Annotated in this window: 47 protein-coding genes and 3 pseudogenes (1 of these 50 cut by a window edge); 21 read left to right on the plus strand and 29 right to left on the minus strand. The window is 70.1% G+C overall.

Translation table 11 applies throughout. The annotated features are described in order from the left end of the window. Positions 1 to 7: 7 nt before the first annotated feature. Positions 8 to 619, minus strand: a complete 612-nt coding sequence (locus ACIREO_RS11955) for a DUF421 domain-containing protein (RefSeq protein WP_404107690.1) — start codon at positions 617 to 619, stop codon at positions 8 to 10. A gap of 254 nt (positions 620 to 873) precedes the next feature. Here ACIREO_RS11955 and ACIREO_RS11960 point away from each other — a divergent pair, with 254 nt between their 5' ends. The 5 genes from ACIREO_RS11960 (at position 874) to ACIREO_RS11980 (ending at position 8,648) form a co-directional block, all read left to right on the plus strand. Next, positions 874 to 2,958, plus strand: coding sequence for a SpoIIE family protein phosphatase (locus ACIREO_RS11960; RefSeq protein ID WP_404107692.1), 2,085 nt, complete (start codon positions 874 to 876; stop codon positions 2,956 to 2,958). A 439-nt stretch (positions 2,959 to 3,397) separates the two neighbouring features. Continuing rightward, entirely contained in the window at positions 3,398 to 4,837 is a 1,440-nt protein-coding gene (locus ACIREO_RS11965) for a sugar porter family MFS transporter (RefSeq protein ID WP_404107694.1), read from the plus strand. A 2-nt stretch (positions 4,838 to 4,839) separates the two neighbouring features. Next, positions 4,840 to 6,264, plus strand: coding sequence for a glucose-6-phosphate dehydrogenase (gene zwf, locus ACIREO_RS11970; protein ID WP_404107696.1), 1,425 nt, complete (start codon positions 4,840 to 4,842; stop codon positions 6,262 to 6,264). Between the two features lie 88 nt (positions 6,265 to 6,352). Continuing rightward, complete coding sequence (locus tag ACIREO_RS11975; protein ID WP_404107697.1) at positions 6,353 to 7,459, plus strand: aromatic acid exporter family protein; 1,107 nt, start codon at positions 6,353 to 6,355, stop codon at positions 7,457 to 7,459. Between the two features lie 385 nt (positions 7,460 to 7,844). Then, complete coding sequence (locus ACIREO_RS11980) at positions 7,845 to 8,648, plus strand: AraC family transcriptional regulator (protein ID WP_404107699.1); 804 nt, start codon at positions 7,845 to 7,847, stop codon at positions 8,646 to 8,648. On the opposite strand, the gene ACIREO_RS11985 is transcribed toward ACIREO_RS11980, so the two are convergent. The 7 genes from ACIREO_RS11985 to ACIREO_RS12015 all read right to left on the minus strand — a co-directional run bounded on the left by ACIREO_RS11985 (position 8,642) and on the right by ACIREO_RS12015 (position 14,144). Then, positions 8,642 to 9,154, minus strand: coding sequence for a DUF664 domain-containing protein (locus ACIREO_RS11985; protein ID WP_404107700.1), 513 nt, complete (start codon positions 9,152 to 9,154; stop codon positions 8,642 to 8,644). The genes ACIREO_RS11980 and ACIREO_RS11985 overlap by 7 nt on opposite strands. Positions 9,155 to 9,206: 52 nt before the next feature. Next, the gene (locus tag ACIREO_RS11990; protein WP_404107702.1) at positions 9,207 to 10,208 is read right to left on the minus strand and encodes an alpha/beta fold hydrolase; all 1,002 of its coding nucleotides are present in this window, start codon (positions 10,206 to 10,208) and stop codon (positions 9,207 to 9,209) included. A gap of 105 nt (positions 10,209 to 10,313) precedes the next feature. Then, complete coding sequence (locus ACIREO_RS11995; protein WP_404107704.1) at positions 10,314 to 10,547, minus strand: hypothetical protein; 234 nt, start codon at positions 10,545 to 10,547, stop codon at positions 10,314 to 10,316. A gap of 8 nt (positions 10,548 to 10,555) precedes the next feature. Next, positions 10,556 to 11,227 carry a TNT domain-containing protein gene (locus ACIREO_RS12000; protein ID WP_404107706.1) on the minus strand — a complete coding sequence of 224 codons (672 nt, stop codon included), beginning with the start codon at positions 11,225 to 11,227 and terminating at the stop codon, positions 10,556 to 10,558. A 91-nt stretch (positions 11,228 to 11,318) separates the two neighbouring features. Beyond that, entirely contained in the window at positions 11,319 to 12,032 is a 714-nt protein-coding gene (locus ACIREO_RS12005; protein WP_404107707.1) for a DUF4230 domain-containing protein, read from the minus strand. An 89-nt stretch (positions 12,033 to 12,121) separates the two neighbouring features. Beyond that, positions 12,122 to 12,637: a DinB family protein gene (locus ACIREO_RS12010; RefSeq protein ID WP_404107709.1), complete on the minus strand. Its 516-nt coding sequence runs from the start codon at positions 12,635 to 12,637 to the stop codon at positions 12,122 to 12,124. A 112-nt stretch (positions 12,638 to 12,749) separates the two neighbouring features. Beyond that, complete coding sequence (locus tag ACIREO_RS12015) at positions 12,750 to 14,144, minus strand: glycoside hydrolase family 48 protein (RefSeq protein WP_404107710.1); 1,395 nt, start codon at positions 14,142 to 14,144, stop codon at positions 12,750 to 12,752. Between the two features lie 993 nt (positions 14,145 to 15,137). Here ACIREO_RS12015 and ACIREO_RS12020 point away from each other — a divergent pair. Beyond that, positions 15,138 to 16,532: a glycoside hydrolase family 6 protein gene (locus ACIREO_RS12020; RefSeq protein ID WP_404107712.1), complete on the plus strand. Its 1,395-nt coding sequence runs from the start codon at positions 15,138 to 15,140 to the stop codon at positions 16,530 to 16,532. On the opposite strand, the gene ACIREO_RS12025 is transcribed toward ACIREO_RS12020, so the two are convergent. Next, complete coding sequence (locus ACIREO_RS12025) at positions 16,529 to 17,332, minus strand: VanZ family protein (RefSeq protein ID WP_404107713.1); 804 nt, start codon at positions 17,330 to 17,332, stop codon at positions 16,529 to 16,531. The two genes, ACIREO_RS12020 and ACIREO_RS12025, sit on opposite strands and share 4 nt — an antisense overlap. Before the next feature lie 61 nt (positions 17,333 to 17,393). Between ACIREO_RS12025 and ACIREO_RS12030 the strand changes: the two genes are divergently transcribed. Further along, on the plus strand, positions 17,394 to 17,894 hold the full coding sequence (locus ACIREO_RS12030; RefSeq protein ID WP_404107715.1) for a tetratricopeptide repeat protein: 501 nt from the start codon (positions 17,394 to 17,396) through the stop codon (positions 17,892 to 17,894). A gap of 261 nt (positions 17,895 to 18,155) precedes the next feature. Here ACIREO_RS12030 and rpmG read toward each other — a convergent pair whose 3' ends face one another. Further along, positions 18,156 to 18,320, minus strand: coding sequence for a 50S ribosomal protein L33 (gene rpmG, locus ACIREO_RS12035; protein WP_404107716.1), 165 nt, complete (start codon positions 18,318 to 18,320; stop codon positions 18,156 to 18,158). A gap of 524 nt (positions 18,321 to 18,844) precedes the next feature. Between rpmG and ACIREO_RS12040 the strand changes: the two genes are divergently transcribed. Next, the gene (locus ACIREO_RS12040; protein WP_404107718.1) at positions 18,845 to 20,275 is read left to right on the plus strand and encodes a PP2C family protein-serine/threonine phosphatase; all 1,431 of its coding nucleotides are present in this window, start codon (positions 18,845 to 18,847) and stop codon (positions 20,273 to 20,275) included. 57 nt (positions 20,276 to 20,332) lie between these two features. On the opposite strand, the gene ACIREO_RS12045 is transcribed toward ACIREO_RS12040, so the two are convergent. Further along, positions 20,333 to 21,829: a hypothetical protein gene (locus ACIREO_RS12045; RefSeq protein ID WP_404107720.1), complete on the minus strand. Its 1,497-nt coding sequence runs from the start codon at positions 21,827 to 21,829 to the stop codon at positions 20,333 to 20,335. A gap of 230 nt (positions 21,830 to 22,059) precedes the next feature. Between ACIREO_RS12045 and ACIREO_RS12050 the strand changes: the two genes are divergently transcribed. Further along, a complete protein-coding gene (locus tag ACIREO_RS12050; RefSeq protein WP_404107722.1) occupies positions 22,060 to 23,196 on the plus strand; it encodes an aminoglycoside phosphotransferase family protein in 1,137 nt (378 codons plus the stop codon). Between the two features lie 102 nt (positions 23,197 to 23,298). Here the strand turns inward: ACIREO_RS12050 and ACIREO_RS12055 are convergent, their stop codons facing one another. Beyond that, on the minus strand, positions 23,299 to 24,630 hold the full coding sequence (locus tag ACIREO_RS12055) for an N-acetylmuramoyl-L-alanine amidase (RefSeq protein WP_404107724.1): 1,332 nt from the start codon (positions 24,628 to 24,630) through the stop codon (positions 23,299 to 23,301). A gap of 240 nt (positions 24,631 to 24,870) precedes the next feature. Here ACIREO_RS12055 and ACIREO_RS12060 point away from each other — a divergent pair, with 240 nt between their 5' ends. After that, complete coding sequence (locus ACIREO_RS12060) at positions 24,871 to 27,132, plus strand: family 2 encapsulin nanocompartment cargo protein terpene cyclase (RefSeq protein WP_404107726.1); 2,262 nt, start codon at positions 24,871 to 24,873, stop codon at positions 27,130 to 27,132. Here the strand turns inward: ACIREO_RS12060 and ACIREO_RS12065 are convergent. Both ACIREO_RS12065 and ACIREO_RS12070 read right to left on the minus strand, forming a co-directional pair. Then, complete coding sequence (locus ACIREO_RS12065) at positions 27,071 to 27,571, minus strand: hypothetical protein (protein ID WP_325748050.1); 501 nt, start codon at positions 27,569 to 27,571, stop codon at positions 27,071 to 27,073. The two genes, ACIREO_RS12060 and ACIREO_RS12065, sit on opposite strands and share 62 nt — an antisense overlap. A gap of 47 nt (positions 27,572 to 27,618) precedes the next feature. Beyond that, positions 27,619 to 28,020: an ACT domain-containing protein gene (locus ACIREO_RS12070; RefSeq protein ID WP_404107728.1), complete on the minus strand. Its 402-nt coding sequence runs from the start codon at positions 28,018 to 28,020 to the stop codon at positions 27,619 to 27,621. Positions 28,021 to 28,156: 136 nt separating this feature from the next. Here ACIREO_RS12070 and ACIREO_RS12075 point away from each other — a divergent pair, with 136 nt between their 5' ends. Both ACIREO_RS12075 and ACIREO_RS12080 read left to right on the plus strand, forming a co-directional pair. Beyond that, the gene (locus tag ACIREO_RS12075) at positions 28,157 to 29,227 is read left to right on the plus strand and encodes a nitrous oxide reductase family maturation protein NosD (protein ID WP_404107730.1); all 1,071 of its coding nucleotides are present in this window, start codon (positions 28,157 to 28,159) and stop codon (positions 29,225 to 29,227) included. Between the two features lie 34 nt (positions 29,228 to 29,261). Continuing rightward, on the plus strand, positions 29,262 to 30,347 hold the full coding sequence (locus ACIREO_RS12080) for a methyltransferase (RefSeq protein ID WP_404107732.1): 1,086 nt from the start codon (positions 29,262 to 29,264) through the stop codon (positions 30,345 to 30,347). Positions 30,348 to 30,419: 72 nt separating this feature from the next. Here ACIREO_RS12080 and ACIREO_RS12085 read toward each other — a convergent pair whose 3' ends face one another. From ACIREO_RS12085 to ACIREO_RS12115, 7 genes are all read right to left on the minus strand, one after another. Beyond that, entirely contained in the window at positions 30,420 to 30,752 is a 333-nt protein-coding gene (locus tag ACIREO_RS12085) for a TcmI family type II polyketide cyclase (protein ID WP_404107734.1), read from the minus strand. Between the two features lie 18 nt (positions 30,753 to 30,770). Beyond that, positions 30,771 to 31,250 carry an SRPBCC family protein gene (locus ACIREO_RS12090; RefSeq protein WP_404107735.1) on the minus strand — a complete coding sequence of 160 codons (480 nt, stop codon included), beginning with the start codon at positions 31,248 to 31,250 and terminating at the stop codon, positions 30,771 to 30,773. Between the two features lies 1 nt (position 31,251). Beyond that, complete coding sequence (locus ACIREO_RS12095) at positions 31,252 to 31,509, minus strand: acyl carrier protein (RefSeq protein ID WP_404107737.1); 258 nt, start codon at positions 31,507 to 31,509, stop codon at positions 31,252 to 31,254. 16 nt (positions 31,510 to 31,525) lie between these two features. Then, positions 31,526 to 32,773, minus strand: coding sequence for a ketosynthase chain-length factor (locus ACIREO_RS12100; RefSeq protein ID WP_404107739.1), 1,248 nt, complete (start codon positions 32,771 to 32,773; stop codon positions 31,526 to 31,528). Continuing rightward, positions 32,770 to 34,038: a beta-ketoacyl-[acyl-carrier-protein] synthase family protein gene (locus ACIREO_RS12105; RefSeq protein WP_404107741.1), complete on the minus strand. Its 1,269-nt coding sequence runs from the start codon at positions 34,036 to 34,038 to the stop codon at positions 32,770 to 32,772. Before ACIREO_RS12105 ends, ACIREO_RS12100 begins: the two co-directional genes overlap by 4 nt. Then, complete coding sequence (locus ACIREO_RS12110; protein ID WP_404107743.1) at positions 34,035 to 34,478, minus strand: cupin domain-containing protein; 444 nt, start codon at positions 34,476 to 34,478, stop codon at positions 34,035 to 34,037. Before ACIREO_RS12110 ends, ACIREO_RS12105 begins: the two co-directional genes overlap by 4 nt. A 70-nt stretch (positions 34,479 to 34,548) precedes the next feature. After that, positions 34,549 to 35,667, minus strand: coding sequence for a TcmI family type II polyketide cyclase (locus ACIREO_RS12115; RefSeq protein ID WP_404107744.1), 1,119 nt, complete (start codon positions 35,665 to 35,667; stop codon positions 34,549 to 34,551). A gap of 272 nt (positions 35,668 to 35,939) precedes the next feature. On the opposite strand from ACIREO_RS12115, the gene ACIREO_RS12120 reads away from it, so the two are divergent. Then, positions 35,940 to 37,574, plus strand: coding sequence for an FAD-dependent oxidoreductase (locus tag ACIREO_RS12120; RefSeq protein WP_404107746.1), 1,635 nt, complete (start codon positions 35,940 to 35,942; stop codon positions 37,572 to 37,574). Between the two features lie 39 nt (positions 37,575 to 37,613). On the opposite strand, the gene ACIREO_RS12125 is transcribed toward ACIREO_RS12120, so the two are convergent. Further along, positions 37,614 to 39,134, minus strand: coding sequence for an alpha/beta fold hydrolase (locus ACIREO_RS12125; protein WP_404107748.1), 1,521 nt, complete (start codon positions 39,132 to 39,134; stop codon positions 37,614 to 37,616). Positions 39,135 to 39,218: 84 nt separating this feature from the next. On the opposite strand from ACIREO_RS12125, the pseudogene ACIREO_RS12130 reads away from it, so the two are divergent. Then, positions 39,219 to 39,454: pseudogene (locus tag ACIREO_RS12130) on the plus strand (DUF1348 family protein); the annotation flags it as partial. Between the two features lie 126 nt (positions 39,455 to 39,580). Next, complete coding sequence (gene paaK / locus ACIREO_RS12135) at positions 39,581 to 40,870, plus strand: phenylacetate--CoA ligase PaaK (protein WP_404107750.1); 1,290 nt, start codon at positions 39,581 to 39,583, stop codon at positions 40,868 to 40,870. Between the two features lie 324 nt (positions 40,871 to 41,194). Here paaK and ACIREO_RS12140 read toward each other — a convergent pair whose 3' ends face one another. Together ACIREO_RS12140 and ACIREO_RS12145 are read right to left on the minus strand one after the other, a co-directional pair. Beyond that, entirely contained in the window at positions 41,195 to 41,848 is a 654-nt protein-coding gene (locus ACIREO_RS12140; RefSeq protein ID WP_404108719.1) for a DNA alkylation repair protein, read from the minus strand. Positions 41,849 to 41,957: 109 nt separating this feature from the next. Further along, positions 41,958 to 43,502, minus strand: coding sequence for an acyl-CoA synthetase (locus tag ACIREO_RS12145; protein ID WP_404107753.1), 1,545 nt, complete (start codon positions 43,500 to 43,502; stop codon positions 41,958 to 41,960). 263 nt (positions 43,503 to 43,765) lie between these two features. Here ACIREO_RS12145 and ACIREO_RS12150 point away from each other — a divergent pair, with 263 nt between their 5' ends. The 4 genes and pseudogenes from ACIREO_RS12150 to ACIREO_RS12165 form a co-directional block, all read left to right on the plus strand. Next, positions 43,766 to 45,625, plus strand: coding sequence for a serine hydrolase (locus tag ACIREO_RS12150; protein ID WP_404107756.1), 1,860 nt, complete (start codon positions 43,766 to 43,768; stop codon positions 45,623 to 45,625). Between the two features lie 529 nt (positions 45,626 to 46,154). Beyond that, positions 46,155 to 47,549 carry an endo-1,4-beta-xylanase gene (locus ACIREO_RS12155; protein ID WP_404107758.1) on the plus strand — a complete coding sequence of 465 codons (1,395 nt, stop codon included), beginning with the start codon at positions 46,155 to 46,157 and terminating at the stop codon, positions 47,547 to 47,549. Between the two features lie 399 nt (positions 47,550 to 47,948). Then, positions 47,949 to 48,013 (plus strand): annotated as a pseudogene (locus ACIREO_RS12160) (hypothetical protein); the annotation flags it as partial. Between the two features lie 6 nt (positions 48,014 to 48,019). Continuing rightward, positions 48,020 to 48,262, plus strand: a pseudogene (locus ACIREO_RS12165) (acetylxylan esterase); the annotation flags it as partial. Between the two features lie 9 nt (positions 48,263 to 48,271). On the opposite strand, the gene ACIREO_RS12170 reads toward ACIREO_RS12165, so the two are convergent. From ACIREO_RS12170 to ACIREO_RS12180, 3 genes are all read right to left on the minus strand, one after another. Beyond that, positions 48,272 to 49,846: a phytoene desaturase family protein gene (locus ACIREO_RS12170; RefSeq protein ID WP_404107761.1), complete on the minus strand. Its 1,575-nt coding sequence runs from the start codon at positions 49,844 to 49,846 to the stop codon at positions 48,272 to 48,274. 77 nt (positions 49,847 to 49,923) lie between these two features. Next, positions 49,924 to 52,170, minus strand: coding sequence for a tetratricopeptide repeat protein (locus tag ACIREO_RS12175; RefSeq protein WP_404107764.1), 2,247 nt, complete (start codon positions 52,168 to 52,170; stop codon positions 49,924 to 49,926). A 34-nt stretch (positions 52,171 to 52,204) separates the two neighbouring features. Next, entirely contained in the window at positions 52,205 to 53,095 is an 891-nt protein-coding gene (locus ACIREO_RS12180) for an oxygenase MpaB family protein (protein WP_404107766.1), read from the minus strand. A gap of 157 nt (positions 53,096 to 53,252) precedes the next feature. Here ACIREO_RS12180 and ACIREO_RS12185 point away from each other — a divergent pair, with 157 nt between their 5' ends. Next, entirely contained in the window at positions 53,253 to 53,711 is a 459-nt protein-coding gene (locus ACIREO_RS12185) for a hypothetical protein (protein ID WP_404107769.1), read from the plus strand. A 6-nt stretch (positions 53,712 to 53,717) separates the two neighbouring features. Here ACIREO_RS12185 and ACIREO_RS12190 read toward each other — a convergent pair whose 3' ends face one another. Continuing rightward, positions 53,718 to 54,875 carry a methyltransferase gene (locus ACIREO_RS12190; protein ID WP_404107771.1) on the minus strand — a complete coding sequence of 386 codons (1,158 nt, stop codon included), beginning with the start codon at positions 54,873 to 54,875 and terminating at the stop codon, positions 53,718 to 53,720. 71 nt (positions 54,876 to 54,946) lie between these two features. Continuing rightward, complete coding sequence (locus ACIREO_RS12195) at positions 54,947 to 55,153, minus strand: hypothetical protein (protein WP_404107774.1); 207 nt, start codon at positions 55,151 to 55,153, stop codon at positions 54,947 to 54,949. A gap of 208 nt (positions 55,154 to 55,361) precedes the next feature. On the opposite strand from ACIREO_RS12195, the gene ACIREO_RS12200 reads away from it, so the two are divergent. Continuing rightward, a protein-coding gene (locus tag ACIREO_RS12200; protein ID WP_404107776.1) for an endonuclease I family protein crosses the window boundary here: on the plus strand, positions 55,362 to 56,088 show its 5' portion. Its footprint extends 95 nt past the window's final position; 727 of the gene's 822 nt are visible here — the first part of the coding sequence; it begins with the start codon at positions 55,362 to 55,364; its stop codon lies off the right edge, out of view.

Consider the following 56,088-nt stretch of genomic DNA (forward strand, 5'->3'; position numbering starts at 1 on the left):
CGGATGATCAGTCCGGGGGGCGCTTCTCGTCGTATGCGCTCGCCCCTCCTGAAGGCCGGTCCGCCATAGCTCGCAGAAGGCTCTCGACCGACGCCAGGCGTTCTTCCAGCCGACGGATGTCGGCGCGGCTCGCGTTCCCGGCGGACGCCTTGAGCTCCACGATGAGCTGGCCGTCCGGTTCCAGGCGCGCGGAAGCGACATCGGCGATCCGCTCCCCGTTCTGCATCCGGACGGCGTGTTCGAGCTCCGTCGGACGCACCGCCAGGCGTCTGGACGCGCCCTCCAGTACCGAACCGTCCTTGATCACCGTCGTCGGTGTGCCTTCGAGGAGCCGGGCCACGCGTGGGTCGGCCACCGCCCACCGATTCATCAGCGCATTCACAACGACAAGCGTGACAGCGCCGATGAAGCCGCCCAGGAGGCTGTTGTCCGGTCCGATGACCGCGTTCTGCACCACGTTGGAGAGGAGGAAGATGACGACGAAGTCGAAGGTGTTGAGGTTGGCCAGGCCACGTTTCCCGCTGAAACGAAACAGAGCCACCATCGCCGCGTAGACGAGGACGGTGCGCAGCACCTTCTCCGCGATCGGTAGCTGGACAGTCAGCATGTCGTGCCACACAGCTACTCCTCCAGAAGGTCGGTGCCGTAAACATATGTACCCTCCGGGGCAGCGCTGCGTATCTGCGGGGCCGAGCCGCCCACAGCGGGTCCCCGGGCAGGACACGTCTGCGGTTCGGCGCACCCGAGGACGTTGTCGGCAGGACAGGCGTGCAGAAGCGGTTCCGCGCAGAATGGGGATATTGACCGCCTCTGATGCTCGGCCCGTCGTCCCGGCCCTTCGAGCGCACCGTTGAGCCGGTCAGTAGGAGGTCCATGAGCTACTCCTTCGAACCGAACGGTGGACTCGATCCGCGGGGCCGTTTTCAGGCCGCCGCCCGTGTCGCCCTGGCGGTCAACGGCATGGGCAGCTTCACCTGGGACCTGACCAGCGGCGAGATGCGCTACGACCGCGGCGGCCTTGCTGTGATGGGATTCCGGCCGGGTGAGTTCGACGGACGTCTCGGCACGCTCGGTGAGCGGATGCTGCCCGTGGAGCTGCCCGCGATCGAGGAGCAGGTGGAACGTGCACTGAGGGAACGTTCCGGCTTCAGCCTCTACTTCCGGATCCGCCGGCCCCGGGGTGGCGCGCTGCGATGGACCCACACCCAAGGTCACGTCGTCTGCGACCCGGAGGGGCGACCGGTCCGCGTCATCGGGATCATCCGGGACGCCACCGAGGAACTGCGTGCCGTCGACCAGACCGAACAACTGCGCATCGCCAGGAACGACCGACGCCGCCAGGCCGACATCGTCGGACACGTCAGCGACGCCCTCGTCCCGACCCTCACCGTCGAGGATGTCGCCGAGGCGCTGACCACCACCCGGCTTCTGGAGCAGATCGGGGCCTCCAGCATCATCCTGGGCCTGGTCGACAACGGCCGTATGGGACTGTTCGGCGCGAACGGCGTCCCCGACGATCTCATCCGCGACTTCCACCTGTCCCGTCTGAACGAGCCCCTGCCACTGACCGACGCGATCCGCGCCCGCGAGGCGGTCTTCCTGACGGACCGTACGGATTTCATCGAGCGGTACCCGGCCGTCGAGCCCTACCTGACGAAGTTCCCGCAGGCCGCAGCGGCGGTCTACCTACCGCTGATCGCCCACGACACCCCGATCGGCGCCGTCGGGCTCACCTACGAGGGCAGGGCCGGCTTCCCGCGGGACGAGCGGACCGTACTGACCGCGCTGGGCAAAGTCATCGCCCAGTCGCTGCAACGGGCTCTCCTCTACGACCAGGAGCACGAGCTCGCCGCCGGACTGCAGACGGCGATGCTCCCCGGGCACCTCCCCGAAGCCCCCGGCCTGTCCCTCGCGACCCGGTACCGGCCCACCCGCGCCCGGGGAGGCATCGGCGGCGACTGGTACGACGCCCTCACGCTTCCCGACGGCCGGATCGCCGCAGTCATCGGCGACGTGCAGGGCCACGACGTGACAGCCGCTGCCATCATGGGGCAGCTCCGCGTCGCCCTTCGGGCGTACGCCGCCGAGGGCCATCCACCGACCACCGTCATGGCACGCACCTCCGTCTTTCTGACGGAGCTTGCTACCGACCGCTTCGCCACCTGCCTCATCGCCCTGCTCGATCCACGCACAGGGATGGCGTCGATAGTGCGCGCCGGGCACCCGGACCCTTTGCTACGGCGCCCGGACGGGAGCAGCGAGTGGCTCGACATCCCCGGTGGGCTCCCGCTCGGTCTCGCGGCCCCGGGTGCCCAACCCGTGTACCCGGCGTCGGAGACGGTCCTGGAGCCCGGCTCGACGCTCGTGCTGTGTACGGACGGACTCATCGAGGCCCGCACCGAAGACATCGACGAGGGGCGCAGCCGGCTCCTCCGGGCCCTGCGCACCGGGCCAGGGCAACCCGACGACCTCGCCGACCACCTGCTGCACAGCATGGCCGCGTACACGGGGGAGGAGGACGATGTGGCGCTGCTGATCCTGCGGCGGTCCCTGGGGAGGCCCGTCCCAGCCCCGCAATGGGAGACCGGAATCGCACCCAACGACCCCGACGCGCTGCGGGCCGCACGGCTTGCGCTGCGTACAGCACTGAGCGGCTGGTCGTTGGAGGCCCTCAGCGACACCGCTGAGCTGCTCGCCTGCGAACTCGTCACCAACGCCCTTCTGTACACGGGCGGCGCCACCACGCTGACGGCCAGGCCCGTACAGAACGGCGGGCGGGCCCTGCGTCTGGCCGTCAGCGACACGTCCCCAGCCGCCCCGCGACGCCGTGCCGCCACGGAACTGCACACATCCGGCCGGGGCCTCATGCTCGTCGAAGAGCTCGCCGACGCCTGGGGAATCGAACCCCGCGGCAACGGCAAGACCGTGTGGTGCGAGATACCCGTCGCCGTGCCCTGAGCGGGCGCTCCGAACCACAGCGGCGGCTCTGCGGACACGGACACCGCGCGTCTTTCCGGAACCATCGGCCAAGACCCGGGACAGCCTTCGTTCACGACCGCACCGGCACGGGACTACGCGTTGATGGCGATCGTTCCGAGGACCAGGGCCAGCAGGAAGACCGGGGTGAACCGGCCCGCTGATCTCGACCTCGCCACAGACCGCGTGGGCGTTTCGGCCCGGCCGCGTTCAGGCCTGCCTCCGCCACCCGGTGCCGCGCCTCCGCGGCGTCCGCCGGCCCACAGCCGGCCGAACACCGGCCGTCTCGGCGCGGACCGCCAGATTCGCAATTCGTCACGCTCGGTGACCTGTCGTTCACCTGGTTGATCCTATTTATGTCGGTATCAGCAGAAGAGTGGTGACGTTGGCTTGACGGCTCATCGAGACACGAGGAAGTGACATGGTTCAGGGTTTCTCCAGAGAGCCAGGCACCCACGGGCCACTCACCGAGGTGTCCCCGGCGGGGCAGCGGAAAATCACCCTCTGGGCGGCCGCTGTTGCTCTGGGAGGCTTTCTCTTCGGCTTCGACACAGGGGTCGTGTCGGGCGCCCTGCTCTACGTCAAGCAGGACTTCCACCTGAACTCCTTCGAGCAGGGGAGCGTCGTCAGCGTGCTCCTCATCGGCGCGGTGATCGGTGCCACCTCGGCCGGCCGGGTGTCCGAGGGGCTCGGCCGGCGCAAGGCGCTGGGCACGATCGGCGTGGTCTTCATCATCGGCACGGCGATCGCGAGCACAGCGAACGGGTATCTGATGCTCATGGCGGGCCGGGTGATCCTGGGCCTCGCCGTCGGAGCGGCGTCGGCCACGGTCCCGGTGTATCTGTCCGAGATCTCACCGACCAGGATCCGCGGACGGCTGCTCACGATGAACCAGCTGATGATCACGCTCGGAATCCTGATCGCCTATCTGGTCAATCTGATCTTCTCGAGCAGCGGGATGTGGCGGGCCATGTTCGCCGTCGGCGCGATTCCGGCCGCCCTCATGGTGGCGGCCACCGTGTGGTTCCTCCCCGAGTCTCCGCAGTGGCTCATCTCCCATGGCCAGGCCGACAGAGCGCGCAAGGGAATCGCGTCGGTAACCGACGAGGCCACGGCGGACACCCTGGTCGCGCGGGCCCAGAACCGGATCGCCGAGGAACGCGAGAAGCAGGAACGGAATTCCGGAACGACCGACCGGGGAACCAGAAGGCTCTTCACTCCCGACGTGCGCCCGGCCCTCATCGTCGGGCTCACGCTCGCCGCCGTACAGCAGTTCGGCGGCATCAACACGATCATCTACTATGCGCCGACCATCATTCAGCAGACCGGTCTGAACGCGTCGAACTCCATCTTCTACTCCGTGTTCATCGGCGCGATCAACCTGGTAATGACGCTGGCGGCGATCCGGCTGGTCGACCGGGCCGGCCGCAGGATCATGGTCCTGGTATCGCTCGCCCTCATGGCCGTCTCGATCTTCATGCTCGGGCTCGCGTTCGTGGTCGGCATGAGTTCGGTGCTGACACTGCTGTTCATGGTCATCTACATCGCCGCGTACGCGGGGGGCCTCGGACCGGTGTTCTGGACACTGCTCGGCGAGATCTTCCCGCCGTCCGTCCGGGCGGAGGGCTCGAGCGTGGCCACGGCGGTCAACTGGCTGTCCAACTTCGTCGTCAGCCTGGCGTTCCTGCCCCTGGCGGCCGCCATCGGCCAGGGTGAGACCTTCTGGATCTTCGCCGGGATCTGCGTGATCGCCTTCTTCTTCGTCGGCCGCTACCTGCCCGAGACCAAGGGCCGCGACCCCGAGCAGATCGAGGCGGCTCTGCAGTCCCGCTTCGGGCACAAGCCCGAGAAAGGCCGTTGACGATGAGCGAAAGCTACCTCAGCCCACCCGACCTCGAACGCTCCACCGCCCTGGTGATCTTCGGCATCTCCGGTGACCTCGCCAAGAAGATGCTGCTGCCCGCGCTGTACCGGCTCACCGAGTCCGGCAGGCTGGGCGTGCCGGTGATCGGTGTGGCGGCCGTCGACTGGGACGACGACGCACTGCGCGGGCACGCGCGGGAAGCGGTCGCCGCCGCAGGCACGGACATCGACGAGGCGGCGCTCACCCGCTTCACGGCGGGTCTGTCCATCGTCACCGGAGACTTCGCCGACGAAGCCACCTTCGCCCGGCTGCGGGATGCCGTGGCGGGGTTCGAGTTCGTGACGTACTACATGGCGATCCCACCGTCGCTGTTCACCCGGGTCGCCGCCTCGCTGGCCGCGACCGGACTCAACCGCCATTCCCGCCTGGTGGTGGAGAAGCCTTTCGGACACGACCTCGAATCGGCACGGAAGCTGCAGGACGAGCTGTCCTCCCACTTCGACAACGCCCATCTTCTGCGCGTCGACCACTTCCTGGGCAACCGGGCGGTCGAGAGCCTGATGGTCTCCCGGTTCGCCAACACGCTGCTCGCACCGATCTGGCACCGCTCGTACGTGGACAACGTCCAGATCACCCTCGCCGAGGACTTCGACGTCGCCGACCGGGGCTCCTTCTACGATGCGGTGGGCTGCGTGCGCGATGTGGTCCAGAACCACATGCTGCAGGTCCTGGCCCTCCTGGTGATGGAACCGCCGAGCGCCACCAACGCTCAGGCACAGGGGCTGGAGAAGTGGCGGGCGCTGCACGCCACCCGCACGATGGACCCGGCCGACACCGTTCGCGGCCAGTACGACGGCTACCGGGACGTCGAGGGCGTCGAACCGGACTCCAGGACGGAGACGTACTTCGCGACCCGGATGTTCGTCGACAACTGGCGCTGGGCAGGCGTGCCCTTCTACCTCCGAAGCGGGAAGGCCCTGGCGGTCTCCGCCACCGAGGTGGTGGTCGAGCTGCGCCAACCGCCCCTGGAGCTCTTCGGCAGCGAGGACACACAGACGCCACCGAACACCATCCGTTTCCGCATCGACGGCGACACCGGGATCAGGGCGGACCTGATGCTGAGCAAGCCGGACAGGACCACCGGGCCGATGACCGTCCCCATCGGTGTCGACTTCGCAGAGGTGCTGGGGCGGCAGGAACTCCCCTACGAGAACATCCTTCGCGGAGCCGTCGAAGGCGACCCCGAGTGCTTCGCCTTCTTCCCCACCGTCCTGGAGTGCTGGCGCATCGTCGAGCCGGTGCTCGATCCGGCCGAGCCGCCTCTGGCGTACGCACCGGGAAGCTGGGGACCTGAGGAGGCCGTCGGCCTTCCCGGCCTGCGGAGCTGGCACGAGCTGGGCAACCGCCTGTTCGACGTCGTCTGAGGAGGACTGCCGCGCTGTCCCCGGCGGGCGCACGACGACCATGACGGCACGAGGGCTCCCGGCCTCCCGCCGAGGACAGAAGAGGACGATGCACGAAGCGTGGCTGCGCATCCGGGGCAACCTGTGGCCTGTGCTCCAGCAGGCCGCAGCCGCCGCGCTCTCCTGGTGGATCGCCAGAAGCGTCTTCGACCATCACGTCCCCCTCTTCGCCCCGATCGCCACGCTCGTCGCGCTCAACACACCCGTCGGAGGACGGGGCACCAACGCCGTACGAGTCCTGTCCGGGGTCATCGCGGGTGTCGTCGTCGGTCAACTGGCCTTCCGCTTCCTCGGCCACGGAGCTTTGTCCGTCGGCGTCGCCGTCCTGTGCGCGCTCCTCGTCGCGCTTCTCGTCGACGGAGAGCGCATCACGATGGCCCAGGCAGCCGTGGGCGCGGTGATCTCCGTCGCGGCCGGACGGCAGGCGGGCCTCGACCGGGTGGAGGACGCCCTGCTCGGAGCGGGCGTGGCGCTGGTGTTCAGCCAGCTTCTCTTCCCGCCGCGGCCGCTCGTCCTGCTCAGGAACGCCGAGGCCGCCACACTGAAGGGACTGAGCCGCGCGTTGGAACTGACGGCGCGAGCACTGGACGAATCGGACGAGGAACGCGATGCGCGACCGTGGAACGAACTGCGGCCCGTCTACACCCTGTTGGACGAGCTCGGCCGAACCCGGGACGACACCATCGCCATCGCCCGGCGCACCCCCCATTGGCTGGGCGGGCAGGAGCCCGTCCAGCAGGAGATCGCGTCCACGAGACGCCTGGACCTGCTGGGCAACAGCTGCCTCACCCTCATCCGCGGTGCCGCGGTCCTCGATACGGAGCACAGGCAGTCGATCGCGCACACGGTACGGGAACTGTCCGGCATCCTCGGAGCATTGGCGACTGCCCCCGCAAGCCCTGCCGTACGCCGGGATGTGAGCCGCCGGACCCTCGGCGTCGTCAGGGGCGCCCCAGCCACGGGCCCGCCTCTCCCGGTCGCCGTATGGGTGAGCGTACGACTGGTGTGTGAGGACATCCTGGTCTGCGTCGGCGCCGACACGGATGAGGCCGGACGCGCTGTACGCGAGGGAGCCGCCGAGGTATCCCTCGGTGTGCCCCCGAAAATGCGGTGGCCCATGTCCGGTCTGCGACGCCGGGGGACACGCAGGCCGTGACCGGTCAGTCGCGCCACCGGGGTTCTTGCACGTAATGGCTCCCCCTCGCCCGTGCAGCCCAGACCGCCTGACCGTACGCCGTTGATGGCAATCCGGCGGCGCACCTCCCCTGGTCGGCGCGCACCCACCGCTGTGGACGAAGGCGACGGCGGAGGAGTCGGACAAGCACAAGACGAGCGGGGCCGACGCCCTCGGTGAAATCATCGGCGTTCCCTGGCCGGGGCGGGCGGCACACAGGCGTGTGCCGCCCGGATACGTGGCCTGCGTGAGGCGGGCACGAAAGTCCCCTAGAAAGTCCCCGGCGCTGTCAAAGCCGCCGCACAACCGACGAAACCGCAGGTCACAGGGGGGGGCACGCAGCGCCGATCAGCTGTACCCTTCGTACATGGGTGCACGTCCGGACATCACCGCGTGGCGTCCACGCGTCGAGGGAATCGACGAGGTCTTCCACGCGCGCTTCGCCGATCACGCCTATCCCATGCATACGCACGACGCGTGGACGCTGCTCATCGTCGACGAGGGAATGGTCCGCTACGACCTGGACCGCCATGAGTACGGGGCGCCCAGCTCGGTGGTGACGCTGCTGCCTCCGCACGTGCCGCACAACGGTGACGCGGCGACCCCTGGAGGGTTCCGCAAACGTGTCCTGTATCTGAACACCGCGCAGATCGACGCGGATCTCGTCGGGCGCGCGGTCGACCGGCCCGTGCTGCGGGATCCGCGGCTGCGCCTCCGTGTCGACCAGCTGCACCGGACGCTCGAGCGCCCCGGGGACGAGCTGGAGGCCCAGAGCCGTTTCGCGCTCGTCTCCGAACGCCTCGCCGGGCATCTGCGCGACGAACCCCTCGCCCCGCAGGTGCCCGACAGCCGGATCGCGTACGCCCTCCGGGATCTGCTCGACGAGCGTTTCGTGGAAGGGCTGACGCTCCGCGCGGCCGCGGAGCGTCTGCACGCCCATCACACACACCTGGTACGCGCCTTCAGCCGGGAGTTCGGCATGGCTCCGCACCAGTACCTGACGGGGCGTCGTGTCGATCTGGCCCGCCGACTGCTGCTCGGTGGGATGCGCGCGCCGGAGGTCGCGGCCTCGGTCGGGTTCTACGACCAGGCCCACTTCTCGCGGCACTTCAAGCGTGTGGTCGGCACGAGTCCGGGACACTACGCGCGCACCGGTTCCACGGTCTACTGACGGCGTTCCAGCGCACCACGGACGAATGCGGCCTGCCCGGCGTGCTGAAGATCGTCGGCGATGACGCTGATCAGCCGCACGCCGAGGGTCACCGGCGGCGACCAGGCATCATCCACGACGCGGTCCAGGGACCGGCCGTCGAGCCCCCGGACGAAGCCGAGGGTCTGCTCGTTCACGGCGTCGAGGTAGCCGAGGAGGAGGTCGCCCGACGCCACCGTCACGGAGCCCACCTGGGCGCTGCTGTGGCCGTAGCCGGTTGAGCCCTTCTCGAGGGGCAGCTCGAATCGGGACTCCCAGTCCCTGGCGAACCAGATCTGCTCGGTGCCCGCCGCGTCGGCGACGTGGTCGTCCTGGACGCGTGTGAGGTGCCAGACGAGCCAGGTGATGGAGTTCGCGTCGTCGTCGAGCCTGGCGTTGAGGTCCTCGGGAGGGAGCCCCTCGACTGCGGCGTGCACCGCTTCATGGATGCGTTCGAACGCATCGGCGAGAATGCCTGCACTGTTCATACGACCACCATGGCCGGTCCGCGGGCGGGGCCCCGGCTTCGACACGCGGCGGTCACGAGTGCACGGTGTGCAGCCACTTCGTCAGCAGGGCGTTGACCTCCGCCGGGCGTTCCTGCTGGATCCAGTGTCCGCACCCTTCCAGGATGTGCGAGGAGACCAGGCCCGGGAGCGTCGTGGGGAAGGCGGCGATGGCGTCGGCCATCCAGGTGGTGGAGGAGTCGAGGGCACCCCCGGCGAAAAGGGCCGGGCCGGTGAGGCGGGCTCCGTCCCAGACTGCCAGGTCCTCCCAGTCGCGGTCGACGTTGCGGTAGCGGTTGAGCGCGCCGCTCAGGCCGGTCCTCTCGAACTCCGCGCTGTAGACGCCCAGCTCGCGCTCCGTGAGCCAGGACGGCAGGGCGCCGCCGGTGAAGCGGTCGCGCATGGCCGCTCCGGCGGGCACGAAGAAGGGGCTGTCCGCGCCGGGCGGCGGCATCGTGTCGCCGGAGAGCGAGGTGTAGAAGCCGGCCAGCCAGCCGCGTACATCGGGTTCGATCTCCGCCTCTGCGCGGCCGGGCTGCTGGAAGTAGCTGACATAGAACTCCTCGCTCCCTCCGATACGGGCGAAGCCGTCGGTGGGCCGCATCGCGTTCCAGGGGGCGTAGGGAACGCTGAGCATGCCGACGGCCGTGAACATGTCGGGCCGCAACAGCGCGCTGTGGGCCGCGATGGGCGAGCCCCAGTCATGGCCGATGACCGTCGCGGTCCTCTCCCCCAGGGCGTGCACGACACCGACGTTGTCGGCCACGAGCGCCGTCATCCGGTAGGCGTCCACCGGATCGGGGGCCGAGGAACGCCCGTATCCGCGTACGTCGACGGCGACCGCCCGGAACCCTGCCGCGGCGACGGCGGAGAGCTGGTGCCGCCAGGAGTACGAGGTCTCGGGGAAGCCGTGGATCATGAGGACGAGGGGGCCGGTCCCCTGTTCCAGGAGATGGATCCGGCCGCCGGGGACGTCCACCAGCCGGTGGACCGCCCCGGGGACGGTGGTGGAGGGTTCGGGGGCGGGCTGCGGCATGTGTCTCCTCGGGTTTCTCGGAGCCGGTCGGCAGTGACCATCATTCGATGCCGCCGTATCACCGGCCAAGAGAACTTGCCGTTACGGCAAACTGCCACAGCCCTGTCAGACGAGGAGGCGCAGGAGATGTGCGCAGGCAACCGCCTCGTCCGGGTGCCGGGCGATCACCTCGTACGTTCCGCGTTCGTACGCGCCGGTCTCCCACACCCCGTCGGGCGCCTTCCTCAGGAACAGGAAGTCAGGGGGTGTGGGGGCCGGTTCGTGAACGCCTTCGATGCGGTAGTAGCCGTCGGACACGCCGGCGGAGTGAAGCGCGGCGCGCAGTTCCCGGCGTTCCACAGCGGGTGCTACGCGCCCACGGCGGTGAGGTAGGCGTGGTCCAGCAGCCACTTCACGTTGAGCCGCTGGCCCGCGCCCGGGTCGAGGAAGACGGCGTCGAGCTTGATCTGCTGCCCTCCCCCGGGCTGCTCGAACCACGGTGCGATGCCGCCCTGCCAGACCCAGAACGGCTTGGCGACCTTGTAGACGCGGTAGTCACAAGGCACCGATGCTTCACGGGTGTTGAGGTTCTGCGGGGGCAGCGCGCGCTCCTTGTAGGCGTCACCGGCCGGCGCGAGGTAGCCGCCGTACTCCGATCCGAAGCGGTCCAGGCGCTGGCCCGTACGCAGCTTAGCGGGCTCCTTGTCGATCTCACCGTTGACTTCGGCGAAGCCGTCGTTGGGCGGGTACTTCCAGCTGCCCGTGTCCGCCGGGCCCTCCCAGTACTTGTTCAGGAAAGCGGAGGGAGACAGGCTGCCCGTGCGCTTGTATCCCTTGAGCAGCGGGCCGACGGGGGCCTGCTTCGTGGAGGGCAGCCACTTGGGGCCAAGCCGCGCGTCCCCGAGGAACTCACCGGTGCAGGGGTCGTGGCGGACGGCCGACGTCGTGCGGTCCTCGTGCGGTGCGGCGCTCGCGGCGGGTGCGGCCACCAGGCCGGCGGCGAGGCCGATCGCGGCAAGTGCTGTGCGGATACGGTTCATTCGGAGGTCCCCTCGGATGCCGATGAGTGCTCGGTAAGCTCACGTAGGGTAAACGAATGACTCCGTTTAGCGGTCGCGCCATGCCGCTGGGTCAGCCGGGCGGATCGGTGTAGCGGACGGTTACCTTCTCGAATCCGAGTGAACCGAGCAGGCCCTGGAGCATCGACGTGGTGTTCTTCTCGGCCCGCCCGGTGAGGCCGCTCTCCTCGGCAGCCTTCCCGATGTGCTGTGCCGCCAGCTTGTTGACCGACTGTTCACTGCCGGGATTGTCGGAGAAGAAGTCGCCGAGCCGGTCGAGAAGACCTCGCTGTTTGGACACCGCGTAGGAGCGGTCCGGGTCCAGGGCCGGCTTGCCCAGCGCCGCGTGGGGCAGGACGAGTTCGGCCGCGGTACGGTCCTCGTTGACAGTCACTCCCTCCGCCCCGACCCCGCCGAGATCGACGGAGGCTCCGACGGTGCCCGCGCCGACGTACAGCGTCCGGGTGCCCCGGATGGCGTCGGGGAGGAGTTTCGCGTCCTTCTCCAGGTCGACGACGACCTGGAAGTTGCCGGAGGCGGCCTCGTACGCGCTCATGTCCTGGATGGACTTCAGCACTGCGGGGCCGGAGCGGTCGGTGGTCTCCTCACCGAAGAGGCTGCCGAGCCCCGGCAGCAGGCTGAGCCGGGATCCCAGGAGCAGCAGGACCAGCGCCGCGGCACACACACCCGCGAACGGCAGGCATCCTCGCATACGTGCGCGGCGGCGCGGTGTGCCGCCGTGGCCGGGGTCCCCGGTGCTGTCTGTCCTTACGTCGGTGGACGTCATGCCTTCCGTGTGACCCCGTACCAGGATTTCAGTCCGCCCGGGCGGACGATTACGCCATATCGCGTACGAGCGGGCGGACTTGGGCCGCCTCAGGCCCCGGTGGTGCCGTCCAGCCGTTCCCGCAACAGGTCGGCGTGACCGATGTGGCGCGCGTATTCGGCGATCATGTGGACGTACACTGTGCGCAGCGAGTAGACCGTGCCGCGCCGGGTGAAGGTGGTGTCGAGCGGCACGTCCGCCGCGGCCTCGTCGGCGAGCCGGATCTCCTCCACCAGACGGGCGTAGTCGTCGGGGGCGCTGCCCGGTGAGAGGTCCTCGAAGTCCGCGTCCTTTCCCTTCTCCACGTCGTACATCGGGGGAAGCGACAGGCCCGCGAGCCCCTCGCGGAACCAGATGCGTTCCACCTTGGCCATGTGCCGGACCAGGCCGAGCAGGGTGAGGTGGGACGGCTCGACCGTCTGTTCCGCGAGCTGGCGGCCCGTCAGGCCGGAGCACTTCTGGAGCAGTGTGCTGCGGTAGAACGCCAGGAAGTAGCTCAGTGTCTCGCGCTCGCCGCCGGTGAGCGGTCCGGTGGTGCGGGTGGCTTCGGGAGCTGTCCATGTCATGCCATGATCATGCCTCGTGCCTTCCCGTTCGCGCGAGGCCCCGGCCGGACGAACGGGATCCCGGCCGCCGACGGGACGGCCGGCAGGCGGAGCCCCTGCGCACTTCGGTCACTCACTCCAGAAGATCGGCATACGCCCCCAGAGCCAGTGCGACGTCGGTCTGTGCCCAGAACCGGTGGTAGGTGAAGACCGGAGCGGCCCCGCCGTCCAGATAGGCCTGCACCTTCGACCAGTTCGGGTCGTCCTTGTAGAAGGACCGGATGGAGAGGAACGTCGAGCCGTTGTCGACGGTGTCACCGCTGGGCATCGCGCCCGTCCACCCGTCCGGGACGTACACCGGGTCGTCGAACCGGTTGTAGTCCGCGCGGGTCTCGGGAACCGCGACCCCCGCGTCGTCCTGGTAGTGGGTCCACATGCCGTCGAGCAGTCCTTCGGCCGTGGCCTTCGCCTCGGCGTCACCGGACTTGGCGGCGTAGTTGCTCGGGAGCGTAGGTGACGCGTCGTAGAAGGAGTTCGTGGGCTGGTCGGCGTGGGTGGGGATCATGTAGGTCTCCATGATTTCCCACGCACCGTTGAACTTCGCCCAGTCCCCGGTGAGTTTCCCGTACAGGTCGAGGAAGCGGGCGTCGTACTCCTTCGCCTCCGCGAGCTGGGTGACGGTGGCCTCGGACTTGCTGTGACCGGGGGCCGTTACGGCGAAGGTCGCGGCTCCCGTGCCGGAGCCGTCGGCCGAGACGGTCACCTTCTGCGGGGTGGACCAGTTCGAGGAGGTGAAGGTGAGGCTCGTGCCACCGGTGACACCCAGCCCGGAGTTCCCGGCGCTCCGCGCCACCTTCACGGTGACCGGTGAGTCGGGTGCGGTGGGGAGCGAGACCTCCAGGGCGCTTGACTCACCTTGCTCTGCTCCCAGTTGGGCGGGCGTGGCGAGGACGGCCGGGCCTGCGGTGACGGTGATTCCGGCCGGGGGTGATTCCGCCGAGGCACCGAGACTGTCGTAAGCCCTGGCGTATACGGAGTGGCCGCCGGCAGTCAGGCCTTCGGCGTCGAACGTGTAGGGGGAGGTGGTGTCCGTGCCGAGCAGCGTCGTGTCGTCGTAGAACTCGACCTTGCTGACCTCGGCGCCGTCTGCGGCCGCCGCGGCGGCGGCCAGGGGAACGGCGTCACCGACGGAGAGGACGGCGCCCGCCTCCGCAGCGGTGAGGACGGCGATCGGCGGTTGATAGGCACCCATGCATGCCTTGCCGTTGACGGCGAAGGCGGCCGGGGCGGTGTTGGTGTCGCTGTAGCTGAACTGCGCGCCCGTCGTGACGGCGCCTCCGGCGGCGATGGAGCCGTTCCCGCCCGCGTTCTTGACGGTGACCTCGCTGCCGGACTGGGACCAGGTCCCGTTCCAGCCGTCGGTGAGCTTCTGGCTGCCGGAGTGGTCGTAGCTCAGGGTCCATCCGTCGGCTCCGCTTCTGCCGGGTCTTCCGGGTAACCAGGTTCTTCGTGCGCGTCCCGATGGCATGCGCAGTACCTCCTCGCGGCTCGGCGACATGGGGGGTGTGCGGGGCTGAGCACAAGCCTTGAACCAGTGGGAGCGCTCCCAGCATGGGGACGAGGAAAAAGAGAGTCAAGAGACTTGAAGAGTCGAATTATTTCAATACCAAGAGATGAGAACTGGTGTGTTGACCGCCACCACTTGACGCTCTAACGTCAAGCCACACCAGTGGGAGCGGTTCCACCAGTCGACGTGCCGTAGGGGGCACGCCCGATCTGCAAGGAGTCGCTCATGCGTCACCCCCCGCACGTGTCGCACCTGTTCAGGCTGCTCCCCGGAGCAGTGCCGGCGTGACCGCGGTTCTCTCGCGGCCATGGTCACGGCTTCCGGATCCCCCTCGTACGCACGGTGGACAACACCACCGGGCACGGAGAGGGACCAGCCCCCACGCCGGCGTCGCCAGGCTCGGCAACGAGCCCCGCACCACGGATCCGACCGGCTCCACCGGTCCGGCGGATCTTCCGTCCCCCCGCCGGACCGCCCGGAACGGGCGTCCGGAACCACAGGCGCGCCTCTGTGCGGGCGGGCGTCGGCCGAGACGCCCGAACCCGTTCCTGTGTCCCCGAACGAGGAGTACCGGCTTGGCCTGAACCCTGGATCCGCGGCACGCGGACGGCACGGACCATGGGCGCCCGCGGGCACGCAGCACCGCCCATCGCCGCATGACACACCCACAACTCAACCATCTGTGCGAACGAGGACGCTCGAACCCCGCTCGCACCGGTCGGGCCGAAGTCCCTTTCGCCGCAGGCGAGATCGGCGTGAACACCTGCCCCCGCCGGCTTCGCCGACCGGGTTTGGGCAGGGTTCGGCGACCAGGACTCCCGGACGGGTCCGGAACACCTGGGACCACGACCCGGCCCGTCCTTGATCAGCGACTACGACGGTACCCCCACCCCGTACGGAATCGGGCTGCGTGATCATCTGCGCGCCCTCGACAGCTGAGGAAACGGAATTCGTATGAGCCGCACGAGCCGCACCACCCTGCGCCGATCCCGATTTGCGCTCATAGCGGCGGGAGCACTCGTCGCCGCAGCCGCGGGCACCGCCACCGCGGTTGCCCCCTTCGGTAACTCCACAGCGGCGGCGGGCCAGACCGCCGCGGCCGAGGTCGACAACCCGTACGAGGGCGCCAAGGTCTACGTGAACCCGGAGTGGTCGGCCAACGCCGCCGCCGAACCGGGTGGCAGCCGGGTCTCCGACCAGCCGACCGGCGTGTGGCTCGACCGCATCGCCGCCATCGAGGGCGCCAACGGCGGAATGAGCCTGCGTGACCACCTGGACGAGGCCCTGGCCCAGAAGGGCTCCGGCGAGCTCGTCTTCCAGGCGGTCATCTACAACCTGCCTGGACGCGACTGCTCGGCGCTCGCCTCCAACGGCGAACTCGGCCCCACCGAGATCGACCGCTACAAGACCGAGTACATCGACCCGATCGCAGCCATCTTCGCCGACGAGAAGTACGCGGCCCTGCGTATCGTCACCACCGTCGAGATCGACTCCCTGCCGAACCTCATCACCAACGCCGGCGGCCGTCCCACCGCCACGCCGGAGTGCGACGTGATGAAGGCCAACGGCAACTACCAGAAGGGAGTCGGCTACGCGCTCGACAAGCTCGGCAACGCTCCGAACGTCTACAACTACATCGACGCGGGGCACCACGGCTGGATCGGCTGGGACGACAACTTCGGCCCCACCGCCGACATCTTCAAGGAAGCGGCGACGACCGAGGGCGCCACCGTCGACGACGTGCACGGCTTCATCACCAACACCGCCAACTACGGCGCGACGACGGAGGACCACTTCTCCATCGACGACTCCGTCAACGGCACATCCGTGCGTCAGTCGAAGTGGGTCGACTGGAACCGCTACACGGACGAGCAGTCCTACGCCCAGGCCTTCCGTGACGAGCTGGTCTCGGTCGGCTTCAACTCCGACGTCGGCATGCTGATCGACACCTCGCGCAACGGCTGGGGCGGCGCGGACCGGCCGACGGGTCCGGGAGCCACGACCAGTGTCGACACCTATGTGGACGGCGGCCGCTACGACCGGCGCATCCACCTGGGGAACTGGTGCAACCAGGCCGGGGCCGGTCTCGGCGAACGGCCGCAGGCGGCACCCGCCGCCGGGATCGACGCGTACGTCTGGATGAAGCCCCCGGGGGAGTCGGACGGCTCCAGCGAGGAGATCCCGAACGACGAGGGCAAGGGCTTCGACCGGATGTGCGACCCGACGTACGAAGGTAACGTCCGCAACGGCAACAACCCGTCCGGGGCACTGCCCGACGCGCCGGTCTCCGGCAAGTGGTTCTCCGCTCAGTTCCAGGAGCTCATGACGAACGCCTACCCGGCGCTCTAGGCTCCGCGCCGGCGGGCTCCGGGCGCTCCCCCGCCCGGGCCCTCCCGCCGGCCGCGCAACCTGTCGAACAGAGCGCGTCCGCGTGCCACCGGCGCGGACGCGCTCCGGCGTGCGGCGGAGCCGGACCCGGGCCTGCCACCGGCCTTCGCCTTGGTGCCGGGCTTCGTCTCGGCGCCGGCCTTCGCCTTGGTGCCGGCCTTCGCCTTGGTGCCGGCCTTTGATGCTGTGGCCGGATTCGTCCTGCGCCTGGCCGCCGGCTCGGTCCTGCCGGGCGTACGCGGTCCGGGCGTCGGCTTGTCCGCCGCGGCCGGCTCGTCGGAGAGAGCGTGGTAGCGGTGGCTGATGCGCCGTCCCACCAGCGCGTATCCCAGCAGCGCGCCGGCGGTATTGAGGATCACGTCGTCGACGTCGAAGGCTCGTCCCGCCACGAGCGCTCCCTGGGCGAGCTCGACGACCGCCATGACCAGCACCGTCAGCACGGTCATCCGGAGCATCCGGAGCCGACGCGGCACCAGGATCGGCAGCAGCACGCCGAACGGGGCGCCCAGCAGAAGATTTCCGCCCGCCTGTTTGCACGCGGCGAGGAAGGTGTACTCCTCCGCGTACTGCCGCAGCGACCGCCCCGGCTTCAGGTTGGACGTCACGATGCCCTCCGACGCCGGTGACGGTGTGAGCGTCACCTTCGCCAGGAGCACGGAGAACGCGACAAGCGCCGCGAACGCCGCAGCCAGCACCGCCGCGCGCAGCAGTAGTTGTCCCATACGTCTGCGTCGTGCACCGGGGTCCGCCTCTGCAGTCATGGCGGAACGGATGCCCCCAACCCCGGCGGCCACACCCCGGGCCGGGTGCGACCATGTGGGCATGAGCGCACAGAAGAAGGACGAACTGCTGGCGGCAGCCGTGCGGCTGCGGGAAGAAGGCCATCCCGAACAGGCCAGGGAACGCCTCCTCTCCCTCACCTCTTCGTTCCCCGACGCGGCGGACGTCGCGTATCAGACCGCGTGGGTCCACGATGTGCTCGGGCTGGAGGCCGAGGCCGTCCCGTACTACGAGCGGAGTCTGCAGAGCGAGGACCTCACCGAGGAGGAACGCCGCGGAGCACTCCTCGGTCTCGGCAGCACCTATCGCGTCCTGGGCAGGTTCGGGCAGGCCGTCGAGACGCTCCGGGGCGGCGTGTCGGAATTCCCGGACGACGGAGCGCTGAGGACCTTCCTGTCCATGGCCCTGTTCAACACCGGCGAGCATCACGAGGCCATGCAGCTCCTGCTGCGCCTGGTGGCGACGACGAGCGACAGTCCGCACGTACGGCAGTACCGGCCTGCCATCGAGCACTACGCGGCCGATCTGACCCGGATCATCTGAGCACCGGGCCGGGCGGCACAGCAGGGGGAGCCCAAAGGAGAAGCCCCGGCCGGATCGGGGGAATCCAGCCGGGGCGGCTTGTGTGCGGAGCCGAAGGCGGACCGCCACCCGGCGGCTTCCGGCCGCTCACTCCGACCTATAGATGAACGATAAACCACTGTCCGGCGTTCCCGTGAATCCGGCCCCCGCTGTGTGATCCACACCACGACCGGGCAGGCCGGACCGCCATCACCGACGGCGGGCAGGTCGTGCAGCCGGCCGTCAGCGGGTCTCACGGAACGTGACGTGACGACCCGCGGCCGGGTCGAACTTCCGCAGTTCCAGGCGGTCGGGGTCGTTGCGCCTGCTCTTCCGCGTCACATACGTATGGCCGGTTCCAGCCGTGGATCGGAGCAGGACGACGGGCCTGGTCTCGCTGCGTGCCATGGGACCTCCATACAGGGATTCGACCTCACCCCCAGGCTGGGAACGGGTGTCGTTTTCGATTCCGGTCCGCACAACGCACACGGGTGCGCCACCATTCCCGCGACCGGACACCCCGGGACCGCGGGCCGGGGACCGCCACTCACCCCACGTCTCGAACGGACGGACGACGCACGCCTGGCCGCACCCTCGAACGCTCCATCGGCTCGCGGCGGAGCCGGCGACACCCCATCACCCATCCACCGCACCACGCGCCTGCGCATATGCCCTGATCCCAGCCGGTACGAGCCGTGCGGGGTCGCATGCGCGGGCGCACGCCTAGGCGTTCACGCCCGGCGACTTGCGTCAACTCCCCTCCAGGGGCAAGGGTGTTCGGCGGACCCCCGCCCAGCTCAGCCGATGGCATATGCCGGAAGCAAGAACGTGTCGGGTGTTGCCAAACCCCTTACGGGGCCCCGCAGCCTGTGCCACAGTCGAGTTCGGTCCACCCCACGAACCGGCCGTACCGCCTGTATCGGAGTATCCAGATGCCGTCCCATCTGTTTGCGGACCGCCCCGCCCCACAGCCGCCCGAGCGGGACGCCGTCGACGCCTTGATCAACCGGACCCTGCTGTTGCGCGGCGACATGGACGCCGTGCGGCGCGACACCTCCGTGATCGACGACGACGATCCCCAGCAGCGCTGGCAGCGGGCACTATGTGAGCTCGCCGTCCATCAGCTCGACGACCTCGGCGAGCATCTGGGACAGCTCAGGGACGGCATCTCCCACGCCACGGGCGCGGAGCCCGTGGGAGAGCACTCCACGACGCCGGCCGGGGCGCCGACGGGCTCGCTCCTCAGCCGGGTGGGCAGCGCAGAATGGAATCTGCTCACGGACGAGGTCAGCTGGTCCGACGAGCTTTACCAGATCTTCGGCAGGGCCCCGGGGGCAGGAGCGCTGTCCCTGGACGAGCTGCCGTCCGTTCTCCTCGCGGAGGACCAGCCTCTCCTGACATCGATGGTGACCGACTGCCTGGTGGACGGCAGGCCGATAGACGGCGAATTCCGGATCCTGCTGCCCGACGGCGGGATGCGCACACTGCACATGATGGGCGAACCCGTACTCGACGCGGACGGCTGCACCGCTTCCATGTGGGCGGTCCTGCGCGACGTCAGCAGGCTGCGGCGCAGCCAGCACGTGGTGAGCAGGACACGGGACACATTGCGGCGGCAGGAGGAGATGGCCCGGGCCGAGCACCGGATCGCGGTGGAGCTCCAGGAAGCCGTCCTTCCGCCGTGGCACGGCTCGCTGCCGATACCGGGCCACGGCGCAAGCGGACTGGACATCGCCGCGCATTACCTGCCGTCGGGGTCGAGCGACCTCATCGGCGGCGACTGGTACGACGCGTTGCCGCTCCCGGACGGACGAACCCTGCTCACCGTGGGTGACCTCACCGGCCACGGTATCCCGGCCACCTCGGCCATGGCGATGCTGCTCGGCGCGCTGCGCGGCATGGCTGTGGCAGGCGTCGGCCCCGGGCCGGTCATGGGCCATCTCAACCAGCTGATCGAATGCTCGGCACAGCCTGCCCTGGGCAGTGCGGTGTGCTGCCGCTTCGATCCGGAGACCGGCACGCTCGACTGGGCACAGGCAGGGCACCCCGCACCGCTGCTGTTCCGCGACGGGGTGGGGCGCCCTCTGCCCTCACCGGACGGAGTGCTGCTGGGGGCGGCATCGGGAGTCACCTACGAGCAGGACCAGGTGGATCTCCTGCCGGGCGACGTGCTCGTACTGCACACCGGCGGGCTCGCAGGCGGGAGCGACCTGAGTGCCGGCCCGGACATGCTGCTGGGGCTGGCGCCTCGGTTCGCGCAGGCCCGTACGGCACAGGACTGCGTACGGGCCGTGGTCAAGGAGCTCGGTTCCGCAGAACGGCTCGACGATGCCTGCGTGCTGGTGGCCCGCGTCGAGGCATGAGCCAACCCTGACCGTCCTGCGGAGAGTTCCCCGCGTTCGTCTGCCACAGGCCCTGGATCAGATCTGAGAGCCTTTGGCCTTCTTGGTGGACGCGCGTGGAGGCAGGGCGACTTCGATTTCCTCGCGCAGGTCCTCGATCTTGCCGTATCCCGCGAACTGTCCGGTGAGCCGGTACATCTCGCGCAGCCGGTCCCAGGTCCGGTGCGAGGACGTCTCTCCCATCGACACCAGGGCGAGCCTGGCGTAACGATCGGCCTGCTCGGGGTCGTTGGCGATGAAGCATGCCGAGGCGAGTGAGATGTAGTCGAAGATCTTGGATCGCTGGCGACCGTTGATCCGCAGATCGAGCGCCTGCTTGGCATGACGCTGGGCAGTGGAGGCCGCGCCCGGGTCGTGCTCGGCCAGCGTACGGAAGGCCAGGGCCTGCATCCCGTGCATGTCCGCCTCGTCGAACATCTGCATCCAGCTCGGCGGCGGAACATCGCCCTTGTCCGAGACGAAGAGCTCCTCGGCCTCGCCGAGTGTGCGCCGCATGGCCTGCCCGCGCCCCATCGACGCCTGCGCCCAGGCCTCGATGGTGTGCAGCATCGCCCGGGTACGGGGCAGGGTCTCCTCCCCGGAACCGGACTTGGCGAGCTTCATGAGGTCCAGGGCGTCGTCCGGCCGGCCCAGGTGCACCATCTGGCGGGCGGCGCGGGAGAGCGCCTCCCCCGCACGGGGGCGGTCGCCGCCCTCGCGCGCCGCGTGGGCCGCGATCACGAAGTACTTCTGGGCGGTGGGCTCGAGGCCGACGTCGTGGGACATCCAGCCGGCGAGGACCGCGAGGTTGGCGGCCACGCCCCAGAGGCGGCGCTGCAGATGCTCCGGGTGGTGGTAGGCGAGCATGCCGCCCACCTCGTTGAGCTGGCCCACGACAGCCTTGCGCTGGAGACCGCCGCCTCTGGAGGCGTCCCAGGCACGGAACACCTCGACCGAGCGCTCGAGGGCCTCGATCTCCTCGGATCCGATGGGGGCGGCCTCGTACAGATCGAAGCCGGCGTTGTCGGCGTACAGAGGATCGTTGAGGCGGGTGGCCCGGGCCGCGGGAGCGGGCTCGGAGTGCAGCCAGTCGTACATGGCGCCGGTGATTGCTGAGCCAGCGGCGAGCGCGGCGCCCGCGCCCACCAAGCCGCGTCGGTTGAGCATGAGGTCCATTCCCGTGAATTCGGTGAGGACCGCTGCCGTCCGTTCGGGCGCCCACGGCAAGCCGTCGGGATTGTCTTCCGTCCCGGCTTTTCGCCGCTTCCCCACACGCCCGCGCCGGCCGAACCCGAGGTCCTCGATGGTCACGACACGGCCGAGCCGCTCGGTGAACAGAGCTGCCAGCACCTCGGGCACGGGATCGCGGGGGGACTCCCCCATGTCGATCCAGCGCCGCACCCGCGAGGTGTCGGTGGCGAGTTGGAGGTGGCCCATGGCCGCCGCCTGCCTGTTCACCATTCTCGCGAGTTCGCCCTTGGACCAGCCGGCCAGGCCGAACAGGTCGGAAAGACGGGTGTTGGGTTCTCCGGTCACGTCAAGCCCCCAGGTTCTCGGCTGACTTGACCCTAGCCCCCCAGAGGATGCCGGGCGAATATTCGCCAGGGTTCGCCAGGGGTCGCTAGATGTTGTGCCACCCGCGGGCCGGTGTCAGGTAGGAATGCGCCACCCCGCCCGGCAGCCCTAGGTACTCCCCAGGGTGCCGAACGGCCGCCGGCCGGGGCGGCGCACGTAACTTGTCGGCGCACGAAGGGATCTGTCTCGCCATGTACACAGCATCGTCCTCCGTGTCCGCCCCGCCCCGGCCGCTTCGTCCCTTGGGGGCGGGCGGCGGGCCGTATCTCGACCCCCGCGCCGCGTCACCGGCGTCCGCCACGGGTCGGACCCGGCGGGCGGCGGGGCCGGGCTCCCAACCGCTCAGCGGAAGACTGGACCTGTCCGGCGCCCAGGGCGCGCAGTTGCGGATGGCCATCGCCTCCGTCCACCGCATCTGCCCGGAGTTCAATCCCGTGCAGGTGCTGCGCCGCAGCGGGCGCTCGGTCCTCATCGTGGGCACCACCGGCCGCGCGACCGCGGTGGCCAAGTGTTTACTCGATCACTCCCCCGCGTGGACGGAGCGGTTCCGCCACGAAATAGCGGCATACCGCGCCTTCGTCAGGCACCGCCCGCCGGTCCGGGCCCCGCGGCTCATCGCCGCGGACCCGGAGAACTGCACCCTGGTGATCGAGCGGATGCCCGGACGGGTCGCGGCGCTGACAAGGCATCCGGCGGAGGCGCCGCCCCGTGCGGATCTGCGGGCCGTGCTCGGAGCGGTCAGCCGGATCAACGCCTGGAGGCCGCCGTCCGGGCTGTTCGAGGCGCCCCTGGACTACGCCTCGCGCATCGCCCGCTATCACGAGTTGGGGCTCTTCACCGATCGTGATCTGGGTGACCTCCAGAAGCTTCTGCACGGTCTGGCCCACGCGGGCGGCCGACAGGGCATGGGGCAGTTCTGTCATGGCGACGCACTGCTCTCGAACATCCTGCTGCCGCCCACCGGGCCCGTGCTGGTCGACTGGGAGCACGCCGGCTGGTATCTGCCGGGGTACGACCTGGCGACGCTCTGGGCCGTGCTCGGCGACGCACCAGCGGCGCGGCGCCAGATCAGCCAGCTCGCGCAGGCGGCCGGTGCCGCAGCCCGTGACGCCTTCCTGGTCAACCTCATGATCGTGCTGACCCGGGAGATCCGTACGTACGAGACGGCTGTCCAGCGGGCCATGCGCGAAGGCGCGCCGGCCGGCGGCGGCCAGCCGCGGCAGGGTGTTCTGACCTCCAGCGAGGAGCAGAGGCTGCTGCTGCGCAGGCTGCACGACGACTGCGCCATGGCCCGGCGGGCCGTGCGCGCGGCGGTGGGCACACGCTGACCACGCCGGGTCGACCGGCCTGACGGACGGGGGAAGCGCGCTGCGGGACCGGTGCCGACACATGGGTCCCGCAGCGCGCTGTTTCTCTGTCTCAGAACCGGTTCATGACCGGGCTCGCACGACATCGACGTCGGACGCTTTCACGAAGCCGATCCGGTGGCCGATCTGGACCGTCACGTACGTCTGGGTTCCGCGGAAGTTCGTGTGGTCGTACGGCTTCGAGGAGTCGATCGTCGGTGCGTAGAAGTAGCCGTTGGGTGCCTCGCCACCGCCGGGGAAGGCCTGCCCCGATTTGATGGTGTAGACGAGGGGGCTGCCCACGGTCGGCTTGACGAAGTCCGTGGGGTACTCCGCCTTCTCCGGGTAGGCGACGCCGTACACCGGCACCTCCCCCTTGCCCGCCTTCGGCCGCACGACGCGGCCGGATGTGGGGCTGACGACCCGGGTCCCCGACGGAGTGCGGAACCACGCCTTCTCGCCGTACCACCAGATCGCCGTCCAGCCGGGAGCCTTGCCCGCGACGACGGCCTGCTGAGTGGCGCTGATCTTGCTGCCCCAGTCCGCGGCGCAGTTCGTACCCGGCGAGCCGTCCGGGTGCAGTCCCGGGTCGGAGAAGAGCGGAGAGTCCTCGGACGGCCCGGTGTGCAGCGGGACCGCGCTGCTGCCCTGCCGGGGCAGATCGACGCTCTTCTCGCAGTCGCGGAACTCCTGCTGGTTCCCGTTGAAATCCGCGCTGACGGTGACCAGTTCGCTGCTCCTGGGGGCGCTCGGCGCTGTTGTCCTGCCGAGCAGCGCCATGAAGCGGTTCCAGTCCCAGTAGGGGCCCGGGTCCCAGTGCATGTTCTGGGTGCCCGCCGCGCTGGTCGGAGGCACTCCGTCGTGGCCGAGGATGTGCTGACGGTCGAGCGGGATGTCGTACTTCGCGGCCAGGTGACGTACCAGTCGTGCGGTCGAGCGGTACATCTCGGGGGTGTACCACGTGGCACCCTCGGCAGCGATGCCCTCCTGCTCGATGCCGATGGAGTGGGAGTTGACGTACCAGTTGCCCGCCTGCCAGGCGACGTCCTTGTTCTTCACCATCTGTGTGACATGGCCGTCGGCCGAACGCACCACGTAGTGGGCGGAGGTCTGGTTGGCGGGGTTCTGGAAGATCTTCAGGGTGGTGTCGTAGTCGACTTCGGTGTCGTGCAGGACGATGTACTTGATGGCGTTGCTCTTCGGCCGGTTCGCCGTGTCGTAGTTGCCGTAGGTCTCCTTGTCCGCCGGGTCGCCGGTCTGCTGGTAGGCCGCGGGGACCCAGTCGCAGGCCAGTCCGCGCGGGCAGTCCGGCCGTACGGTGTCCGCTCCGGCCGCGGCCGGGGAGAGGAGCGCCACGCTCAGCGCCCCCGCGGTGGTCAGTGCGAGGGCGAGTCTGATCCTCTGCTTCGACGTCATGACAACCCTTCTTGGGCCGGGGGGGCTGAGCGGTTCCCGGGGGCGCTCCCCCGTGTTCTTCGGTCGGCGCACACTCTGTTGCGGGAGGTGTCGGCGAGTCAAGAGTGCAGCGTGCCACCGGGCCTGGGTTTGTGTGACTATTTCGCGCTGTGCGTGCCCCGTATGGCCGAGGGGTAGTGCTGGCGCCGACAGGACCGGTCCGAGTGGACCGCGCGGAGTTCTCGGAAAGGCCGGACGCACATGGCACAGCCCTTCTCACTGCCGGACTTCTACGTGCCGTACCCGGCGCGTCTCAATCCTCATCTGGAGGCTGCCCGGAGCCACACCCGGAAGTGGGCGCGGGGAATGGGGATGCTGGAGGGTTCCGGGATCTGGGAGGAGAAGGACCTCGAATCCCACGACTACGCGCTGCTCTGTGCGTACACCCACCCGGACTGCTCGGCCGAGGCCTTGTCCCTGGTGACCGACTGGTATGTGTGGGTCTTCTTCTTCGACGACCATTTCCTGGAGCTGTTCAAACGCACTCCGGACCGTGAGGGCGGGAAGCGGTATCTGGACCGTCTGCCGGCTTTCATGCCGATGGAGCGTGGCGCTGCGACACCGGAGCCGGCCAATCCGGTGGAGGCGGGACTGGCCGACCTCTGGGCGAGGACCGTGCCCTCCATGTCGGATGCCTGGCGGGCAAGGTTCGCCGAGGCGACGGAGAATCTGCTCAACGAGTCGCTGTGGGAGCTCTCGAACATCAACGAGGGGCGGATCGCCAACCCCGTCGAGTACATCGAGATGCGCCGCAAGGTGGGCGGAGCGCCGTGGTCGGCAGGCCTGGTGGAGTACGCGGCCGCCGCGGAGGTTCCTGACGCGGTGGCGGGTTCGCGCCCGCTGCGGGTACTGAGGGACGCCTTCTCCGACGCTGTGCATCTGCGCAACGACCTGTTCTCGTACCAGCGCGAGGTCGAGGACGAGGGGGAGAACAGCAACGGCGTGCTGGTCCTGGAGAGGTTCCTCGGCTGTTCGACCCAGGAGGCGGCCGAGGCGGTCAATGATCTGCTCACGTCGCGCCTGCAGCAGTTCGAGAACACCGCCCTCACCGAACTCGGCCCGCTCTGCGCCGAGAAGGGCCTCGCCCCCGACGAGACGGTCGCCGTCCTGGCGTACGTCAAGGGTCTTCAGGACTGGCAGTCCGGCGGCCACGAGTGGCACATGCGCTCCAGTCGCTACATGAACGGCGGCGGCGCGGGTGAGAGCGTTCCCGGCTTCGGCATGGCGGCGGCCTCGCTCCGTCTCACCCCCCGCTCCGAATCGTTCCGGCTGCGCAGCAATACGCACGTCCCGTACCAGCACGTCGGTCCGTCGCTGCTGCCGGACTTCGACATGCCGTTCAGCACGACGCTGAGCCCGCATCTGGACGGGGCGCGCGTACGGATCGTGGACTGGTCACGCCGGATGGGGCTGCTGGAGGCTCAGCCGGGCGTGCCCGGTTCGCACATCTGGGACGAGCAGCGGCTCCTCGCGACCGATCTGCCCCTCTGTGCGGCGGGGCTGCATCCGGACGCGACCCCGGACGAGCTCGATCTGTCCTCGGGGTGGCTGACCTGGGGGACATACGGCGACGACTGGTTCCCGGTGGTGCACGGCAGGACGCGTGATCTCGCGGGGGCGAGGCTGGCCAACGAGCGGCTGTCGCTGTTCATGCCGCTGGACGGATCGTCCGTGCCCGAGCCGGTCAACGCGCTGGAGCGTGGGCTGGCGGACCTCTGGCGGCGGACGGCGGGGCCGATGGACGAGGGCGCGCGCCGTACCTTCCGGGAGGCGGTGGAGTCGATGACGGCGAGCTGGCTGTGGGAGCTGGCGAACCAGGCGCAGAACCGGATTCCCGATCCGGTGGACTACATGGAGATGCGCCGGGCGACGTTCGGTTCGGATCTCACGATGAGCCTGTGCCGGCTGGGTCACGGCAGGAAGGTGCCTGACGCCGTCTACCGCAGCGGCCCGATGCGTTCCCTGGAGAACGCGGCGGCGGACTACGCATGCCTGCTGAACGACCTGTTCTCGTACCAGAAGGAGATCGAGTACGAGGGCGAGGTGCACAACGGGGTCCTGGTCGTCCAGAACTTCTTCGGGGTGGACTATCCGACGGGGGTCGCGATCGTGCACGACCTGATGAATTCGCGGATGCGCCAGTTCCAGCATGTCGCCGATCAGGAACTGCCGGTGCTCTACGACGACTTCGACCTGGACGCTGAGGCGAGGGAGGTCCTGGCCGGCTATGTGCTGGAACTCCAGCACTGGATGGCGGGGATCCTGATCTGGCACCGGGACTGCCGGCGCTACCGTGAGGAGGATCTTCGCCGGGGCACCGGGACCCCGTGGCACATCAGCGGTCCCACGGGGTTCGGGACGTCGGCGGCGCGGGTGACACGGCTGCTCACGCAGGGACGTTTCACCCCTGCTGGAACAGCTCCGCGGGAAGTGGCTTCAGCAGGGCGTACAGATCGTCGGTGATCGGCCGGTCCCAGCTGGCGATGGTGACGAGCACGCCGTCGCTCCGGTCGAACTGGACACAGGAGATCCGGCTCTCGGAGAGCTTGACGCGGCGCACGATCAGCAGGCTGTCACCCTGCATGACGGGCACGTCCTCGGTGCCGGTCACTTCGACCGGCTCGTCGTTCTCGAGCGCGAGGAGCAGCTGGGCGACCTCGAAGGGGACCTGGCCCTCCTCGGTCTCACGGGCCGGTGAACCCTCCGGGAGATTGCCGATGATCATCGCGGGGCCACGTCCGCCGAACAGGTCGTAGCGCAGGAACACGCCCTGACAGCTCCCGTCGGGCGCGGGGAGCAGACCGGCGCCGAGGTTGCCGGGCCAGTCCCCCGGGTCCATGGCCAGGACGTCGAAGTCCGGGCCCGCGGGTGTGGCGGCGCTACGGCGGCGGAGGAAGGACATGGGGGCCATGTTACGTGTCCCGGCTCACGTTGCGGAGCCGGGCACTCCTACCCGGACTCGGCGGCGAGCGCTTCGAGCGCCCGGACCGCATCGGCCGCGCGGGCGTACGGGACGAACAGGTGGTCGTGATGGTATCCGGCGACCACGTTGCAGCTGATCCCCGCGTCCGTGAGGGCCAGGCAGACCGCGGCGGTCAGCCCGACGGCGTCCAGCGCGGAGTGCACACGGAGCGTGATCCAACCGGCGACGAAGTCGTACGCCAGCCCTGACGCCGCAGCTTGCGCTTCGGGGAGGACGAGGGTCAGTCCTTCCTGCTCGGAGACGGTGACCACCGGGGTGACGCCGGTGGGCACCTCGCCGTCGGGCACAGTCGTATAGACGTAGCGGCCGGGGTTCAGCTCCGGCCGCATGCCGTGCAGCAGTGTTCGAAGATCGCGCTCGCCCGTCATGGGGGCCACGCTACGGCCGCGCGGCAGACGGGCGCGGACGCAGTAAGCCATTCAGGCACGCCTTGTATCCATACGCGCACCTTGCGTGGCACCCGAGGTTGATCGCCCATAGCTTCGGCTCATGAGGAAAAGACACATGAAATGCCTGGCGGGTATCACCGTCTCCACAGCCACGGCGCTGGGTCTCGCGGCCGTTCCCTCCGCCGCGGCAGGACCCGGTGATCATGTGGTGCGCCCGGGCGACTCGATCCAGGCCGCCGTGGACGCCGCGCGCTCCGGCGACACCATCGTCGTCCTGCCCGGCACGTACCGCGAGAGCGTCCTTGTCACCAAGCCGGGGCTGACGCTGCTCGGCACCGGTGGCCGGACGGTCATCACACCGCCGGCGGCCGACGGCGCCAAGGCCGCCAACGCCTGTGCCGCCGGCGGGAACGGCATCTGCGTCATCGGGACCAAGGGCCGTACCGTCGACGATGTCAGCATCCGCTCGCTGACCGTCTCGGGCTTCGACGAGAGCGGCGTCTGGGCGTCTTGGACCGACGGGCTCAGCGTCCGCAAGGTGACCGCGCGTGACAACGGCACCTGGGGTATCGCGCAGGAGCGGTCGACCCGCGGTGACTTCCGGCAGAACACCGCCACCGGGAACGGGGACGCGGGCATCTTCGTCGCCAACTCGGTCAGCGAGGAGGGCGGGGCGACCGACACCGGGGGGACGGCCGTCCTGGACAACTCGGTGAGCGGGAACCGCATCGGTGTCACCGCCCGCCGGGTGCGGAACCTCGTCGTCGAAGGCAACACGCTGACGGGCAACTGCAGCGGGGTCTTCGTCGTGGGTGACGAGTCGAAGCCCGCGGCAGGGGCGATGACGATCAGCGGCAACCGGATCGTCAAGAACAACAAGTTCTGTCCGGCGACCCCGCGTCTGTCCGCGATCCAGGGATCCGGCATCGTCCTCACCGGCAGCGAGGCCACGGTCGTACGTTCCAACGTCATCCGGGACAACGTCGGCTCGACCCCGCTCTCCGGCGGCATCCTGCTGTTCAAGAGCTTCGTGGGCGCGCTCAACACCGACAACACCATCAGCCGCAACCTCGTTCAGGGCAACAAGCCGGCCGACCTCGCCAACCGTGACACCTCGGGTACCGGCAACACGTTCGTGAGCAACACCTGCGGGACATCCGTCCCGGCCGGGATGTGTGCCGGATGACGGCTCACCACCGCACAAGGAGAAACGAGTCGGTATGACCACCGTGAGTCCCACCCCCCACACCACCCCTGTCGCGGCCCCCCTCACCGCTCCCCCGGTCTCCGCCGCCCAGACCCCGCCGCCGTCCATGCGGCTCCGGGAGCTCGCGTTCGGTGCTGCCTGCGCCGCTGCCGTGCGCGCGGCGGCCAGGCTGCGTGTGGCCGACGCGCTGGGCGAGACGCCCGTGTCGGCCGCGGAGCTCGCCCTGATCGTGGACGCCGAGCCCGTGCCTCTGGGACGGCTGCTGCGCGCGCTGTGCTGCTACGGGATCTTCGAGGAGACGGCGGACGGGAAGTTCGTCCACACCGAGATGTCACGGCTGCTGCGCGAGGACGACCCGAACAGCCTGCGCTACATCTCCCTGTGGTGCACGGAGCCGTGGACCTGGGAGGTCTGGCCGCGGCTCGACGACGCGGTGCGCTCCGGCGCGAGTGTCTTCCCCGATACGTTCGGCAAGGGCTTCTTCGAGTATCTCCACCAGGACGCGGGCGAGTCCGCCCAGGTGTTCAACCGGGCGATGACCACCTCCAGCGTGCAGTCCGCGCAGGACGTCGCCGATCTGCTGGATCTCACAGGCGTGTCCTCCGTCGCCGACATCGGCGGCGGCCAGGGGCACGTTCTCGCGAGTCTGCTGGAGAAGCACCCGTCGGTCCGCGGAACGCTTCTGGACCTGCCGGGCGTCGTGGCGCGTGCGGACGCCAGGCTGCGGGAAGGCGGCGTGCTCGCGGAGCGCGTACGGATCGTGCCCGGCGACTGCCGCGAGGACATCCCCGTCGAGGCGGATCTGTACATCATCAAGAACATCCTCGAATGGGACGACGAGAGCACCCGCAGGACCCTGCGCAACGTGGTCGCCGCGGCCCGCCCGGGCGCCCGTGTGGTGATCATCGAGAATCTCGTGGACGACTCCCCGTCGATGAGGTTCACCACCGCCATGGACCTGCTGCTCCTGCTCAACGTGGGGGGTGCCAAGCACACCCGGGAGAGCCTGGTGGGGCGGATGTCCGACGCCGGCCTGCTGGTGGGCGAGGTCCACCCCGTGAACGCGTACCTGCACGCGTTCGAGTGCGCCGTGCCGTAGCCCGGCTCGGACGCACAGCGATCGCCCCGGGTCCGGCACTGAGGTGCCGGACCCGGGGCGATCATCCGTGTGTCAGGCGGAGCCGTCGCTCTGCCACCGGTAGAACTGCTGCGCCATCGCGTCCTTCGGACCGCGCCAGGTCTCCGGGTCGTACGGGCTCACGAAGGCGGTCAGCCGGTCGCTGACGGCCCTGAACTCCGGGTGCTCGGTCACCTTGGCGATCTCCGGGCCCGGGGGCCGCTCCGATTCGATCAGGTGGAGATAGACATCACCGAACTGGAACAGGGTGCGCCTGTTGACGCCCACGAGGTGCGGCAGGTCGGTGTTGTCGGAGGCCGCGAACAGCTTCGCGATGTCCGGCGCGGACTCGGGCGCCATCCTGGCGACGATCAGTGCGTGGTGCATCTTGCTGCCTTTCGGGCATCAGTTGGCGGGAACCGAGGCGGAGCGGCGCTCCCGGTCGCGCTGCTCGATCTTGTCGCGGATGAGCTCCAGCTGGACACGCGAGTTGCGGTTGATGTTGTCGGTCATCCAGGCGTCGTCGACCGGTGCGTCGGGGCGCATCGCGAAGTCCTGGCGCCAGTGCATGCGCGTGCCGCCCGGGACCTCCGAGTACTCCCACCGGATGTCCATGTGCTGGAAGGGACCGGGCTCGACCCGCCGGGCGCGTACGTTGCGTCCCTGTCGGTCCGTGGTGCGCTCGGAGACCCAGCTCCAGACCTTGCCGTTGTCGTCGGGCTTCATGGTGAGGCGGAAGGTCGTCTTCTGGCCTTCCCGCTCGATCACCTCGACGGCCGCGTACTCGCTGAACAGCTGCGGCCAGTTCTCGAGATCGTTCGTCATGTCCCAGACGAGGTCCAGGGGGGCGGCGATGGTGATCTCGTTCTCGGTGTGTCCGGACACGTCAGACTCCTGTCACTGGGGTGTTGTTCACGAGGTCGAGGAACTCGCCCGGCGTCTTGCACCGGTCGGCGTCGGCCGGCAGCGGGCGGCCGTACCGGTTCTCGAGCGCGGCCACGATGCCGAGCAGGCCGAGCGAGTCGAGGCCGTACTCGTCGAAGGCGGAGCCGGGGCGGCCTGCCATCTCCGACGGGTCGACCGTGAGGCCGGCGCCGTTCTTCATGAGCGTGGCCAGCTCTTCGTACGTCAGTCGATCGTTCATGAGGGAGTACTCCTTCTCACGCAGGGGTGTCGGTGGGGCGCCGGAGCACCAGGGCCGCGTTCGAGCCCATGAGTCCTCGGCTCAGCACGAGCGCCGTCCGCAGTTCCGCGGGGCGCGCGCGTCCGGTGACCACGTCCAGGTCGTGGCACACCTCGAAGACGTTGGGCGTCGGCGGGATGAGGCCGTGTTCCATGGCGAGCACCGCGGCGGAGGTGTCGAGCACGGGTGCTCCGCAGTAGGCGCGGCCGATACCGGTCTTGGGAGCGGTCACCGGGACCCGGCGTCCGTGCGCGCCCAGGGCATCGGCGATCGCCAGCGCCTCGGCCCGGTCCGCCGAGGGCACGCCCAGCGCGTCGGCGAACACGACGTCGATCTCCTCCGGTGCGCAGTCCGCCTCGCGGAGCGCCCCTTCGATCGCCCGGGCCAGTCCGGCACGGGAGTCCTCCCACCGGGCCGCGCCGGTGAAGGTCGCGGCGTGGCCGGCCAGTTCGGCCCGGACCTTCGCACCGCGCTCGCGGGCGGCGGTCTCCTCCTCGACCACCAGCATGGCGCCGCCCTCGGCGGGCACGAAGCCGCAGGCGTCCGCGGTGAACGGCCGGTAGGCGCGGGTGGGTTCGTCACAGAGGCTGAGGTCCTCGTAGCCGAGCTGGCAGACCACCGAATACGGCGCGAGAGGCGCCTCGGCCGCGCCGACGACGACGGCGTCCGTGCCCCGCCGGATGGATCGCGCCGCGTGCATGAGCGCGTCGAGGCCGCCGGCCTCGTCGCTGGCGACGACGGCGCACGGTCCCTTGAAGCCGCCCCGGATCGAGATCTGGCCGGTGCTGGCCGCGTAGAACCAGGCGATGGACTGGTACGGGCCGACGAACCGGGAGCCCTCGCCCCACAGCCGTTGCAGCTCGCGCTGGCCGAACTCACCGCCGCCGGAGCCGGCAGCGGTGACGACTCCCACCTTGAAGGGCGTGCCCTCGTAGTCCGCGCGTCCGAGCCGTGCGTCGTCCAGGGCGAGATCGGCGGCGGCCATCGCGTAGTGCGTGAAGCGGTCGGTCTGGACGAGGAAGCGCTCCTCGATGAAGGCGACCGGGTCAAAGTCCCTGACCTCGCCCGCGACGCGCAGCGGGAGGTGCTCGCAGCCCTCCCGGGACACCAGGTCGAGGACGCTGACCCCTTCCTGGGTCTGCTTCCAGAAAGCACCGGCGCCGGTCCCGTTGGGGGCGACGACACCGATCCCCGTGATGACGGAGCGGCGGTGTGGGATGTTCATGGGGTCCTCCCGCCTGATCCGGTCATGACGACAGCCGACTGGAATCCGCCGAAGCCGCTGCCGACCGAGAGCACGCTGCGCAGCTTGAGGGGCCGTGCGGTGCGGGGTACGTAGTCGAGATCGCACTCGGGGTCCGCGGTCTCGTAGTTGGCCGTCGGTGGCACCGTCTGGTGCTTGAGGGCCAGGACGCACGCGGCGATCTCGATCGCGCCGATGGCGCCGAGTGAGTGGCCGACCATCGATTTGATCGAGCTCATCGGCACCTTGTACGCGTGCGCGCCCAGGGCCCGTTTCACCGCGGCCGTCTCGTGCCGGTCGTTCTGCTTGGTGCCCGAGCCGTGCGCGTTGACGTAGTCGACCTGCGATCCGTCGAGCCGGGCGTGCGCGAGGGCGGTGTTGATGGCCTCGGCCATCTCCAGGCCTTCCGTGGTCAGCCCGGTCATGTGGTAGGCGTTGCCGAATGTGGCGTAGCCCGATATCTCGCAGTAGACGGTCGCGCCGCGGGCGCGGGCGTGTTCCAGGTCCTCCAGTACGAGGACGGCGCCGCCCTCGCCCATGACGAACCCGTCCCTGCGGGCGTCGAACGGCCTGGAGGCGTGCTCCGGGTCGTCGTTGTTCGCCGAGGTCGCCTTGATCGCGTCGAAGCAGGCCACCGTGATGGGGGTGATCGGCGTGTCGGACGCTCCGGCGACACAGATGTCCACACGGCCTTCCTCGACGGAGTGGAAGGCGTACCCGATGGCGTCGAGGCCGGAGGTGCAGCCGGTCGAGACCGTCTGGACGGGCCCGTGCGCACCGACCTCCTCCGCGACCGCGGAGGCGAGGGTGCTGGGCGCGAACGCACGTTCCAGGTGGGCGCCCGCCGGCTTGTGGTCGACGTCCCAGCGCGCGCCGCTGCCGCTGACGGCGACGTAGTCGTGCTCCAGGCGCGTGGTGCCGCCGACCGCGGTCCCGAGGGAGACCCCGATGCGCCAGGGGTCCTCCTTCTCGAGGTCGAGTCCGGCATCGCCCAGCGCTTCCCTGGCCGCCACCAGGGCGAACTGGATGTACCGGTCCGAACGCGCGATCAGATCCGCGTCGAGGCCGTGGACGACTGGATCGAAGTCGCATTCGGCGGCGATGCGCGAGCGGAACTGCGCCGGGTCGAACAGCGTGATGCCACGGGTCGCGGTACGGCCGTTGGCGAGCAGGTCCCAGAACGCCGGGGCTCCGATGCCACCGGGTGCGACGACGCCGACCCCGGTGACGGCCACGCGCCGTGTCATGAGGCAGCCCCCGTTCGTTCTGGCGGCGCGTAGCCGTCGCTGGGGTCCGCGGCCTCCGTGACCTCGGTGTCCACGTGTCCGAGTTCGGGCCGGGGGGCGAGCGGGCCGAGGTGGAAGACCATGCGCGCTTCCACGTCACCCACGTTGCGGAAACGGTGACGGACGTGCGGCGGGATCAGCAGGCCCTGGTCGGGCCGCATCGGGTGCGATTCGCCGTCCAGGTCGACTTCGAGGAGCCCGTCCACGACGTACACGAACTCCTCGGAGTACGGGTGGTAGTGCTCGCCGATGCGGTCTCCCGGGGCGACGATGGCCAGTCCCATGAAGCCGCTGGTGGCGCCCACCGCCGTGGGGGTGAGCATGGCTCGCAGGTCGCCTCCGCGCCTGCGGTTGGGCTGAGTCTCGCTGAGGTCCACGATGCGAGGCCGGTGGGTGGTCATGGCTGTTCTCCTCCAGGCACGGTGTGCGGTGTGCCGGCAGCGCGGGCTGGCCCCCGCTGCCGGTGACGTATCAGGACTCGGTGGCCCGACGGTCGGTGATCAGTTCCATCTCGGCCTGTGCGAGGAATCGCGCGGCCTCCTGGTCGGTGGTCGGCATGCCGTTGGCACCGCCGTCGAGCAGGCGGCCGAGCATGGCCGCCTTGCGGGGACCGCCGATGCCGAGTGCCTGGGCGGGCTGCGCGCCGAGCGGGCCGCTCACTTCGAGGAGCCTCACCACGACGTCGTCGCGCTGGAAGATGGTGCTGCTCTCGACGGGGCTCGACGCGTCGTTCGCCGCTTCCTCGTCCTGGCCGGCGAGCAGCCGGGCCAGTGCCATGCCGCAGCCTTCCTTGGCCTGGTAGAAGAGCGAGTGCCGCTGCACGCCCTCGGGAGCGTGACGGCCTGCTGTCACGTGGTGGACGGTCGGGAGTGCGGCCCTGGTGAAGAACATCCGGGCGGAGTCGGGATCGCTGAGGTCGCGGTCCTGCTCCAGGTACGGGTTGATGGCCTCCTCGACGGCCCTGATCTCGGGCTGGCGGGAAACGTGACGCAGAGCTGCCATGAGGTCACCCTCGACCTCGACCGCTCGCACGACACGGTTTCCGTGCATGAAGAGCGAGGTACGGCGCAGCCGGGTGTTCTCGTCGACGCGGGACTGCGGGGAATCGTAGTCGGCGAGGATCTTCGCGACCATCTCCTCCGTGCCCGGCTTGACCGTGAAGGTGAGGGCATGACGCACGACGCCGTCGCCCAGTCGTGGGGCGGACTGGAGGCGGCCCTTGACGGGCTCGGGCGTGCCCTCGAACGCGACCCCGGTCTCCCGCAGGACGCTGAAGCGGAGGGAGCGTGTGTCGCGTACACAGCTGTGCAGGGGCTGTACCGTCGCCACGTGCTCCTCGCTGTTCACCCAGGCGAGGAAGGGCGGCGCGCTCTCCCACTCACTGGTGATGAGCCACTGCGAGGGGTTCTCGATGGACTGGCACAGCTGGTCGCTGATGTGTCCGGGGATCGAGGCCACCTGGTTGCGCATGTGCTCGTACGCCTCGAGGAACTGGTTCTGGGCGCCGTCGTGCAGGTCCAGCAGCAGTATGACCCGGAGCCTCGAACCGTCGAAGGCGGACTGAGATATCCGTTCCGAGAGGGTTGTCATCTTTCGCTCTCCTTCGAGACGGTGCGACGGCCACGTCCCGTGGCCTCTCGTCATCCGTCGGTTTCGGTGGAAGCGCGCAGGTCCCTGCCCGCCGGCATGTGAAGTCCACCCCCGCGTCGCGGGCATCGCTCCCGCGACTGATCGTGGAACGCGGGTACGAGCGGCGCGAGATTTATGAACCGTTCAGGTGAGGCGTCGGCCGAAGCCCGGCCGAAGGTCTCCTCCGAGGGCATGGACACTGCATCCGTCCCGCGTCCGAGCTGGAGCAACTGATGAACGAGAACGTCGACCTCCGCGTACCGGTCCTCATCGTGGGCGGTTCCCTGGTGGGCCTGTCCGCCTCCCTCTTCCTGAGCCGGCTCGGTGTCCGCCATCTGCTGGTGGAGAAGCACAGCAGCACCTCGACACATCCGCGGGGGCGCGGGAACAACGTCCGCACGATGGAGGTGTTCCGGACCGCGGGGGCGGAGGGGCTGATCCGGGACGCCGCGTCCGTGCTGGCGGACAATCACGGAATCCTTCAGGCCGCGTCGCTCACCGGCGACGACCAGGAGTGGCTGTTCAAGGAGATCGACCCGGGCGGCGGGATCGCCAGGTTCAGCCCGAGCGGCTGGTGCCTGTGCAGCCAGAACGACCTGGAACCCGTGCTCGTCGCCCATGCCCGTGCGCAGGGCAGCGAGCTGAGGTTCTCCACCGAGCTGCTGACCTTCGAGGAGGACGCGGACGGGGTCACCGCCGTGGTCAAGGACCGGGAGACCGGGGAGCACACCACGGTGCGCGCCGACTATCTCGTCGCGGCCGACGGCCCCCGCAGTCCCATCAGGGAGCAGCTGGGCATCGGCCGGACGGGTCCCGGTGACCTCTTCCACAACGTGAGCATCACGTTCCGCTCCCGGCGGCTCGCCTCCGTGGTGGGCGACCGGCGCTTCATCGTCTGCTATCTGACCGCCCCGGGCGCGGACGGGGCGCTGCTGCCCGTGGACAACGAGGAGCAGTGGGTGTTCCACGCGCCGTGGCGGCCCGACCGGGGAGAGACGCTGGAGGACTTCACCGACGAGCGGTGCGCGGAGCACATCCGCAGGGCGGTCGGAGCACCGGACCTGGACGTCGAGATCACGGGCAAGGCTCCGTGGCACGCCGCCGAGCGGGTCGCCGAACGGTACGGTTCCGGCCGGGTCTTCCTGGCCGGTGACTCGGCGCACGAGATGTCCCCCACCGGGGCGTTCGGCTCCAACACCGGCATCCAGGACGCGCACAACCTGGCGTGGAAGCTGGCCGCCGTGATCGACGAGTCGGCGGGTCCGGGGCTTCTCCGGACGTACGAGGCGGAACGGCTTCCGGTGGCGAAGGCCACGAGCGCGCGTGCGTCGGCCCGTTCGGGAGAGCACAGCCACCCGGGGTACGCCGGCTCACCCGGCCCGGCCGGCGGCCGCAAGGGCGGCATGCTCACGGTCGCACTCGGCTACCGCTATGTGCGGGGCGCCGTCCTGGGCGTCGACCCCGGCCTTCCGGTGGTGCCGGAAGGCATGGGCCTGACGGGCGAAGCCGGTACCCGGGCGCCGCACATGTGGCTCCGCCGGGACGGCGGGCGGCTGTCGACGCTTGATCTCTACGAGAAGTCGTTCGTACTGTTGTGCGATGCCCGGTATCCGGACTGGCGGGCCGCGGCGGAGCAGGTGGCGAAGCGGCTGTCGGTCCCGCTCGAGGCCTTCGGGATCGGCTCGGTCTCTGGGGCTGACCTGGAGCCCGAGAACGGGGCCGACTGGGCCGCCTCCCACGGCACGTCCGCCGAGGGTGCCGTGCTGGTGCGCCCCGACGGATTCGTGGCCTGGCGTTCACAGGGCGGGGCGGCGGACCCGGAGGCGACGCTGTACGAGGTCATGGTGACCCTGCTCCACCGCGGCTGACGCGCCGGGAGGTACGGCCGGCGGGCCCTGCGGGGCCCGTCAGCCGACGCCGAACGACCTGAGGGCGGCGAGGAACGCCTCCGGGTTGTCGGCGTGCACGAGGTGGCCGGCGTCGACGGAGGCGAACTGTCCTGCGGGTATCTGCCCTGCCATCCAGGCCAATTGCTTCTGATCGACGTGGCTGCGGGCTCCTCCGACGACGAGTGCCGGGGCGGTGATATCGCCCAGGCACTCCCGTGCGGCCGGGTCCGGGGCGTTCAGCTGGGCGTCGATGGACGGTACGACCTGCCAGTCGAAGCCGAGCTCGCCCGGCGGCCGATCCGCCGGGGCGCGGGGCGGGTCGAGCGGGAGGAGGGCCGGGGCGTCCTCGATGACCAGGGCCCCGACGAGGGCCGGGTGCCGCTCGGCGAGCAGCAGGGCTGCCGCGCCGCCCATCGAATGCCCTATGACTGTGGCGCCGGCGAGGTTGCGGGCCTCCAGGAAGGCGTGGAGGTCGTCACGGAAGAATTCGAAGGAGTAGCGTCCCGGCCAGTCGCTGAGGCCGTGGCCCCGGAAGTCGAGTGCGTACACCCGGTGGCGGGCCGCGAGCCGTTCGGCGATGTCCGTCCAGTCCAGGCTGCTCCCGCCTCGCCCGTGGGCGAGGACGACGGGCGGGGCCGAGGGGTCGCCCCAGGTGCGGTACGCGAGCCGGATCCCGCCCGCCTGCACGCTCCTGACATCGGGGGCGAGGAAGGCGGCGACGGCACGGACGAAGGCGCCGGGGCCGTCCATCCAGGGAAAGTGGCCCGCGCCCCGCTGGACGACGAACTCCGCGCGGGGGAAGAGCGCGGCGAGTTCGGCCGCGCGGTCGGGGCTGGGCCCGCCGTCGTACTCCCCTGCGAGGACGAGCACGGGCACCGGCAGCTCGCGCAGCGCGGCGACCGTGGCGTCGGTGTCGAAGCCGCTCACCGGGTAGTAGAGCGACCCTGCCAGGGCGTTGCGCTGTGCGGGGGATTCGGCGGCATGGGCTCGGGCCGCGGCGTCCCAGCGCCCGTAGGCGAACGGCCGGATCCCGGCCCAGGCCTCGGGTGTGGCACGTCCGGCCTGGATCTCGTCCAGCGCGGCCCTGGCCTCGGCGTACCAGGGTTCGCCGGCGCGCAGCTCGGCGGCGGCGCGCCGGTCCTGGTCGGTGGCGGGGAGTCCCAGGGTGCCGGTCCCTGGTGTGACGAGTGTGAGACTGCGCAGTCGCTGTGGGTACTTCGCCGCGTAGAGCGCCGCGAGTTCACCGGAGGCGGAGTGGCCCAGGACATCGGCCTGTTCGAGGCCGAGGTGCGCGCGGAGCGCCTCGACGTCGTCGACGAGGCGGTCGATGCGGTAGCTCGACGTGTCCTCCGGGACGGCGGAGTCCCCGGTGCCCCGCAGATCGAGCAGCACCAGCTGCCGCACCCGGGACAGACCGCCGAGGTCGCCGAAGTAGCGGGCGGCCCGCATGGGACCGCCGGGCAGGCAGATCAGCGGTTCGCCCTCGCCCACCAGGTGGTAGGCGAGTTCGGTTCCGTCGTACGTGCTGAAGATCGGCATGGCAGTCATCCAAACAGGGCGGGCGGCCCGTCGCAGGTGCGTACGCCCAGAGCGAATCAGGTGACGGCGGTGTCCGCCAGGAGCTGGGCGGCCGACGACGACCGCATCGCCGTGCGCTTCGCCTACGAGTGGCACGACGACGGAGGCCGCTGGTACCGGTCCCTCGGCAACGAGAACCGGGAATTCGACAGCAGCGGACTCTGCGGGTACGCCACGCGTCGATCAACGACGTCCCGATCGAGGCGTCCGGGCGCCGGTTCCACTGGACGCCCGGACGGCGGCCTGACGACCACCCCGGACTCACCGAACTGGGCTTCTGACCGGCTTCCGGCCTGGAGTTTTCCACAGGCACTCCGCGCCCCTTGCCAGATTGCCCCGCCTCCTGAATTACTGCTCCCAGGAGGCGACCGAATGGTCGGTCGCCGGTCGGCGAGGGGATGATCCGTATGACCGCGCTGCTTGACGCCGGCGAGCGGCTCGGCCGCGACGAGCTCGAGGCCCTGCAGCTGGAGCGGCTTCGGGCCACGCTCCGGCACGCCTATGAGAACGTCGGTTTCTACCGCGCGGCCTTCGACAAGGCGGGACTGCGCCCCGAGGACTGCCGTACGCTCGCCGATCTCTCCCGCTTCCCGTTCACCGTCAAGGCCGACCTGCGCGACAACTACCCGTTCGGGATGTTCGCCGTTCCCGAGGACCGGGTGCGGCGGATCCACGCTTCCAGCGGCACGACCGGCCGGCCCACGGTGGTCGGGTACACCGAGCGCGACCTGGACACCTGGGCGGACGTGGTCGCCCGGTCGATCAGGGCGGCGGGTGGGCGTCCCGGCCACAAGGTCCATGTGGCCTACGGATACGGGCTGTTCACCGGTGGTCTCGGAGCGCACTACGGGGCGGAGCGGCTCGGCTGCACCGTCATCCCGGCGTCCGGGGGCATGACAGCGCGCCAGGTCCAGCTGATCCGGGACTTCCGGCCCGAGATCATCATGATCACACCCTCGTACATGCTGACCCTGCTCGACGAGTTCGAGCGGCAGGGAGTCGATCCCCGGTCGACGTCGCTGAAGGTGGGCATCTTCGGTGCCGAGCCGTGGACCGAGCAGATGCGCGCAGAGATCGAGGAACGGTTCGCCATCGACGCCGTCGACATCTACGGGCTGTCGGAGGTGATGGGCCCGGGTGTGGCTCAGGAGTGCGCGGAGACCAAGGACGGTCTGCATATCTGGGAGGACCACTTCTATCCGGAGGTCGTCGACCCGTTCACCGGCGAGGTCCTGCCCGACGGGGAGAAGGGCGAGCTGGTCTTCACCTCGCTCACCAAGGAGGCCATGCCGGTCATCCGCTACCGGACCCGCGATCTGACGCGGCTGCTGCCGGGGACGGCGCGCGTCTTCCGCCGGATGGAGAAGGTCACCGGGCGCAGTGACGACATGGTGATCCTGCGCGGGGTGAATCTCTTCCCCACACAGATCGAGGAGATCGTGCTGCGGACCCCGGGGGTTGCGCCGCACTTCCAGCTGCGGCTGACCCGGCAGGGGCGGATGGACGCGCTGACCGTACGGGCGGAGGCACGGGCGGGAGCCTCGACGGCCGAGCGCGAGGCGGCCGCCCTGTCCATCGCGGCGGCTGTGAAGGACGGGGTCGGCGTGAGCGTCGAGGTCGAGATCGTCGGTCCGGAGACGCTGGAGCGGTCGGTCGGCAAGATCAAGCGGATCATCGACCTGAGGGAGGCCGGCTGAGGGAGGGGAGCAGGGTCCGGCCGGTCTGCGCGGCATCTCTGCTGTGCTCCGTTGCCGAGGCGCCGACAGCCCGTCACCTGCGCAACAGGAGGCTCTGCCGCTCACGTCACCCGGTCAGGCGCGGGTCCCCCGGGACCGACGACCATTTACGCAGGTCACCCGATCGTGGAGGTGAGCTGAAAGGCCGTCGCGCCCAGGGCGGCAAACAGGCTAAGACGTCGCCTCAGCCGACCGCTCCCCCGGGGATCGCGCCGACCGACCTGCTGTCCGCGCCCCCGGGGCCCCGCACCGCGTCCGCGCCCTGGGCAGCGCGCCCATCGTCGGTCAGGCCACCGTCCCACCGCGCTGCCGGCTCACCATCTCGGTGATCCAGACGGGCGCGAACGGGGACGTGCAGCCCGGGGACGTCGGATAGTCCTTGAGCACCTCCAGGCGCTCGCCGATGTCCAGCGCACGGGCGCGGTACCCGGCGTGCTCGATCCCGATCTGCGCAAGACAGTGGTTCATCGCCCACTGCAGGCGGTCCGGGGCGTCCTTCATCCGCGCCTCGATGACGTCGAGCAGTCCCGCGAGGTCGAGGCCCTCGGGCCTCTTCGTCACGCGTTCGGTGGTCAGCGCCCAGCCGGCACTCGCGACCACCGGGTCCGGATCGGCGGACCAGGCCAGGCGCAGCTCCTCGGCGTGCGGGTTCTTCTTCACCACGTAGTTCACGAGCCAGTCGTGCACCTTGGGCGTGCGCGCCTGGCGCACCATCGTGTCCAGCTCGTCACGCCCGAAGGCCTTCGGGCGGCAGACCAGGGTCGCCAGCAGCCTCGCCGCGGAGTCCTCCGTCTCCCAGAGCCGGCACGCGAGTTCCTGCTGTGTCCTGAGCCGCTTCGCCAGCCCGCGCAGCTTGCCGAGGTTCACACCGTGATCATCACCGTGTCTCTCGTTCACCTCGCGTGCCCTCGGATCCTCGAGCTCGGCCAGCTCGGCCATCACCTCGGCCACCGTCGTCCCGGTCACGCTCGTCTCCTGTCCCTCGCCCAAGGGTTTCAGCGTACGAGGGAGATCCGGCCTCTTTGTGCATGCCGGCCCCATGCCCCGCTCAGGACTCCACCCCCGGCGTCGGGGAAGCCGCTGCGGCGCCGGATTCGGAGAACCGGTCCCGTAGCTCCCTCTTAAGGATCTTGCCGCTGGCGTTGCGCGGGAGTTCACCGACGAACAGGACTCTCTTGGGGGCCTTGAAGTGGGCGAGACGCGCGCGGGTGTGCTCGATGAGTTCGGATTCCGAGGCCTCGCCCCGGAGCACCACGATCGCGGTGACGGCCTCGATCCAGCGCGCGTCGGACAGCCCCACCACGGCCGCCTCGGCCACCGCCGGGTGGGTGTAAAGGGCATCCTCCACCTGCCGGGAGGCGACGAGCACGCCTCCCGAGTTGATGACGTCCTTCACCCGGTCCACGACCGTGAAGTAGCCCTCCGGGTCGCGTACGGCGAGATCGCCGGAGTGGAACCAGCCGTCACGGAAGGCCTCGGCGCTCTCCTCCGGTTTGTCCCAGTAGCCCTGGCAGAGCTGAGGGGAGCGGTAGATCACTTCACCCGCCGTGCCGTCGGGCACCTCCTTGCCGTTCTCGTCCACCACCTTCGCCTCGACGAAGAGCACGGGCCGCCCGCAGGAGTCCATCCGCCCCTCGTGCTCGTCGGGTCCCAGGACGGTGGCGAGCGGGCCGATCTCGCTCTGGCCGAAGCAGTTGTAGAACGCCAGCCCGGGCAGCTGCTCACGCAGGCGTTCCAGGACGGGTACGGGCATGATCGACGCGCCGTAGTACGCCTTGCGCAGGGCTCCGAGCTCGCGGGTGGCGAACTCCGGGTGGTTGGCGAGTCCGATCCATACGGTGGGCGGGGCGAAGACGCTGTCCGCCTCACCCGCTTCGACGAGATCGAAGATCCGGCCGGCGTCCGGGGCGTCGAGGATGGTGTTCTCCGCGCCCACCGCGAGATACGGCAGCAGGAACACGTGCATCTGCGCGGAGTGGTAGAGGGGCAGCGAGTGCACCGGCCGGTCGGTGGCGCGCAGGTCGAGGGCGGTGACGGCGCTGACGTACTCGTGGACCAGCGCGCCGTGCGTCATCATCGCACCCTTGGGCTGGGCGGTCGTGCCGGAGGTGTAGAGGAGCTGCACCAGGTCGTCGGCGCCGGGTTCGTGTTCGGGGGTGAAGGCACGGGGGGTGTCCAGCTCGCCGAGGAGGGAGCCCGGGGCGTCGCGCAGCGGCCGTACGGCATGGTCCGCCGGGATGCGCGGGGCGAGCTGGGGGTCGGTGAGGACGAGTGTGCTGCCGGACTGACGGAGGATGTACGCCAGGTCCTCGCCGGTGAGGTTCTGATTGACCGGCACATGGATGAGCCCGGCCCGGGCGCAGGCCAGATAGGCGATCAGATACGCGTCCGAGTTGTGGGCGTAGGAGGCCACCCGGTCGCCGGGGCGCAGACCGTGTGCGGTGGTCAGCACGGCGGCCGCGGTGCTGACCGCTTCGTCCAGGGCCGCGTAGGTCCAGGACCGCTCGGCGTACCGTACGGCGGTGCGCCCGGGGGCGCGCCGTGCGCTGCGCGTCAGGACGCCGTCCACTGTGCTGCTGCGTACACCTGTCATGGCGTGATCCTGGGTCGCGGGTCGCCAGAGGTCAAGGGTCCGGAACGCCTGTGCCGGCGTGACCCCCCGCGGTGGCTGGGACAGGACGCCGCCCGGGCGGCATCAGACCGGTGACGGCGCATCAGTTTCTTTGTTCCGCGAGGAGCTCCTCGGGCGGCAGCGATGGCAGCAGCCTCTGCTTCGGCAGAAAGTTTCATCACCGTACGAGATTTCGAAAGTTACTTTCGCACGGGTGCTTTCGACACGAGGGGAAGGGGTTCCGGATGACCGGAGACGTGTCGGGACGGGGAATGAGCCGGCGGAGGCTGGGCGGCGGGATACTGGCCCTGGGCGGAGCGTTCGCCCTCGCTCCGGTCCCCTTCGCGGGGGCGGCGGGAACAGCGGCCGGCGTCGAGCGGGGCGCCGGAGCTCCGGACGCGGCATCGGGAACCAGGACGGGTATGGGATCAGGGCATGGCGGACCGACGCTGCGCCGTGGGCCGGCCTCACGCGCCGGGCTGCTGCCGGACCAGCTCGACCTGCTCGTCGCCGACGCGGAGAAGTACCTCGCCGACTCCCCCGCACATCCCTGGTACGCGGGTGCCGTGCTGCTCGCGGGGCGCGGCGGCACCGTCGCCCTCCACCGGCCGATCGGTCACGCGGTGCGCTACGCGGCGTACGACGAAGCGACCGACACCGGGGTGGAGTTTCCGCCGGAGCAGCGGATCGCCATGGCCGAGGACACGGTCTTCGACCTGGCCTCGGTGTCCAAGCTGTTCACCTCGATTCTCGCCGTGCAGCAGATCGAGCGGGGGGCGCTGGAGCTCGAGTCGCCCGTCGCGTCCTACCTCCCCGACTTCGCCGGCGGCGGGAAGCAGGACGTCACGGTCCGTCAGCTGCTGACGCACACCTCTGGCTTCCGCGCCTGGATCCCGCTCTACGGGGAGCCGACCCGGGAAGGGAAGCTGCGCCTGATCTGGGACGAGGTTCCGGCCTCCGCTCCCGGAACGGCGTATCTCTACTCGGATCTCAACCTGATCTCGCTGCAGCTGATCCTGGAGAAGATCACCGGCCGCACCCAGGACACCCTGCTCCGCGAGGAGATCACCGCTCCGCTCGGGATGCACCGCACCCGGTACAACCCGCCGGCCTCCTGGAAGCCGAAGATCGCGGCCACCGAGGACGCCCGGCTGCCCTGGTCGGGGCTGGAGCGGGGGCTGGTCTGGGGCGAGGTCCATGACGAGAACGCCTACAGCCTGGGCGGGGTCGCAGGCCACGCGGGGGTCTTCTCGTGCGCCTGGGACCTGGCGGTGCTGGCCCGCACGCTGCTCAACGGCGGAAGTTACGGCAGGTCCCGGATCCTGTCCGAGGAGTCCGTGGAGCTGCTGTTCACCGACTTCAACACCGCGTTCCCCGGCGATGAGCACGGCCTGGGCTTCGAGCTCTACCAGCACTGGTACATGGGCGCGATGGCCACCCCGCGCACGGCGGGCCACACGGGGTTCACCGGCACGAGTCTGGTCCTGGACCCGACGACGGACTCGTTCCTGATCGTACTGGGCAACTCCGTCCACCCGGTGCGCACCTGGCGTTCCGGGAGCGCGCCTCGGGTCGCGGTGGCCGACCGGATGGCGCGTGCGGTACCTGTCCGGCCTGCGCGGGGCCGTACCGCCTGGTTCTCCGGCATGGCGAGCGCCACCACGGCGACGCTCACGCTGCCCGCGCTGCGCCCGGCGTCCTCCCGTCCTTCGCTGAGCTGCGCCTTCTGGTGGGACACCGAGCCGGCCCCGGACCTCGTCCGCCTGGAGGCGTCACCGGACTCCGGGGCGACATGGCAGCCCGTGCCCTTCACCACCGTACCGACGGGGGGTGACCGGTCCGGGGAGCCCCGTTCACACCCGGACGGCTCGGCCTCCGGCTGGTCGGGGCGTGTCTGGCACCGGCTGGAGGCAGACCTGAAGGCCTGGCGGGGCACCGAGGTACAACTCCGCTGGCGATACGTCACCGACCAGCTGTACGTGGGGCGCGGGGTCTACGTGGACGATGTCCGGGTCGAGGACGGCGGCCGCACACTCTTCGACGGGAACAGGCCCGGGGACGCCGGACGCGTCGAAGCGACGGGGTGGGCCGTGTCCTCCGACTGAGCGCGTCCGGCTGGTTGGAGGCAGTGCTCATCGACGTCGTGGACGCCGGGGCCGACGACGTCAAGGGTGTCGAGTTCGACGTGCACACGAAGAGGGAACTGCGAGCCTCCTCGGACTCTCACTCAGCGGCGGCTGAAGCCCCGGCAGCAGCCCCGAACTCACGGGCTCGAAACTTTCGAATCAATACATGAACCATTTTCGTAATGCCCGAGCTCGATTACCGGATTCTTCGCGAGGAAAGCTCCGAAAACCACCACAGCCCCGCCTTATCCGCAGGCCGGACACTCAACACCCCTCAAACGAGCGGCAGTTCACTCGGAAATGTTTCGGAAATGCAGCGTTGACGCGGCCTCCCGTGGGGCGCATACTCTCCCTCGCTCCCCTTGTTCCGCAGCTCGTCCTCCCGTCGGCGGACGCCCTCCTGGGACGTCCGCCGACGGGCTGGACAGCACCTCGAACGGTCCGAATCCCCCTGTCCGGGCTCCGAGTTCGGCCTGCCCGGCAACCGGAAGAAGAGGCTGGAAACGTGATGGCCCAGATTCCCCCCAGCGGCGTACCCGCCCGCCCGCATCTGCCGGCCCGTACCGGACGGGCGCTGACCTTCGTCACTGCGGGCGTCCTCGCCGCAGCGGGCGTCGTCGCGCTCGCAGGCAACGCCCAGGCCGCCGGCGCGCTCGGTGACGCCGCCGCCGCGAAGGGCCGCTACTTCGGCACGGCGGTGGCCGCCAACCACCTCGGCGAGGCAGCGTACGCGTCCACGCTGGACGCCCAGTTCGACTCGGTCACGCCCGAGAACGAGATGAAGTGGGACGCCGTCGAGAGCTCCCGCGGCTCGTTCAGCTTCTCGGCGGCCGACCAGATCGTCAGCCACGCGCAGAGCAAGGGGATGAAGGTCAGGGGCCACACCCTCGTGTGGCACTCGCAGCTGCCCGGCTGGGTGAGCGGTCTGGGCGCCACCGATCTCCGCTCAGCCATGAACAACCACATCACCCAGGTGATGACGCACTACAAGGGCGATATCCACTCGTGGGACGTGGTGAACGAGGCCTACCAGGACGGCAGCAGCGGAGCCCGGCGCAGTTCGCCGTTCCAGGACAAGCTCGGCGACGGCTTCATCGAGGAGGCGTTCCGCACCGCCCGTACGGTCGATGCCGACGCCAAGCTCTGTTACAACGACTACAACACCGACGGCCAGAACGCGAAGAGCAACGCGGTCTACGACATGGTGAAGGACTTCAGGCAGCGCGGTGTGCCGATCGACTGCGTGGGCTTCCAGTCGCACTTCAACAGCAACTCGCCCGTCCCCTCCGACTACCAGGCCAACCTGCAGCGCTTCGCCGATCTCGGTGTCGATGTGCAGATCACCGAGCTGGACATCGAGGGCTCCGGATCGGCCCAGGCCGCGGACTACACCAAGGTGGTGAACGCCTGCCTGGCCGTCACCCGGTGCACGGGCATGACCGTCTGGGGCGTCACCGACAAGTACTCGTGGCGCAGCAGCGGCACCCCGCTGCTCTTCGACGGCGACTACGACAAGAAGCCGGCCTACGACGCGGTGCTCGCCGCGCTCGGCGGGTCCGACGGAGGCGGTGACGACGGTGGTGGCGAGGACGGCGGCGGTACCGGCGCCTGCACGGCGACGTACGCCCAGACCTCGACGTGGAACGGCGGGTACAACGGGCAGGTGACCGTCAAGGCCGGCGGTTCGGGCATCGCCGCATGGACGGTTCCGGTGACCCTCCCGTCACCCCAGAAGGTCTCCGCCGTCTGGAACGCCACATCCACCACGTCGGGCGAGGTGATGACGGTCAAGCCGGCATGGAACGGAACCCTGGCGGCCGGCGCCTCGACGAGCTTCGGGTTCACCGTCACGACGAACGGCAGCACATCGGCGCCCGTCGTCGGCACCTGCACCAGCTCCTGACCGGCCCGCACCCCCTCCTGCCCGCCGGCAGGAGGGCTCCCGGCCCGGACGGGGCGCGGCGTGGCCCGCACCCCCCTCCCGTTCCGTCCGGCCGGGTGGGACGGGGCGCCGAGCCCGCACTCGCCGCCCCGTTCTCCAGAAGCGCTCCGCTCCGCCCCGCCCGGTCGGCCGACCGGGCGGGGCGGAGCGTTGTCGTTCCGGTCAGCCGGCAACGCGGTGGCCGGCTCCCGTAGCGGCGAGCGCCGGGGCGGTGGCGTCGACAGGGAGGGTGGAGGAGGCCGCGACTGCGGCCCCGTCCGGCGTGGGCGCCGTCGACTCGCGTGTCACTGCGGATCACCGCGGACACGGCCGGCCTGCACGGCGCGACCTTCAACCTCACCCTGAAGTGGAGCTAGACCCTTGCTTTTCGCCATGCCCCTGGAGCGGCTGCGCGAGAACCGGCCGGAGCCCGAGGAGCCCGCCGACTTCGACGCGTTCTGGGGACCCTCTCCTACTTCGACGGGGTCAACTTCGCGGCACGGGCGACGGCCCCCGCGTGGTTCTCGGTGGGACTGATGGACCGGATCTGCCCGTCGTCGACGGTGTTCGCGGCGTACCACGCGTACGCGGGCCCCGCCGAGCTGGAGGTGTTCCCGTACAACGGCCACGAGGGCGGCGCGGAGTACGACCTGCCGCGCAAGCTCGGGGCGCTGCGCGGGGTGTTCGGTCAGTAGGGGTGAGGGTCACCGGCCCAGCGCCGCCATGGCGGCGTTGTGGCCGGGCACCCCGCTGACCCCGCCGCCACGCACGGCGCCCGCCCCGCACAGCAGGACGTTGGCGTGGGCGGTCTCCACGCCCCAGCGGCCCGTCTCCCCGGTGGCGTACGGGAAGGAGAGGTCCCGGTGGAAGATGTGACCGCCGGGAAGTCTCAGGTCACGTTCCAGGTCGAGAGGTGTCTTCGCCTCGATGCACGGCCGGCCTTCGGCGTCGAGTGCCAGGCACTCGGTGACGGGCTCCTCCAGATGGGCGTCGAGTTCCGCCAGAGTCGCTCCGAGCAGGGCTTCACGCGTCGTCCCGTTGTCCGCCGCGAACAGCCGGGCGGGGGTGTGCAGGCCGAACAGGGTGAGTGTCTGATAGCCACGGGCCGCGAGGCCGGGGCCGAGGATCGAGGGGTCGGTCAGCGAGTGGCAGTAGATCTCGGAGGGCGGGGCGACGGGAAGCCGTCCGGCCGCCGCCTCACGGTAGGCGGTGGCCAGTTGCCCGTACCCCTCGGCGATGTGGAACGTTCCGGCGAACGCCCGGTGCGGGTCGACGGAGTGGTCACGCAGCCTCGGCAGCCGGGTGAGCAGCATGTTCACCTTCAGCTGGGCGCCCTCGGCCGGGGCGGGCGGCTTCTCGCCGAGGAGCTCGGCCAGCGCCTGCGGCGACGCGTTGACCAGGACCCGCCGCGCGCCGACGACGTGTTCCCCGTCGGGTGAGCGGACCGTCACTTCGGCGCGGGTCCCGTCGGTCTCGATGCGGGTCGCCTCGTGCAGCACGCGGATCTCGGCGCCCGCCGCGCGGGCCGCGCCGGCCAGGGCGTCGGTGAGAGCACCCATGCCGCCGACCGGCACGTCCCAGTCCCCCGTGGAGTTGCCGATGACGTGGTAGAGGAAGCAGCGGTTCTGGAGCAGGGACGGGTCGTGGGCGTCGGCGAAGGTGCCGATCAGCGCGTCGGTGAGCACGATTCCGCGTACGAGGTCGTCGGCGAAGGTCTCCTCGACGGCGACGCCGATGGGCTCCTCGAACAGCATGCGCCAGGCGTCCGCGTCGTCGACGCGCGCCCGCAGGTCCCCACGGGCCGGCAGGGGTTCGGTGAGCGTGGGGAACACCCGCTCGGCGACGCGGCCCGTCATCGCGTAGAAGCGCTGCCAGGCGTCGTACTCCCGGCCGTCGCCGGTGAGTGCGGCGAAGGACTCCGGGGTGCCCTCACCGCCGACGAGCAGCCCGGTGGGCCGGCCGGCGCGCGTGGTCGGGGTGTACGAGGAGACCGTGCGCTTCCGGACGGCGAAGTCGAGTCCGAGTTCGCGCACGATCTTCTGCGGGAGGAGCGAGACGAGGTAGGAGTAGCGGGAGAGCCTGGCGTCGATCCCGTCGAACGGCCGGGTCGACACGGCCGCTCCCCCGGTGCTGCCGAGCCGTTCCAGGACGAGCACGGACTGTCCGGCACGGGCGAGATAGGCGGCGGCGACCAGGCCGTTGTGGCCGCCGCCGACGATCACCGCGTCGTAGGCGGGGTGCGCGGGGGTGCCGGGTGAGGACGTCTCGTCTGCGGGCATGCCCCTTCGTAACACGGGATGATCGTCTCTGGACAGGGATGACGGCTCGTGGCGTGCGGGGCGGCCCGGCCTGACGGTCAGTGCGGCGGCATACCTCGTTGCCGCCGCAGGTCGGCGACGCGCCGGTAGAGGTCCACCGCCTCCGTGCTGCGGCCGAGCTGTTCCAGGCAGTGCGCCTCGTCGTTGCGGCTCGCGAGGGTGTCGGAGTGGCCGGCGCCGAGGGTGCGTTCGCGGATCTCGGCGACCGTGCGGTAGTCGGTGAGCGCCTCGGCCCATCGGCCGAGCCAGCCCAGCCCCACGGCCACCTCGCGGCGGCTGACCAGGGTGTCGGGGTGGTCGGGGCCCAGGGTTCGTTCCCGGATCGCGCAGACCTCGCGTGACTCGTCGAGCGCCTCCTCCCAACGCGCCATCCGCCCCAGGTTGACACCGAGGCCGTGCCGGGCGCGCAGCGTCTCGGGGTCGGTGGGACCACCGGCCCGGGTGCGGTCCTCGACCAGGGTGCGGTAGAGCTCCAGGGCCTCGGCGCTGCGGCCCAGTCTGCCGAGGCTGATGCCCACCTCGTAGCGGGCGGACAGCGTGTCGGGGTGGTCGGCGCCGAGGGCCGCGGCTCGGCCCCCGGCCACGTCGCGGTAGGTCCCCAGGGCCTCGGTCCAGCGGTCCAGCCGGCCGAGCGCGTACGCCACTTCGTACAGCGTGACCAGGGTGTCCGGGTGTGTGGCGCCGAGCAGCCGGGCGCGGGCGTCCGCCACCTCGCGGGCCGTGCGGTACGAGTCCTCCAGGCGGCCCAGTCTGCTCAGGTTGAAGGCGAGGTTGTGGCGGCAGCGCAGGGTGTCCGGGTGGTCGGGCCCCATGGAGCGCTCCCGCGAGGCGAGCACCACGGTGTAGATCTGGTGGGCCTCGAAGTGGCGGCCGAGCTGTCCGAGGACGTACGCCGTCTCCTGCCGGGCCGCGAGGGTCTCGGGGTGGTCGGGGCCGAGGGTGCGCTCGCGGCCGTCGGCGACCCGGCCGAATTCGCGCAGCGCCTCCTCCGCGCGTCCGGTGCGGCTGAGGGTGTATCCGACCTCGTATCTGCTGGCGAGGGTGTCGGGGTGGTCCGGGCCGAGGGCGTGTCCGCGTTCGGAGGCCACCGCGCGGTGCACCTCTCCTGCTTCCTCCCAGCGACCCAGCCTCCCCAGGTCGAGCCCTGCGCTGTGCCGGCCGGCCAGTGTGGCGAGCAGTTCGGGCGACGGGGTGGGGAGGCCCGATCCTGCCGGCGGGAGTGCGACCACCGGGGCGTGACCGGCCCCGGTGGTCCATGCCCCGGTCAGCGCGGCCGCGTGGTCGATGGCGGCCGTGCCCGGATACGCGGCGAAGGTCGCCTTGTGACCGGTGGTCATGTTGCGTGTCCAGGAGGGCAGTCCGGGGGCTCCGCGCCCGGGGTGCTGGACGGGGACGGGCGGGGCGAGCTGGACCCGTGCGGTCTCCGGCTGCTCGCCGGTGCGCCCGAGCGCGATGCGCTGCCGCAGGTCTCCGGCGTCGGCCGGCCGCTCGCCCGGCTTCTTGGCCAGCAGGTCCAGGACGACCCGGTCGAAGAACCCCGGAAGGTCGGCGCGGCGGCTGCGCGGCGGCTCGGGAGCGGTGTCCCGGTGTCCGATGAGCACGGCCCAGGCGTCGTCCATGTCGAACGGCGGTACGCCCGTGGCGATTTCGTACAGCACACAGCCCAGGGAGTAGAGATCGCTGCGGTGGTCGACCTCCCCGCCGCTGATCTGCTCGGGCGACATGTAGTGCGGGGTGCCCATGGCGATGCCGGTGCCGGTGAGGCGGGAGGTGAATCCGATGTCGCGGCCGAGCCTGGCGATGCCGAAGTCGCAGATCTTCACAGCACCGTCGTCGAGCCGCATGATGTTCGCGGGCTTGAGGTCGCGGTGCACGATGCCCTGCTGGTGGGTGTAGCCGAGGGCGTCGGCGACCTGGTCGGCGATGTCGACGACGTCGGCCACCGGCAGCGGTTGCTGCCTGTTGTCCTCCAGGAGCTGGCTGAGGTTGCGTCCCTCCAGGAGCTCCATGACGAGATAGAGAACGCCGTCCGACTCACCGAAGTCATGGACGACGGTGACTCCACGGTGCTGGAGCGCCGCGGCCACCCGCGCCTCCCGGCGGAAGCGCTCGCGGAGTATGCGGGTGAAGGCCTGGTCATGCTGGGGCCCCATGGGTTTGAGGCATTTGACGGCCACCTGCCGGCCCAGCGATTCGTCGCGCGCGCGCCACACCTCGCCCATGCCTCCGCGCCCGATCAGATCGAGCAGCCGGTACCGGCTCTGGATCAGCCTGGTGTCCGCCATCGCGTGTTGTCGCCCCCGTCTGCTTCGCTGCCCGCTATCGCTGCTGCGCCCTCCCCGGCCCGTCCAGTATGGCTGCCTGTCTGCGGAGTTTGTACGGCACGGGTCGGCTCCCCGGGCCGAGCCGTGCCATCGCCTTCACAATGTGCCCGGGCGGCAGGCACCAGCGGAGGCGGGCGGGGACCGAGCGCAGGACGGTTCCCGTGGTGCGCAGGCGGCGGTCGACCGCTGCCTGGGGCGGTGCGGCCCTGCCGTACAGCTCATGGGCGTACGCCGGCAGGGAGTCGTAGGCGAGCGCGGCCACGCGCCGCCAGACCAGGGCGCGCGCCGGGGTCAGCGGGGCGGGGACCGGCGGGCTGCGCAGGAAGGCGTCGACGTCCGACGCCTCCGGGCCCGCGGCGAGCAGGGGCCTGACCTCTTCGAAGTAGTCGGCCAGGGCAGCGGTCGTGGCGGGCACGTCCGCCGGGTCCAGGCCGACGAGGCGGGCGCTCTCCCGCTGCTCGTCGACATAGCGGTCGGCCTGGGCGTCGCTGAGCGGGTAGCCGGAGCGGCGCTCGACCTGGAGGTAGGAGTCGATCTCGGCGCAGTGCACCCAGAGCAGCAACTGGGGTTCGTCGATGCCGTAGACCTCGCCGGTGTCCGGGTCGGTGGCCGTGAGAAGACTGTGGATCCTGCGGACACGCGCTCCGTACTTCTCGGCGTCCCGCGTGGTGTCGTAGGTGAGCGTGCCGACGAAGTCGGCCGTACGCAGCAGACGCCCCCAGGCGTCCTGGCGGAAGTCCGAATTCTGCATGACCCCGCGGACGGCGCGCGGGTGGAGCGCCTGGAGGTAGAGGGCGCGTACACCGGCGACCCACATCATCGGGTCCCCGTGCATCTGCCAGGTGACGGAGCCGGGGCCGAACAGCCCCGGGTCTGGATCGTTCATCGGCTCGTGCCTTCCGTTCGGCGGTGGAACCGGGGCCCCTGGGCCGGGTCGTCGTGCCGCGCGCGGTCGTACCGGGAAGATCATGACTCGTAGGATGACGCCCTGGCGCGGTTACATGCATACCGCAACCGCACACGTTCCGGGGAGGGGTGGGGCTGTGCCCAGGTGGGGGCTGGTGGTGGAGCAGAACCTCGGGTTCGGCAGGCAGGGGCGGATGTGGTCGGTCGAGGTGATGGGCCACGTGGAGGGGACGCGTGAGGAGGCGCTCGCGGCTCTCCGGGTGCGTGCCGAGCGCTTCGATCCGGTCCATCCGACCACCCGGAAACGCCGGACGCTGTACCGCGAGGCGGACGGCTTCCTGCTGGTCGTCGAGGGGGTCTGGCAGCCCTTTCACTGCCGGTTCACCGTGGCCGAGCAGCTGTACGACAGCGCGGCTCCCGAGCCTGCGGAGCAGCTCGGCTCCCCGGCGAGGGAGCGGGGGGAGCCTGGAGCGGGTGACCCGGCGCCGCCGAGGGCGAAACCCCCGGAACCCGAACCGGAACCCGGTCCGCCGCCCGCCTGGGACGCAGAGGTGCCGGAGGTGCCGTCCTGGCTGGGCCGGGACGACCTCCCCTGACGCGGGTCAGCGCTTGACGGCCCGCAGGACCACGAACTTCGGGTCGCCGGCCACCGTGACACAGTTGCCGAAGATCCGGCGCAGCTGGGTGTGGTAGGCGAGGTGCCGGTTGCCGACGACCCACAGCTCACCGCCCTGACGCAGCGCTGTGCGCGCTCCGTGGAACATGTTCCGGGCCGTGGCGTCGGTGACCGCCTGGTGCGAGTGGAACGGCGGGTTGCAGAGGACCAGGTCCACGCTTGCCGGAAGCACGTCCGCCGTTCCGTCGCCGACCACGAAATCTGCCTTGGCCTCCGGCCCGGTGTTGTCGTGGAAGGTCTCTTCGGCGGAGGCCACGGCCTGGTACGACTCGTCGACGAAGGTGAGCGTGGCGTCGGGGTTGTCGAGCGCCGCCGACAACCCCAGGACGCCGTTTCCGCAGCCGAGGTCGACGACACGGTCGGGCCCGGTCCGCCGCGGGAGGTGCTTCAGGAAGAAGCGGGTGCCGATGTCCAGGCGTTCGGCGCAGAAGATCCCGGCGTGATTGGTGACCGTACGGCCGGAGACCGCACCGACGTCGTCGGGCAGGTCGTAGCGGTGGGGCCAGGGGCTGGGTGTCCTGGGCAGGGCCGGATCCGGAGTGCTGAAGATGAGCCGCGCCTTCTTCAGCGCGAGGGATGTGCGGGTGGGGCCGATGATCCGCTCGAACAGCTTGAGGGTGGAGGTGTGGATCTCCTTGACCATGCCGGTACCGATGACGACGGTCCCCGCGTGCACGGCGGGCGCGAGCCTGTGGAGCTGGTCCTCCAGAAGCGCGAGGCTCTTGGGGACCCGCACGAGCAGCAGGTCGACACGGTCCGGCGGGGTGTCGCGGACCGACAGGGTGCGCACCGAGTCCGGAGCGGCGCCGTTGCGCGCCAGATTGGCCTCGGTGGCCCGCCGGGCGAGGTACGAGTCGGTGATCTGTACGGGGCTGTGCGCGGCCAGCACGGTGGCGAGGGCGCCCCATCGGTCACCGACCACGGCCACGGTGCCGGCCGGACGGACCGGCTCGCTACCCTCCGCTCCCTCCAGCCGCCGCAGCAGGTACTCGTCGGCGGCATCCCACGCACGGAACGGGTCGCGCGGGTTCTCGGGAAAGCGGGCGAGATCGAATTCGCCCTGTGACGTCGTCAAACGGTTCATATGCGTTCAGGCTAACCGAGTGGCGGGGAGCGCTCCGCACGCTCCCCGCCACAGCGGTGGTCCGGCGGGTCCTACGGGAGCCGCTTGTCCATGGCGGACCGGCCTTCCTCGGACAGCCTGCGCTGTGCCCACTCCAGGCTCTCGGGGGTCAGATCCCGCCCGGAGGCGAGCACCAGATCCTCCGCGGTGGGCTGATCGCCGCCGCCGGTGTGCAGCAGACGGTCAGGGGTCACTCCCCGCACTTCCGGCACGGATACGGATTCGGACTCTTCGCTCATACCGCCTCCTCGTCCTTGCGGTAATTCTCGCGCCGGGGCGACCTCCGCGCATCCGATGTCCCCTCGGCCGCGGAAGAGCTGTCACTTGACCTGCACATGATGAATACGCAACGTTCACACGACCCGCACCGTGCGTGTGGAAAGCTCCCGACCGAACACTCAAAGTCCGGCTTTCACGACACCGTTCACCCCGGAGAGGACACCCCACATGTCCAGTCGTCGCCGTTTCTACGCGCGTCCACTACTCGCTACAGCCGCCTCGATCGTCGTACTCACGGGCGTCGCGGCTGCCGCGCCCGCGGCCACCCCCACGGCCGCCTCCGCCGCGTCCCCGGCCGCCGCGCTCGACGACACGTACTACCAGGGCGCCCTGGGCAAGACGGGCACCGCCCTCAAGAGCTCGCTGCACTCGACCATCAGCGACCAGACCACGCTCTCGTACAGCCAGGTCTGGGACGCGCTCAAGGCGACCGACGAGGACCCGGCGAACTCCTCCAACGTGATCCTCCTCTACACCGGCCGCTCCCAGTCCAAGAGCGAGAACGGGGGCGACACGGGCGACTGGAACCGGGAGCACGTCTGGGCCAAGTCCCACGGCGACTTCGGCACCGCGACCGGCCCCGGCACCGACATCCACCACCTGCGCCCCGAGGACGTCCAGGTCAACTCCACCCGCGGCAACAAGGACTTCGACGACGGCGGCAGCGCCGTCTCGGGGGCACCCGGCAACTACACCGACGGCGACTCCTTCGAGCCGCGCGACGCGGTCAAGGGTGACGTCGCCCGGATGATCCTCTACATGGCGGTGCGGTACGAGGGCGACGACGCCTTCGCCGACCTGGAGCCGAACGACAGCGTGAGCAACGGGTCGGCCCCGAACATCGGGCGGCTCTCCGTACTGAAGCAGTGGAGCCAGGAGGACCCGCCGGACAGCT

Origin of the sequence: Streptomyces sp. NPDC102441 (genome assembly GCF_044765585.1) — a bacterium.
GTDB lineage: Bacteria > Actinomycetota > Actinomycetes > Streptomycetales > Streptomycetaceae > Streptomyces.

Excerpts from the sequence above, each read along its gene's own strand:
- ACIREO_RS12075 (WP_404107730.1), top strand. The coding sequence starts at position 28,157 with ATGAAATGCCTGGCGGGTATCACCGTCTCCACAGCCACGGCGCTGGGT.
- ACIREO_RS12145 (WP_404107753.1), bottom strand. The coding sequence starts at position 43,502 with ATGACAGGTGTACGCAGCAGCACAGTGGACGGCGTCCTGACGCGCAGC.
- ACIREO_RS12150 (WP_404107756.1), top strand. The coding sequence starts at position 43,766 with ATGACCGGAGACGTGTCGGGACGGGGAATGAGCCGGCGGAGGCTGGGC.
- ACIREO_RS12000 (WP_404107706.1), bottom strand. The coding sequence starts at position 11,227 with ATGAACCGTATCCGCACAGCACTTGCCGCGATCGGCCTCGCCGCCGGC.
- ACIREO_RS12015 (WP_404107710.1), bottom strand. The coding sequence starts at position 14,144 with ATGCCATCGGGACGCGCACGAAGAACCTGGTTACCCGGAAGACCCGGC.
- ACIREO_RS12095 (WP_404107737.1), bottom strand. The coding sequence starts at position 31,509 with ATGAACGATCGACTGACGTACGAAGAGCTGGCCACGCTCATGAAGAAC.
- ACIREO_RS11965 (WP_404107694.1), top strand. The coding sequence starts at position 3,398 with ATGGTTCAGGGTTTCTCCAGAGAGCCAGGCACCCACGGGCCACTCACC.
- ACIREO_RS12010 (WP_404107709.1), bottom strand. The coding sequence starts at position 12,637 with ATGACATGGACAGCTCCCGAAGCCACCCGCACCACCGGACCGCTCACC.
- ACIREO_RS11960 (WP_404107692.1), top strand. The coding sequence starts at position 874 with ATGAGCTACTCCTTCGAACCGAACGGTGGACTCGATCCGCGGGGCCGT.
- ACIREO_RS12105 (WP_404107741.1), bottom strand. The coding sequence starts at position 34,038 with ATGACACGGCGCGTGGCCGTCACCGGGGTCGGCGTCGTCGCACCCGGT.
- ACIREO_RS12025 (WP_404107713.1), bottom strand. The coding sequence starts at position 17,332 with ATGACTGCAGAGGCGGACCCCGGTGCACGACGCAGACGTATGGGACAA.
- ACIREO_RS12005 (WP_404107707.1), bottom strand. The coding sequence starts at position 12,032 with ATGACGTCCACCGACGTAAGGACAGACAGCACCGGGGACCCCGGCCAC.
- ACIREO_RS12080 (WP_404107732.1), top strand. The coding sequence starts at position 29,262 with ATGACCACCGTGAGTCCCACCCCCCACACCACCCCTGTCGCGGCCCCC.
- ACIREO_RS12140 (WP_404108719.1), bottom strand. The coding sequence starts at position 41,848 with ATGGCCGAGCTGGCCGAGCTCGAGGATCCGAGGGCACGCGAGGTGAAC.
- ACIREO_RS12190 (WP_404107771.1), bottom strand. The coding sequence starts at position 54,875 with ATGAACCGTTTGACGACGTCACAGGGCGAATTCGATCTCGCCCGCTTT.
- ACIREO_RS12120 (WP_404107746.1), top strand. The coding sequence starts at position 35,940 with ATGAACGAGAACGTCGACCTCCGCGTACCGGTCCTCATCGTGGGCGGT.
- ACIREO_RS12115 (WP_404107744.1), bottom strand. The coding sequence starts at position 35,667 with ATGACAACCCTCTCGGAACGGATATCTCAGTCCGCCTTCGACGGTTCG.
- ACIREO_RS12020 (WP_404107712.1), top strand. The coding sequence starts at position 15,138 with ATGAGCCGCACGAGCCGCACCACCCTGCGCCGATCCCGATTTGCGCTC.
- ACIREO_RS12050 (WP_404107722.1), top strand. The coding sequence starts at position 22,060 with ATGTACACAGCATCGTCCTCCGTGTCCGCCCCGCCCCGGCCGCTTCGT.
- ACIREO_RS12040 (WP_404107718.1), top strand. The coding sequence starts at position 18,845 with ATGCCGTCCCATCTGTTTGCGGACCGCCCCGCCCCACAGCCGCCCGAG.
- ACIREO_RS12065 (WP_325748050.1), bottom strand. The coding sequence starts at position 27,571 with ATGTCCTTCCTCCGCCGCCGTAGCGCCGCCACACCCGCGGGCCCGGAC.
- ACIREO_RS12175 (WP_404107764.1), bottom strand. The coding sequence starts at position 52,170 with ATGGCGGACACCAGGCTGATCCAGAGCCGGTACCGGCTGCTCGATCTG.
- ACIREO_RS12070 (WP_404107728.1), bottom strand. The coding sequence starts at position 28,020 with ATGACGGGCGAGCGCGATCTTCGAACACTGCTGCACGGCATGCGGCCG.
- ACIREO_RS12110 (WP_404107743.1), bottom strand. The coding sequence starts at position 34,478 with ATGACCACCCACCGGCCTCGCATCGTGGACCTCAGCGAGACTCAGCCC.
- ACIREO_RS12030 (WP_404107715.1), top strand. The coding sequence starts at position 17,394 with ATGAGCGCACAGAAGAAGGACGAACTGCTGGCGGCAGCCGTGCGGCTG.
- paaK (WP_404107750.1), top strand. The coding sequence starts at position 39,581 with ATGACCGCGCTGCTTGACGCCGGCGAGCGGCTCGGCCGCGACGAGCTC.
- ACIREO_RS12085 (WP_404107734.1), bottom strand. The coding sequence starts at position 30,752 with ATGCACCACGCACTGATCGTCGCCAGGATGGCGCCCGAGTCCGCGCCG.
- ACIREO_RS12055 (WP_404107724.1), bottom strand. The coding sequence starts at position 24,630 with ATGACGTCGAAGCAGAGGATCAGACTCGCCCTCGCACTGACCACCGCG.
- ACIREO_RS12100 (WP_404107739.1), bottom strand. The coding sequence starts at position 32,773 with ATGAACATCCCACACCGCCGCTCCGTCATCACGGGGATCGGTGTCGTC.
- ACIREO_RS11975 (WP_404107697.1), top strand. The coding sequence starts at position 6,353 with ATGCACGAAGCGTGGCTGCGCATCCGGGGCAACCTGTGGCCTGTGCTC.
- ACIREO_RS11990 (WP_404107702.1), bottom strand. The coding sequence starts at position 10,208 with ATGCCGCAGCCCGCCCCCGAACCCTCCACCACCGTCCCCGGGGCGGTC.
- rpmG (WP_404107716.1), bottom strand. The coding sequence starts at position 18,320 with ATGGCACGCAGCGAGACCAGGCCCGTCGTCCTGCTCCGATCCACGGCT.
- ACIREO_RS12125 (WP_404107748.1), bottom strand. The coding sequence starts at position 39,134 with ATGCCGATCTTCAGCACGTACGACGGAACCGAACTCGCCTACCACCTG.
- ACIREO_RS12060 (WP_404107726.1), top strand. The coding sequence starts at position 24,871 with ATGGCACAGCCCTTCTCACTGCCGGACTTCTACGTGCCGTACCCGGCG.
- ACIREO_RS12180 (WP_404107766.1), bottom strand. The coding sequence starts at position 53,095 with ATGAACGATCCAGACCCGGGGCTGTTCGGCCCCGGCTCCGTCACCTGG.
- ACIREO_RS12155 (WP_404107758.1), top strand. The coding sequence starts at position 46,155 with ATGGCCCAGATTCCCCCCAGCGGCGTACCCGCCCGCCCGCATCTGCCG.
- ACIREO_RS11985 (WP_404107700.1), bottom strand. The coding sequence starts at position 9,154 with ATGAACAGTGCAGGCATTCTCGCCGATGCGTTCGAACGCATCCATGAA.
- ACIREO_RS11980 (WP_404107699.1), top strand. The coding sequence starts at position 7,845 with ATGGGTGCACGTCCGGACATCACCGCGTGGCGTCCACGCGTCGAGGGA.
- ACIREO_RS12195 (WP_404107774.1), bottom strand. The coding sequence starts at position 55,153 with ATGAGCGAAGAGTCCGAATCCGTATCCGTGCCGGAAGTGCGGGGAGTG.
- ACIREO_RS12170 (WP_404107761.1), bottom strand. The coding sequence starts at position 49,846 with ATGCCCGCAGACGAGACGTCCTCACCCGGCACCCCCGCGCACCCCGCC.
- zwf (WP_404107696.1), top strand. The coding sequence starts at position 4,840 with ATGAGCGAAAGCTACCTCAGCCCACCCGACCTCGAACGCTCCACCGCC.